Source organism: Streptomyces sp. NPDC044063 (assembly GCF_056434285.1).
The window spans coordinates 62,806-119,059 of sequence record NZ_JBWKFM010000001.1 but is presented as its reverse complement, the minus strand read 5'-3'; the positions used below and the strand labels follow the sequence as shown (position 1 = coordinate 119,059).

51 protein-coding genes (1 of these 51 cut by a window edge) are annotated in these 56,254 nt (G+C 73.6%); 30 read left to right on the top strand and 21 right to left on the bottom strand.

The genetic code is table 11. From position 1 onward, the window contains the following. Together AC07BS_RS00520 and AC07BS_RS00515 are read left to right on the top strand one after the other, a co-directional pair. Positions 1-365: the end of a serine hydrolase domain-containing protein gene (locus tag AC07BS_RS00520; RefSeq protein WP_478929038.1), read on the top strand. 820 nt of this gene lie to the left of the window's left edge; the window shows 365 of its 1,185 coding nt (coding positions 821-1,185); the start codon falls outside the window, past its left edge; it ends in the stop codon at positions 363-365. Positions 366-424: 59 nt separating this feature from the next. Continuing rightward, entirely contained in the window at positions 425-1,048 is a 624-nt protein-coding gene (locus AC07BS_RS00515) for a TetR/AcrR family transcriptional regulator (RefSeq protein ID WP_478929036.1), read from the top strand. A gap of 35 nt (positions 1,049-1,083) precedes the next feature. Here AC07BS_RS00515 and AC07BS_RS00510 read toward each other — a convergent pair whose 3' ends face one another. Further along, on the bottom strand, positions 1,084-4,320 hold the full coding sequence (locus AC07BS_RS00510) for a bifunctional cytochrome P450/NADPH--P450 reductase (RefSeq protein WP_478929034.1): 3,237 nt from the start codon (positions 4,318-4,320) through the stop codon (positions 1,084-1,086). A gap of 166 nt (positions 4,321-4,486) precedes the next feature. Continuing rightward, on the bottom strand, positions 4,487-5,176 hold the full coding sequence (locus AC07BS_RS00505; protein ID WP_478929032.1) for a DUF899 family protein: 690 nt from the start codon (positions 5,174-5,176) through the stop codon (positions 4,487-4,489). A gap of 304 nt (positions 5,177-5,480) precedes the next feature. On the opposite strand from AC07BS_RS00505, the gene AC07BS_RS00500 reads away from it, so the two are divergent. Next, positions 5,481-5,636 carry a DUF6131 family protein gene (locus tag AC07BS_RS00500; protein ID WP_478639084.1) on the top strand — a complete coding sequence of 52 codons (156 nt, stop codon included), beginning with the start codon at positions 5,481-5,483 and terminating at the stop codon, positions 5,634-5,636. A 45-nt stretch (positions 5,637-5,681) separates the two neighbouring features. Here AC07BS_RS00500 and AC07BS_RS00495 read toward each other — a convergent pair whose 3' ends face one another. Continuing rightward, positions 5,682-6,008, bottom strand: a complete 327-nt coding sequence (locus AC07BS_RS00495; protein WP_478639086.1) for a plasmid stabilization protein — start codon at positions 6,006-6,008, stop codon at positions 5,682-5,684. Positions 6,009-6,196: 188 nt separating this feature from the next. On the opposite strand from AC07BS_RS00495, the gene AC07BS_RS00490 reads away from it, so the two are divergent. Continuing rightward, a complete protein-coding gene (locus AC07BS_RS00490; RefSeq protein ID WP_478639088.1) occupies positions 6,197-7,675 on the top strand; it encodes an aminotransferase class I/II-fold pyridoxal phosphate-dependent enzyme in 1,479 nt (492 codons plus the stop codon). Positions 7,676-7,714: 39 nt separating this feature from the next. On the opposite strand, the gene AC07BS_RS00485 is transcribed toward AC07BS_RS00490, so the two are convergent. After that, a complete protein-coding gene (locus AC07BS_RS00485; RefSeq protein ID WP_478929029.1) occupies positions 7,715-9,043 on the bottom strand; it encodes a UDP-glucose dehydrogenase family protein in 1,329 nt (442 codons plus the stop codon). A gap of 432 nt (positions 9,044-9,475) precedes the next feature. Here AC07BS_RS00485 and AC07BS_RS00480 point away from each other — a divergent pair, with 432 nt between their 5' ends. The 10 genes from AC07BS_RS00480 to AC07BS_RS00435 all read left to right on the top strand — a co-directional run bounded on the left by AC07BS_RS00480 (position 9,476) and on the right by AC07BS_RS00435 (position 20,016). After that, positions 9,476-10,435 (top strand): SDR family NAD(P)-dependent oxidoreductase, encoded by a 960-nt coding sequence (locus tag AC07BS_RS00480; RefSeq protein ID WP_478639090.1) that lies wholly within the window; start codon positions 9,476-9,478, stop codon positions 10,433-10,435. A 69-nt stretch (positions 10,436-10,504) separates the two neighbouring features. Continuing rightward, a complete protein-coding gene (locus AC07BS_RS00475; RefSeq protein WP_478929026.1) occupies positions 10,505-12,157 on the top strand; it encodes a carbamoyltransferase family protein in 1,653 nt (550 codons plus the stop codon). Continuing rightward, positions 12,154-13,215, top strand: coding sequence for a glycosyltransferase family 2 protein (locus AC07BS_RS00470; protein ID WP_478929024.1), 1,062 nt, complete (start codon positions 12,154-12,156; stop codon positions 13,213-13,215). The genes AC07BS_RS00475 and AC07BS_RS00470 overlap by 4 nt, the downstream gene beginning before the upstream one ends. Next, positions 13,212-13,775: a D-glycero-alpha-D-manno-heptose-1,7-bisphosphate 7-phosphatase gene (locus AC07BS_RS00465; protein WP_478929022.1), complete on the top strand. Its 564-nt coding sequence runs from the start codon at positions 13,212-13,214 to the stop codon at positions 13,773-13,775. The genes AC07BS_RS00470 and AC07BS_RS00465 overlap by 4 nt, the downstream gene beginning before the upstream one ends. Further along, on the top strand, positions 13,772-14,836 hold the full coding sequence (locus tag AC07BS_RS00460; RefSeq protein ID WP_478929020.1) for a glycosyltransferase family 9 protein: 1,065 nt from the start codon (positions 13,772-13,774) through the stop codon (positions 14,834-14,836). Before AC07BS_RS00465 ends, AC07BS_RS00460 begins: the two co-directional genes overlap by 4 nt. Continuing rightward, positions 14,833-15,795 (top strand): glycosyltransferase, encoded by a 963-nt coding sequence (locus tag AC07BS_RS00455; RefSeq protein ID WP_478929018.1) that lies wholly within the window; start codon positions 14,833-14,835, stop codon positions 15,793-15,795. The genes AC07BS_RS00460 and AC07BS_RS00455 overlap by 4 nt, the downstream gene beginning before the upstream one ends. Continuing rightward, on the top strand, positions 15,792-17,012 hold the full coding sequence (locus AC07BS_RS00450; protein WP_478929016.1) for a glycosyltransferase: 1,221 nt from the start codon (positions 15,792-15,794) through the stop codon (positions 17,010-17,012). The genes AC07BS_RS00455 and AC07BS_RS00450 overlap by 4 nt, the downstream gene beginning before the upstream one ends. Next, complete coding sequence (locus AC07BS_RS00445) at positions 17,009-17,602, top strand: D-sedoheptulose-7-phosphate isomerase (RefSeq protein ID WP_478929014.1); 594 nt, start codon at positions 17,009-17,011, stop codon at positions 17,600-17,602. The genes AC07BS_RS00450 and AC07BS_RS00445 overlap by 4 nt, the downstream gene beginning before the upstream one ends. 30 nt (positions 17,603-17,632) lie before the next feature. Then, complete coding sequence (rfaE2, locus tag AC07BS_RS00440) at positions 17,633-19,042, top strand: D-glycero-beta-D-manno-heptose 1-phosphate adenylyltransferase (RefSeq protein ID WP_478929012.1); 1,410 nt, start codon at positions 17,633-17,635, stop codon at positions 19,040-19,042. Further along, positions 19,039-20,016, top strand: coding sequence for a glycosyltransferase family 9 protein (locus tag AC07BS_RS00435; protein WP_478929010.1), 978 nt, complete (start codon positions 19,039-19,041; stop codon positions 20,014-20,016). Before rfaE2 ends, AC07BS_RS00435 begins: the two co-directional genes overlap by 4 nt. Before the next feature lie 39 nt (positions 20,017-20,055). Here the strand turns inward: AC07BS_RS00435 and AC07BS_RS00430 are convergent, their stop codons facing one another. Beyond that, entirely contained in the window at positions 20,056-21,372 is a 1,317-nt protein-coding gene (locus AC07BS_RS00430; protein WP_478930031.1) for an MFS transporter, read from the bottom strand. A 320-nt stretch (positions 21,373-21,692) separates the two neighbouring features. Between AC07BS_RS00430 and AC07BS_RS00425 the strand changes: the two genes are divergently transcribed. Continuing rightward, a complete protein-coding gene (locus tag AC07BS_RS00425) occupies positions 21,693-22,346 on the top strand; it encodes a HemK2/MTQ2 family protein methyltransferase (RefSeq protein ID WP_478639108.1) in 654 nt (217 codons plus the stop codon). After that, a complete protein-coding gene (locus AC07BS_RS00420) occupies positions 22,330-22,551 on the top strand; it encodes a CDGSH iron-sulfur domain-containing protein (RefSeq protein ID WP_478639109.1) in 222 nt (73 codons plus the stop codon). The genes AC07BS_RS00425 and AC07BS_RS00420 overlap by 17 nt, the downstream gene beginning before the upstream one ends. Positions 22,552-22,553: 2 nt before the next feature. Here AC07BS_RS00420 and AC07BS_RS00415 read toward each other — a convergent pair whose 3' ends face one another. Together AC07BS_RS00415 and AC07BS_RS00410 are read right to left on the bottom strand one after the other, a co-directional pair. Next, a complete protein-coding gene (locus AC07BS_RS00415) occupies positions 22,554-23,594 on the bottom strand; it encodes an iron-containing redox enzyme family protein (RefSeq protein WP_478929007.1) in 1,041 nt (346 codons plus the stop codon). Positions 23,595-23,604: 10 nt separating this feature from the next. Then, on the bottom strand, positions 23,605-24,135 hold the full coding sequence (locus tag AC07BS_RS00410; RefSeq protein ID WP_478929005.1) for a DUF1360 domain-containing protein: 531 nt from the start codon (positions 24,133-24,135) through the stop codon (positions 23,605-23,607). A 146-nt stretch (positions 24,136-24,281) separates the two neighbouring features. Here AC07BS_RS00410 and AC07BS_RS00405 point away from each other — a divergent pair, with 146 nt between their 5' ends. After that, positions 24,282-25,301, top strand: a complete 1,020-nt coding sequence (locus AC07BS_RS00405; protein ID WP_478930029.1) for a DNA topoisomerase IB — start codon at positions 24,282-24,284, stop codon at positions 25,299-25,301. Between the two features lie 71 nt (positions 25,302-25,372). Here AC07BS_RS00405 and AC07BS_RS00400 read toward each other — a convergent pair whose 3' ends face one another. Beyond that, the gene (locus AC07BS_RS00400; protein WP_478929003.1) at positions 25,373-26,146 is read right to left on the bottom strand and encodes a hypothetical protein; all 774 of its coding nucleotides are present in this window, start codon (positions 26,144-26,146) and stop codon (positions 25,373-25,375) included. Between the two features lie 174 nt (positions 26,147-26,320). On the opposite strand from AC07BS_RS00400, the gene AC07BS_RS00395 reads away from it, so the two are divergent. Continuing rightward, positions 26,321-28,798: a molybdopterin oxidoreductase family protein gene (locus tag AC07BS_RS00395; RefSeq protein WP_478929001.1), complete on the top strand. Its 2,478-nt coding sequence runs from the start codon at positions 26,321-26,323 to the stop codon at positions 28,796-28,798. A gap of 5 nt (positions 28,799-28,803) precedes the next feature. Continuing rightward, positions 28,804-29,298 carry a hypothetical protein gene (locus tag AC07BS_RS00390; protein WP_478928999.1) on the top strand — a complete coding sequence of 165 codons (495 nt, stop codon included), beginning with the start codon at positions 28,804-28,806 and terminating at the stop codon, positions 29,296-29,298. 9 nt (positions 29,299-29,307) lie between these two features. Here AC07BS_RS00390 and AC07BS_RS00385 read toward each other — a convergent pair whose 3' ends face one another. The 3 genes from AC07BS_RS00385 to AC07BS_RS00375 form a co-directional block, all read right to left on the bottom strand. After that, positions 29,308-30,267 (bottom strand): SDR family NAD(P)-dependent oxidoreductase, encoded by a 960-nt coding sequence (locus tag AC07BS_RS00385; protein ID WP_478928997.1) that lies wholly within the window; start codon positions 30,265-30,267, stop codon positions 29,308-29,310. Between the two features lie 61 nt (positions 30,268-30,328). Beyond that, positions 30,329-31,516, bottom strand: a complete 1,188-nt coding sequence (locus tag AC07BS_RS00380; protein ID WP_478928995.1) for a zinc-dependent alcohol dehydrogenase — start codon at positions 31,514-31,516, stop codon at positions 30,329-30,331. A 46-nt stretch (positions 31,517-31,562) separates the two neighbouring features. Next, positions 31,563-32,042, bottom strand: coding sequence for an SDR family oxidoreductase (locus AC07BS_RS00375; RefSeq protein ID WP_478928993.1), 480 nt, complete (start codon positions 32,040-32,042; stop codon positions 31,563-31,565). A gap of 216 nt (positions 32,043-32,258) precedes the next feature. Between AC07BS_RS00375 and AC07BS_RS00370 the strand changes: the two genes are divergently transcribed. From AC07BS_RS00370 to AC07BS_RS00335, 8 genes are all read left to right on the top strand, one after another. Further along, positions 32,259-32,429: a CsbD family protein gene (locus AC07BS_RS00370; RefSeq protein WP_478639124.1), complete on the top strand. Its 171-nt coding sequence runs from the start codon at positions 32,259-32,261 to the stop codon at positions 32,427-32,429. Between the two features lie 108 nt (positions 32,430-32,537). Next, positions 32,538-33,296, top strand: coding sequence for a VOC family protein (locus AC07BS_RS00365; RefSeq protein ID WP_478928991.1), 759 nt, complete (start codon positions 32,538-32,540; stop codon positions 33,294-33,296). A gap of 113 nt (positions 33,297-33,409) precedes the next feature. Continuing rightward, positions 33,410-33,778 (top strand): PadR family transcriptional regulator, encoded by a 369-nt coding sequence (locus AC07BS_RS00360; RefSeq protein WP_478639128.1) that lies wholly within the window; start codon positions 33,410-33,412, stop codon positions 33,776-33,778. Continuing rightward, a complete protein-coding gene (locus AC07BS_RS00355; RefSeq protein ID WP_478928989.1) occupies positions 33,775-34,677 on the top strand; it encodes a hypothetical protein in 903 nt (300 codons plus the stop codon). Before AC07BS_RS00360 ends, AC07BS_RS00355 begins: the two co-directional genes overlap by 4 nt. A 628-nt stretch (positions 34,678-35,305) precedes the next feature. Then, positions 35,306-36,631: a tetratricopeptide repeat protein gene (locus tag AC07BS_RS00350; RefSeq protein ID WP_478928987.1), complete on the top strand. Its 1,326-nt coding sequence runs from the start codon at positions 35,306-35,308 to the stop codon at positions 36,629-36,631. Then, positions 36,628-38,664 (top strand): M3 family metallopeptidase, encoded by a 2,037-nt coding sequence (locus AC07BS_RS00345; protein WP_478928985.1) that lies wholly within the window; start codon positions 36,628-36,630, stop codon positions 38,662-38,664. The genes AC07BS_RS00350 and AC07BS_RS00345 overlap by 4 nt, the downstream gene beginning before the upstream one ends. A gap of 40 nt (positions 38,665-38,704) precedes the next feature. Continuing rightward, entirely contained in the window at positions 38,705-39,940 is a 1,236-nt protein-coding gene (locus tag AC07BS_RS00340) for an aKG-HExxH-type peptide beta-hydroxylase (RefSeq protein WP_478928983.1), read from the top strand. Further along, complete coding sequence (locus tag AC07BS_RS00335) at positions 39,898-41,145, top strand: MFS transporter (protein ID WP_478928981.1); 1,248 nt, start codon at positions 39,898-39,900, stop codon at positions 41,143-41,145. The genes AC07BS_RS00340 and AC07BS_RS00335 overlap by 43 nt, the downstream gene beginning before the upstream one ends. Here AC07BS_RS00335 and AC07BS_RS00330 read toward each other — a convergent pair. After that, the gene (locus tag AC07BS_RS00330; RefSeq protein ID WP_478928979.1) at positions 41,139-41,840 is read right to left on the bottom strand and encodes an NAD(P)-dependent oxidoreductase; all 702 of its coding nucleotides are present in this window, start codon (positions 41,838-41,840) and stop codon (positions 41,139-41,141) included. The two genes, AC07BS_RS00335 and AC07BS_RS00330, sit on opposite strands and share 7 nt — an antisense overlap. A gap of 122 nt (positions 41,841-41,962) precedes the next feature. Between AC07BS_RS00330 and AC07BS_RS00325 the strand changes: the two genes are divergently transcribed. The 3 genes from AC07BS_RS00325 to AC07BS_RS00315 all read left to right on the top strand — a co-directional run bounded on the left by AC07BS_RS00325 (position 41,963) and on the right by AC07BS_RS00315 (position 43,360). Next, the gene (locus AC07BS_RS00325) at positions 41,963-42,676 is read left to right on the top strand and encodes a TetR/AcrR family transcriptional regulator (RefSeq protein ID WP_478928978.1); all 714 of its coding nucleotides are present in this window, start codon (positions 41,963-41,965) and stop codon (positions 42,674-42,676) included. A 151-nt stretch (positions 42,677-42,827) separates the two neighbouring features. Next, the gene (locus AC07BS_RS00320) at positions 42,828-43,124 is read left to right on the top strand and encodes a hypothetical protein (protein WP_478639143.1); all 297 of its coding nucleotides are present in this window, start codon (positions 42,828-42,830) and stop codon (positions 43,122-43,124) included. Further along, on the top strand, positions 43,121-43,360 hold the full coding sequence (locus AC07BS_RS00315; protein WP_478639145.1) for a hypothetical protein: 240 nt from the start codon (positions 43,121-43,123) through the stop codon (positions 43,358-43,360). The genes AC07BS_RS00320 and AC07BS_RS00315 overlap by 4 nt, the downstream gene beginning before the upstream one ends. On the opposite strand, the gene AC07BS_RS00310 is transcribed toward AC07BS_RS00315, so the two are convergent. From AC07BS_RS00310 to AC07BS_RS00270, 9 genes are read right to left on the bottom strand one after another with little or no spacing between them, the layout of a single operon-like run. Beyond that, positions 43,348-43,623 carry an acyl carrier protein gene (locus AC07BS_RS00310; RefSeq protein ID WP_478639146.1) on the bottom strand — a complete coding sequence of 92 codons (276 nt, stop codon included), beginning with the start codon at positions 43,621-43,623 and terminating at the stop codon, positions 43,348-43,350. The two genes, AC07BS_RS00315 and AC07BS_RS00310, sit on opposite strands and share 13 nt — an antisense overlap. Continuing rightward, positions 43,620-44,606, bottom strand: coding sequence for a beta-ketoacyl synthase N-terminal-like domain-containing protein (locus AC07BS_RS00305; protein WP_478928975.1), 987 nt, complete (start codon positions 44,604-44,606; stop codon positions 43,620-43,622). The genes AC07BS_RS00310 and AC07BS_RS00305 overlap by 4 nt, the downstream gene beginning before the upstream one ends. Next, complete coding sequence (locus tag AC07BS_RS00300; protein ID WP_478928974.1) at positions 44,603-45,775, bottom strand: beta-ketoacyl-[acyl-carrier-protein] synthase family protein; 1,173 nt, start codon at positions 45,773-45,775, stop codon at positions 44,603-44,605. The genes AC07BS_RS00305 and AC07BS_RS00300 overlap by 4 nt, the downstream gene beginning before the upstream one ends. Continuing rightward, entirely contained in the window at positions 45,772-46,737 is a 966-nt protein-coding gene (locus AC07BS_RS00295; RefSeq protein WP_478928972.1) for a beta-ketoacyl synthase N-terminal-like domain-containing protein, read from the bottom strand. Before AC07BS_RS00295 ends, AC07BS_RS00300 begins: the two co-directional genes overlap by 4 nt. After that, positions 46,734-47,861 (bottom strand): beta-ketoacyl synthase N-terminal-like domain-containing protein, encoded by a 1,128-nt coding sequence (locus AC07BS_RS00290; RefSeq protein ID WP_478928970.1) that lies wholly within the window; start codon positions 47,859-47,861, stop codon positions 46,734-46,736. The genes AC07BS_RS00295 and AC07BS_RS00290 overlap by 4 nt, the downstream gene beginning before the upstream one ends. Continuing rightward, positions 47,858-50,374: a type I polyketide synthase gene (locus tag AC07BS_RS00285; protein ID WP_478928968.1), complete on the bottom strand. Its 2,517-nt coding sequence runs from the start codon at positions 50,372-50,374 to the stop codon at positions 47,858-47,860. Before AC07BS_RS00285 ends, AC07BS_RS00290 begins: the two co-directional genes overlap by 4 nt. Next, positions 50,371-51,528, bottom strand: coding sequence for an adenine nucleotide alpha hydrolase family protein (locus AC07BS_RS00280; protein ID WP_478928966.1), 1,158 nt, complete (start codon positions 51,526-51,528; stop codon positions 50,371-50,373). Before AC07BS_RS00280 ends, AC07BS_RS00285 begins: the two co-directional genes overlap by 4 nt. A 24-nt stretch (positions 51,529-51,552) precedes the next feature. After that, entirely contained in the window at positions 51,553-54,969 is a 3,417-nt protein-coding gene (locus AC07BS_RS00275) for an amino acid adenylation domain-containing protein (RefSeq protein WP_478928965.1), read from the bottom strand. Beyond that, positions 54,966-56,111: a succinic semialdehyde dehydrogenase gene (locus tag AC07BS_RS00270; RefSeq protein WP_478928963.1), complete on the bottom strand. Its 1,146-nt coding sequence runs from the start codon at positions 56,109-56,111 to the stop codon at positions 54,966-54,968. The genes AC07BS_RS00275 and AC07BS_RS00270 overlap by 4 nt, the downstream gene beginning before the upstream one ends. Positions 56,112-56,254: the final 143 nt, after the last annotated feature.

The window sequence follows — 56,254 nt, the reverse complement described above, 5'->3', positions numbered from 1 at the left end:
ACCTGGACCGCTTCATCACCGGCCTGTTCGACGGCCGGCTGCTGCGCCCGGCGCAGGCCGCCGAGCTGTTCACCGTCCCGAAGGGCACCGACGGCAAGCCGCTGCCGTACGCCAACGACTCCAACTGCAACACCGGTCCCGGCAAGCGCACGGCCTGCTTCAGCGTCGGCCTGATGTCGGTACCGCTGCCCGACGGCTCCGTCGTGTGGGGCAAGACGGGGTCCGACCCGGGCTACCGGAGCGGCGTCTTCGCCTCCCGCGACCTGAACCGCCGGGCGGTCTACGCGATGGGCACCTCGGTCTCGTCCAACAACAGCGCACCCGCGGTGGCCCAGCGCCTCTCCCTCGCCGCGTTCGGCGACTGAACTCCGTAGCCCTGCGGTCCTCCGACTTGTTCGATCGACTGAGTCAATACAATGCCGGCATGGCTCATGTCTCCGCGGCCGAGCGCCGTCCTCAGCTGATCAAAGCGGCCATCGATCTCATGGCCAGAGAGGGCGTCGCCGCCGGCAGTACGCGCGCCATCGCCGCCGAGCTCGGCGTCGCGCAGGCCACGGTCCATTACACCTTCGGTACGAAGGCGGACCTCTACCGGGCGGTCATGGAGCAGCTCACCGGCGACCTGATCGCGCAGGTCGAGCGAGCGGCGCCGGAGGGCGCCGGTTTCGAGGAGACGATCACCGCGCTGGCCGGCGCCTCGTGGCGGACCGTACGGGAGGAGGCGACCCGCTACCGCCTCCTCACCGAGCTGAGCATGCTCGCCCTGCGCACCCCCGACCTGAGCGAGGCCTACCAGGGTTACTACCGGGGGGTCAGCGAGGCGACGGCACGGCTGGTGGCCGAGGCGGCGGCGCGGACCGGGTACGAACTCGCCCAGCCCGCACAGACCATCGCCCGGTTCTACCTCGCCGGCTTCGACGGACTGACGTTGCAGTACCACTACGCGCCGGACCAGTTCTCGGAGGACGTCTGCCTCCGGGCCCTGGTCTCCGCGACCATCGCCCTGGCCGGGGGACGGCTGGAGCTCGCGGACGTACCGACGGCCTGACGCGCCGGGCGCGCCCGCGGCTGATCGACGTGTGCTCAGCCGGCCCAGACGTCCTCGACGTAGCGACCGGCATCGGTGAGGGAGGTCAGCCAGGCGGCGGCCTCCTCACCGGACGCACCGGTGCTCTCGCGGTGCATCGCCATGAACGCCTCCCGCACGGCGGGCGCCATGCGGCGGCCGTCGCCGCAGACGTAGACCCGGCCGCCGGCTTCCAGCAGGGCCCGGACCTCGTCGCTCTCGCGCGCGAGCCGGTCCTGGACGAAGCGGGCGCCGTCCTCCGGCGCGTGCATGAAAGTGGGGCGCATGCTGACGGCTCCGGCCGCCTCGGCGGCTTCGAACTCCTCCCGGTGGAGGTAGTCCACGTCGGGGTGGTCGCAGCCGAAGTAGCACAGCAGCGTTCCGGTCGACCGGGTGTGCAGCCGGTCGAGAACGGCGCCCCGGAAGGGCGCCAGCCCGGTGCCGGCGCTGACCAGGATGACCGGCACGGACGGGTCCTCGGGAAGCCGGAAGGCCTCCCCGCACGGCAGCACCCGGGCCTGGACGGTGTCGCCGACCGCCACGGTCCGGACGTAGTGCGAGGCGATGCCGTGGAAGGCGCCCTCGCCGCTTCGGTGGGGTGCCGCGAGCAGCGACACCATCAGGTCCACCTCGCCGGGGGACGCCTCGGCGGACGACGAGATCGAGTAGTGGCGCGGGCGCAGGACCGGCAGCAGCTCCAGGAAGCGCTCGAAGGGCAACTCGCAGGCGCGGTAGCGCTCCAGCAGGTCCAGGACGCTGCTCCTGGCGGCCGTCACCCGGTCGTGGAAGGTCTCGGGGTCCGCCGCGGCGAGTTCGGCCAGGGGGCGCTTCTCCGGCGGGCAGGCGGTGTGCTCGGCGAGCAGGGCGATCTGTTCCCGGGTGGCGGGGTCCTGCAGCTCGACGAAGACGGTCAGGAGCCGACGCAGGGTCAGCGGCCGGTCGACGGGCAGGGCGTCGCGGTTGCGGCGGCGGGCGTGCAGCCGGACGGTACGGTCCAGGTCGAGGCCGAAGCGGTGGGCGACCCGTCGTACGAGGGCGTCCGGGTTGCTCGGGAGCACGGCCAGGTGGTCGCCGGTGCGGTAGGTGACGCCCTCGGGCAGCCGTAGCCTCAGGAAGCGCTTGGGGCGGCCGAGCTCGTGGTCCATGTCGACGAGCTCGTACGCGTCGAGCACCTCCATCGGCTGTACGCCGTGCCGTGCGGCGAGTCCGCCGATGACCGACTCGGTGGTGTCCTGGAGTTCGTACAGGCCGCGGCCTTCCTCCTCTTCGGTCGGCGTCGCGGCATCCTGCGGCGCCACCGGGTGGCCGTGCCGCTCCAGCAAGGCGGTCCACAGCTCGCCCGTCCACCGGTCCACCGTGCCCGCGAAATCACCGGAGGCGTCGGCGGCGCCGCGCTCCAGCAGTGGCGTGGCGCCGGCCGCCGTCAGGCGCTCGTCGATGAGGGAGGGGATGTACTGGTAGGTGGCCGCCCAGTTGCGGTCGCCGACACCGAGCACGGCGTACCGGAGACCGTCGAGCGAGCCGGGCTCGAGTCCCTCCAGCGAGGCGACGAACCCGGCGGCGTCGTCGGTGGGCCTGCCGTTGTAGGAGGCGGCCACGATGACCACCGGGCCCTCGGCGGCGCTCAGCCTGCCGACGTGGTCGTCGAGCGGTGCCACGGACGAGGCGAATCCGTGCGCGTCGCCGTCCGCCGCCAGATCGCGGGTGATGCCCGCGCAGGTACCCAGGTTGGAGCCGTGCAGCAGGGTGAGCGCGGTGCCCGTGGCGCGTCGGGGCGCGGGGCCGTCCTGACCGGCGGGGGCACTGCTCACGGTGACTGCGGCTGGAGCCGCGGCTGCGGGCAGGCGGCGCTCGCCGCTCGTACGCCGGGCCAGCTCGAGCGTGAACCCGTGGGGCTTGATGGTGAGGGTCTGCTTGATCTTCAGCTGGTAGTCGGCGTGGTCGATCAGCCGGTAGCGGTGCACCAGCAGACCGAGCAGCAGGGTGGCCTCGTGCAGGGCGAACTGGCGGCCGATGCAGGCGCGTTCACCGTTGCCGAACGGCTTGAACAGGTGGACCGAGCGCCTCTCCTCCCGCTCGGGCGTGAAGCGCTCGGGGTCGAACAGCTCGACGTTCTCGCCCCAGGCGGGGTCGCGGTGGAGGGCCGGGGTGTAGATCGTGAGCGTCTCGCCCTCGCGGACGACGTACGTGCCACCGATGACGGTGTCCTCAAGGGGCTCCACGGCGAAGCCGGGCGCTGTCGGCCACAGTCTCAGACTCTCGTTGAGCACCTGGCGGATGTAGGTGAGCCTGCCGATGTCGCCGTAGCCGGGTTCCGGGGTGTCCGTGTCTCCCCACAGGGCGTCCACCTCGGCCTGGGCCCGCGCGAGCACCTCGGGGTGCTTGGTCAGGTAGTACAGGGCGAAGGACAGGGCGCCGCTGGTGGTCTCGTGCCCGGCGATGAGGAAGGTGATCACCTGGTTGCGGATGTTCACGTCGTCCAGGGGCTCGCCGGTCACCGCGTCCCGGGTGTGGAGCATCCGGCCCAGCAGATCGTCCGTGCTCGTGTCGCCGGATGCCCTGCGCTTGCGGATGACCTCATCGACGAGGTCCGTCATCAGCTCAGTGTCCCGGCGGAACTGCTCGACCTGCTTCCACTTGAACAGCTCCGTGCCGGGGACGGACTCGACCTTGTCCTGGGTGAAGGCCAGCGCCCGCGACATCGCCTCGACGAAGGGGTGCAGGTCGTCGCGGCGGAACGACTGGAAGTCGTAGCCGAAGCCGCACAGCCCGATGGTGTCGAAGGTCAGCCGGGTCATGTCCTCGGGGACGTCCACGGCCTGCGCCCCGGCGGCCTGGTCCCACTTGGCGATCAGGGATCGGGCGACGCCGAGCATGGTGCCGTGGTAGTCACGCATCGCGCCGAGCGAGAACGCCGGCATCAGGATGTCGTGGGCCTTGCGCCAGTTGGGCTCGTGGTTGAAGGCGGTGAACAGGCCGTCACCGGCGAACCGGCGAACCTCGATCAGGTCCGGGGACAGGCTCTTGCGGAACCGGCTCTCGTCCGACAACTCCGTCACCAGGTCCAGGCCGCCGACGATGACGGTCTCGGTCCCGAAGACGCGGAACCGGAACACCGGTCCCATCTCCTTGAGCTCCTTCATCAGGAGGTCGTGACCGTCGCCGCCCCGGAGCAGGTCGAGGGCGTGGCCGATCAGGGGCAGCGCCGGGCGCTCGGGGATCGCCCGGGCGCCGGCAACGAACGCGTGAGTCATGAGCGTGCCTTTCGTCCGACACCAGCAGTCGCTTGCGGTCCAACGTACAAGCGACATTGTCAGTCGACAATGTCGCTTGATTGTGTCGATCGGCACGGTCGGACGACTCAACCATGGAGGGGCGTGAAGGCGTCGCGGCCCGAGGACCTTGACGCGGGATGAGATCTCAGTAGTCGAGGGCCGCGAACCACTCGCCCCGGCCTCGGGAGGTGAGGTCGAGGATGTGCCAGACCGGGCTGAGCAGGTCCAGGCCCCGCTGGTCGATGTCTTCGGACATCCGGGGATGCGCCGAGTAGAGGTGGCGCACCGATCCGGTGTCGTCACGGGTGAACACCGATACGGTCGAGTCCTGGACGCCCTCGGCGTCCTCGCTGCCGAGGTCGTACTTGAAGGTCCCGGCCCCCGCGCTGAGCAGGCGCAGGTTCGTCCAGTGCCGGCTCCGGGCGTACGCGCGGAGCGTCGGCGGATCGGCCGCGGCGACGACGGCGAAGTCGGCGAAGTCGGCGTTCTGGGTGATGTGGCGGGCGACTCCGTTGAACCCGTCGATCCACATGGTGCACATGGGACACGCCTCGGTCTGCCGCTTGCCGTACATGAAGTGGTAGACGACCAGGTCGCGGCCGGGCCCGGTGAACAGTTCGCTCAGCCGCACCGTCGTCACCGGTGTGTCACCGGCGTGGAAGTCGGCGGGGCCTTCCTCGAAGACGTAGTCGTCGACGACAGGGCCGAGGGGCAGCCGGCGGCGCTGGTCGGCGACGCGTTCGCGGTGGCGCATCAGCTCGATCTCGGCCTGCCTCAGCTCTTCACGGGCGTGGACGTACTCGGCCGGTTCCTCGCTGAGGTTGGTGATCCGCATGGGCGTCTCCTGTGCTCTCGCCGCAATTGTCCGCTCGGGCCGGGGGAATCGCCACGTGGCGCGAGAAAGGCGGAATGCCCGGGCTGTGCCGGCGTCTTCACCATCGCGGACGAGTACACCTCCGCCAACCGTCCGGCCCTGCGCTGAGCCACGAGCGCGGCATGGCCGATCTCCCTTTCAAGGGAACTCCGGCGGGGATATTCTGGACACTAGGGGCATCCGTCGTTGGCCGCCGCACCGCATCGGCCGACCAGGAGAAGCCGCCCCGGTGCATTCGCACAGAACAGAAGCTCAGGCGATCGTCATGATCATCCTAGGTCTCATCCTCCTCATCGTCGGATTCCTGCTGGGCCTCCATATCCTGTGGACGATCGGCATCATTCTCGTCGTCATAGGCATCGTCCTGTGGGTCCTGGGAGCCGTCGGTCACGCTGTCGGTGGCCGACGCCACTATTGGTAGGAGGCCGTCCTCACAGCAGCTCTCCCCGGCCGTGGCCCGTTTGTTTCAGTTCCGGCCCAGGGCCCGCTTCAGTTCGGCCTTGTTCATGGTGGACCGGCCTTCGACGTTCTTCTTTTTCGCCTCGTTGTAGAGCTGTTCCTTGGTCGGCCCCTCGGCGCCGGAGTGCGAGCGCTGGCCGCCGCGCTGGGAGGAGGACTTGTCCTGCCGCGAGCTGCGGCCGGCCGTCTTGGACTCTCCCGAGCGCGCCCGCTCCTTGTTGACGGTGCGGGCCGCGATCTCCTCGGCACGCTTCTTGCTCTCGCCCCGGTCGAGCGCGCTCTCCTTGATGTGCTCGTACTGCCGCTCGCGCTTGCCGCTGGAACCCCTGGGCATGATGACTCTCCTCATCGCCGGTGACCGTTCATGGCCACGGTGACACCGGAGGTACCGAGGCGCAGGGTGGGAGCCGCCGATCGGGACGTCCGCCGCCCGCTCTCCGTGTCGGGAGCGTCCGGAAGGGAACCCGTCCCGTACGTCCGTCCATCATCGATCCGCCGAGGGGTGGTTCTTCCATGGACCATGTGGACCATTCGCGCGCGCCCGTCCTGGAGGCGCTCGCCGCCTACCACGATCAGGGCCAGACCCCGTTCACTCCTCCGGGCCACAAGCAGGCCAGAGGTGCCGACCCGCGTGTTCTGGCCGTGCTGGGCGAGGCGGTGTTCGCGGCGGACGTCCTGGCCGTCGGCGGCCTCGACGACCGGAGGAGCTCGCACGGCGTGCTGGCGCGGGCCGAGGCGTTGATGGCGCATGCCGTCGGCGCCGACCACACCTTCTTCACCACCTGCGGGAGTTCCCTGTCGGTCAAGGCCGCCATGCTCGCGGTCGCCGGCCCCTACGAAGAGCTGCTGATCGGCCGCGACGCCCACAAGTCGGTGGTCGCCGGGCTGATCCTCTCGGGCATCAGCCCCGTATGGGTGGATCCGCGCTGGGACAGCGAGCTGCACCTGGCGCATCCGCCGTCCGCCCGTGCCTTCGAGGACGCCTTCGACCGTCATCCCGGCGCCAAAGGAGCCCTGATCACCAGCCCCACGCCGTACGGCACGTGTGCCGACCTGGGGACCTTGGCGGAGGTCTGCCACCGGCGGGGCAAGCCGCTGATCGTGGACGAGGCGTGGGGAGCGCACCTGCCGTTCCATCCCGGGCTGCCGACGTGGGCCATGGACGCGGGAGCCGACGTCTGTGTCACCTCCGTGCACAAGATGGGCTCCGGCCTGGAGCAGAGCTCCGTCTTCCATCTCCAGGGCGACCGGGTCGACCCGAAGCGGCTCACCGCCTGCGCGGACCTGCTGGGCACCACGAGTCCCTCCGTGCTCGTCTACGCGGCCCTCGACGGATGGCGCCGCCAGATGGTCCTGGACGGCCGGAAGCTGTTCGACCGCGCCCTCGCCCTCGCGGAGGACGTCCGGTGCCGCGTCGAGGCGATGGAGGGGCTGCGCGTCCACGGGCGTGAGGACTTCTGCGATCCCGGCCACGCCGCGGATCTGGACCCCCTCCAGCTCATCATCGACCTTTCCGCGCTGGGCACCACCGGATACCGCGCCGCCGATCGGCTGCGCGAACGGCACCGGGTGAACCTCCACGTGTGCGACCACCGCCGGATCAGCGCCCAGCTGACCCACGCCGACGACGAGCGGACGGCGAAGACCCTCCTCGGTGCCCTCCTCGATCTGGTGAGGAACGCCGAGGAGCTGCGTCCCGCCCGGCCCGTGGAGGTGCCGGATCCACCGGAGTTGCGGTTGGAGCAGGCGATGCTTCCCCGCGACGCGTTCTTCGGTGACGTCGAGCGGGTGCCGTGGGACGAGGCGGCCGGCCGGATCGCCGCCGAGATGCTCACGCCGTACCCGCCCGGCATCCCCGCCGCGCTGCCGGGCGAGCGGCTCGACCGGGAGGTCCTGCGCTATCTACGCAGTGGAGTGGAGGCGGGCATGGTCGTTCCCGACGCCGCCGACACGGACGTCCGGAGCGTGAAGGTGGTCGTCCGCCAGGTGGTCATCCGCTAGGTGGTCGCCCCCGGGCGCGAGCAGTGCGCTGAGGCCGCGTCACCGTCCCGCTTCAGCGGGGCGACCGAGCTGCCGGACCGTCCAGCCGGCCGCGCGCCAGATGCCGGCGTCGATCAGGTTGCGCAGGTCGACCAGGACCGGCCTGGCGACGACGGTGGCGAGACGGCCGGGGTCGGCGTGGCGGAAGTGCGGCCATTCGGTGGCCAGTACGACCAGCTCCGCGCCGGTGACGGAGGCCTCCAGGTCCTGTTCGTAGGAGAGGTGGGGGTGATGCGCCAGCGCGGTGGGCACCGCCAGGGGATCGTGGACGGTGACCGTCGCGCCCCGCCGGTGGATGAGCGTGGCGATGGCGAGGGCGGGGGATTCGCGGATGTCCTCGGTGCCGGCCTTGAAGGCGGCGCCCCACACCGTGGCCTTCGTACCGGTGACCGGGCGTCCCAGGGTTTCCTCGATGAGGCGGAGGGCGGCGGCGGGACGTGAGTCGTTGACCCGTTCGGCCGCGTTCAACAGGGCCGCCGCTTCGGGGGCGCCGAGGGCCTCGGCGGTGGCGGCGAAGGCGTGGACGTCCTTGGGCAGGCAGCCGCCGCCGTAGCCGGGACCGGCGGTCATGCCGCCGCGGCCGATGCGCGGGTCGAGTCCGACGGCTTCGGCGAGCTGCTGGACGTCGGCGCCGGCCGCGGCGCACATGTCGGCCACACCGTTGATGAAGGAGATCTTCAGGCCGAGGTAGGCGTTGGCTGCGCTCTTGATCAGTTCGGCCGTGGCGGGGTCGGTGACGTGCAGGGGGACCCCGCGGCTCAGCAGGGGTGCGTAGAGCTCGCGGACGACGTCCTCGGCGTGCGGCGAGGGAACGCCGACGACGATGCGGGCAGGCCTGAGGGTGTCCTCGATGGCGTGCCCCTCGCGCAGGAACTCGGGGTTCCAGACGACCTCGACGCCCTCCCCCGCCGGGGCGAGGCGGGCCAGCAGCCCGGCCAGTTCCGTGGTGGTGCCGACCGTCACGGTGGACTTCCCGACGACGACGCAGGGCCTGGTCAGGTGCGGGGCCAGGGCACGGGCGGCGCCGAGGACCTGCGTGGTGTCGTAACCGCGTCCGTCGGTGTCGAGAGGCGTGCCGACGGCGAGGAAGTGGACGTCCGCGAAGGCGGCCGCCTCGGCGATGTCGGTGGTGAAGCGCAGGCGCCCGGTCCCGGTGTGCTCGGCCACCAGCTCGGTCAACCCGTCCTCGTGGATGGGGCACTGACCACCGTTCAGGCGATCGGTCTTCGACCGGTCGAGGTCGACACCGATGACGTCGTGGCCGATCTCGGCCATCGCCGCGGCGTGCGGGATCCCCAGGTGACCGCAGCCGATGACGGATACGCGCATGATGTCCCGTTCCCTTCTCGTCGCTCGGTGTCGTTCCCTCCTCGTCGCTCCGGCCGGTCGGCGGCGCCCCGGACAGGCGCCGGCTCCGCGACGGCGCTGGACGGCCGCTTCCAGGCTCACCCGCCTTCCCCGGACCGGCAATCGCTGCCGTGCGCCGAGCCGGGCCGGCACCCGGTCCGGTCCGCTCGAGTGGAGCAGTCGGGCGCGCTGTGCGACCCTTCGATGAGTCGTTCGCGCTACGCAGACCGGGCATCATCATCGGGCCCGTGAGCAGCCTCGAGCAGCATCGGAAGCCGAGCCGCCAGGTCCGCGGGCCCCATCTCCGCGAGGACGAGGAAGCGGTCGGCGACGATCGCGCGCTGCCGTCGGTCCCCGCTCAGGGGTCACCGCCCCGCCCCGGGCCTTCGGCCGCGCTCGCGGAGGAGGGCCGTCATGGACGGATCCTGGAATCGCGCAGTGGTCACGGGAGGAGCCGGCTTCATCGGATCCCACGTCTGTGAACGACTGCTGGCCGATGGAGCGGAGGTGTTCTGCGTCGACAATCTGTCGACCGGGTCCGCGGCCAATGTCGCCCACCTGTCGGAGGATCGGCGCTTCCGCTTCGTCGAGGCGGACGTCCGGCGACCCGGCAGCCTGGACCGGGTCCCCGGGCCGGTCGACCTGGTGCTCGACCTGGCCTGCCCGGCGTCTCCCCGCGACTACCTCCGACTGCCCATCGAGACCCTGGAAGCGGGCAGCGACGGCACGCGCACCGCTCTGGAGCGGGCCCTGCGCGACGGCGCCCGCTTTCTGCTCGCCTCCACGTCGGAGGTGTACGGCGACCCCCTGGAGCATCCTCAGCGCGAGCGCTACTGGGGCAACGTCAATCCGATCGGCCCGCGGAGCGTCTACGACGAGTCCAAGCGCTATGCCGAGGCGCTGGTCAGTGCCTACCGGCGGGCGCACGAGGCGAACACAACCATCGTCCGCATCTTCAACACCTACGGCCCCAGGATGCGCACCGACGACGGGCGGGCCGTGCCGACGTTCATCCAGCAGGCCCTCGCCGGGGAGCGGGTGACGGTCGCCGGTGACGGCAGCCAGACCCGTTGCCTGACCTACGTCGACGACACGGTCGACGGCATCCTCGCCCTCGCCGCCAGCGGTTACCCGGGCCCGGTCAACATCGGCGGGTCCGACGAGACGTCGGTCCTCGAACTGGCCGAGCGCATCATCGGCCTGACCGGTTCGGCGTCCGTCGTCCATTTCGTCGACCGTCCGGTGGACGACCCCGCCAAACGCCGTCCCGACACCACGACGGCACACCGGCTGCTGGGCTGGAGCCCGCGCGTGGGCTGTGAGGAGGGGCTCAAGCGGACCGTCGAGTGGTTCGCCCGGTCCGCCGCGCCCTAGCGCCGGTCCGTCGCGCCCCCGCCACGCCCTGAGCCGAGCAGTCGCCCCTCGCCGGAGACGGAGCACGTCATGCGCATCCTCGGAATCAACGCACTCTTCCACGACCCCGCGGCCGCCGTGGTCGTCGACGGGCGGATCGTCGCGGCCGCCGAGGAGGAGCGGTTCTCCCGGCGCAAGCACGGCAAGCGTCCGGTGCCGTTCGCGGCCTGGGAGCAGCCGGTCCTGTCGGCGGCGTGGTGCCTGGAGCGCGCCGGGCTGCGCCCGGCCGATCTCGACGCGGTCACCTGCTCCTACGACCCCGCGCTGGGCCGCCCCGCGGCGGCCATGGGGCTGGACGATCCGTGGGACGGGCTGCGGCAGACGTACGCCGAGGAGGCGCCCCGCTTCCTGGCGGACGCGCTGCCGGGCCTGGACCCGGAGCGGGTCCGCTTCGTCCCCCACCACGTGGCGCACGCCGCGTCCGCCGCTCTCGCCGGGCCGTACCGCGACAGCGCCGTGCTGGTGCTGGACGGGCGCGGGGAGTGCGCCTCGCATCTGGCGGGGGTCTACCGGGGCGGGCATCTGGAGGTGCTGGCCGCACAGGACCTGCCGTCCTCCCTGGGGCTGGTCTACGAGGAGCTGACGGAGCACCTGGGCTTCCTGCGCAGCAGCGACGAGTACAAGGTGATGGCGCTGGCGGCCTACGGCAAGCCGCGGTTCCTGACGGAGGTGCGGGCCCACGTCTACGCGACGGGGGACGGCGGCTTCCGGGCGCACTCGGTGCCGTGGGCGGCGCTCACCGAGCCGCGCGCGCCGGGGCAGGAGTGGACGGAGGACCACGCCGACCTGGCGGCCAGCACCCAGGCGTGCCTGGAGGAGGTGCTCCTGGACCTGGCGCGCTGGCTGCACGGCCGGACGGACGCCGCGACGCTGGCCATGGCGGGCGGGGTGGCCCTGAACTGCGTGGCCAACACGCGCGTCGCCCAGGAGGGCCCCTTCCGCCGGGTGTGGGTGCAGCCCGCGGCCGGTGACGCGGGGACCGCGCTGGGCGGCGCGCTGCAGCTGGCGGCCTCGGACGGCCGGCTGCCCGACCCCATGGAAGGGGCGGACCTGGGCCGCGAGTGGTCGGACGACGAGCTCAGGAGCTGGCTGGAGCGTGCACGCCTGCCGTACGAGCGGCCCCCCGACATCGCCGAGGCGGTGGCCGAGGAGCTGAGCCGCGACGGGATCGTGGCCTGGTTCCAGGGGCGCGCCGAGTACGGGCCGCGGGCGCTGGGGCACCGCTCGCTGCTCGCCCACCCCGGGCGGGAGGGGAACCTGGAGCGGCTCAACCACGTCAAGGGGCGCGAGGAGTTCCGTCCCGTGGCCCCCATGGTCATGGCGGACCGGGCCGCGGAGATCTTCGAAGGGCCGCTCCCCAGCCCCTACATGCTCTTCGTCCACCGGGTGGCACCGGCCTGGCGGGACCGGATCCCGGCGGTCGTCCATGTCGACGGCACCGCGCGGATCCAGACGGTCGACCCCGCGCGGGAGCCGCTGGTGGCCCGGATGCTGGCCGCCTTCGAGCGACGCACGGGCCTTCCCGTGGTCGTCAACACCAGCCTCAACACGGCGGGCCGGCCGATGGTCGACGACCCCCGTGACGCGCTGGAGTGCTTCGGCTCGGCACCGGTGGACCTGCTGGCCCTCGGCCCGTACGCCGTGCGGCGCGCCCGGTTCCGCGCGACGGGGGAAGCCCGATGAACGCCCCCCTGGCCTACGCGGTCGTCATCCCGACGATCGGGCGCCCGTGCCTGGAGCACTGTCTGGCCGCGCTGGCCGGCTCGGTGGGCCCCGGCCCGTGCGAGGTGGTCGTCGTCGACGACCGGCCCGGCTCCCCTGACGGGCACCCGCCGCTGCCGCTCGAGGCGCTCGGCGCCCTGCGCGGTGTCGCCAGGCAGGTGCGCAGCGGGGGCAGGGGGCCGGCCGCCGCCCGCAACGCGGGCCGGCGGACGGTGTGCGCGCCATGGGTGGTGTTCCTCGACGACGACGTGCGGGTGACCGCCGCCTGGCGCACGGACCTGGCCCGCGATCTGGACCGCGCGGAGCCGTGGACGGGCGGGGTGCAAGGCGTGCTCGACGTGCCGTTGCCCACCGACCGGCGGCCCACCGACTTCGAACGCGCCACCGCCGGACTGGCCCGGGCCCGGTGGGCGACGGCCGACATGGCGTACCGCACGTCCGTGCTCGACGCCGTGGGCGGCTTCGACGAGCGCTTCCCCCGGGCCTTCCGGGAGGACGCCGACCTCGCCCTGCGCGTCATGGCCGTGGGATGGCGGCTGGAACGGGGCACGCGCGTCACCCGGCACCCGGTACGCCCCTGCGACGCCTGGGTCTCGCTGCGCCAGCAGGCCGGCAACGCCGACGACGCGCTGATGGTGCGCCTGCACGGCCGCGACTGGTGGCGGCGCGCGGAGGCCCCGCGAGGGCGGCTGCGCCGGCACGCGCTGATCACCGCGGCCGGAGCCGCGGCGGCCGCGCTGACCCTCGCCCGGCGCCCGGTCACCGGCGCGGCGGCCGCGCTCTGCTGGGCGGCGGGGACCGCCGAGTTCGCGTGGGCCCGCATCTCCCCCGGCCCCAGGACCCCGCGCGAGGTCACGGCCATGGTGGCCACGAGCCTGGCCATCCCCCCGCTCGCGGTCTGGCACCGGCTGCGCGGCACCGTCCGCCACCGCGGCCGGCGGCCGCTGCCCGGCCCGTTCCCTCCGGCGGTGCCGGCAGCCCCCGAACAGATCGCCGTAGGGAACGGTCCCCCGGCATGAGCGGCCATCACCTGCCCGCCGCCGTGCTGTTCGACCGGGACGGCACGCTGGTCGAGGACGTCCCCTACAACGGCGATCCCGCCCGGGTCGTGCCACGGCCCGGTGCCCACCGGGCCCTGGCGCTGCTGCGCCGGCGGGGGCTGCGCACCGGGGTGGTCAGCAACCAGTCGGGCATCGGCCGCGGTCTGCTGACCGAACGTCAGGTGGCGGAGGTCAACGCCCGGGTGGAGCGGCTGCTCGGGCCGTTCGACGTATGGCGGATCTGCCCCCACCGCCCGGACGACGGCTGCCCCTGCCGCAAGCCGGCACCGGGGCTGGTGCTGTCGGCCGCCCGGGCGCTGGGCGTGGCGCCGGCGCGGTGCGTGGTGATCGGTGACATCGGCAGCGACATGGAGGCCGCGGCGGCCGCGGGGGCCGTGGGCGTTCTCGTGCCGACCCCGCTCACCCGGCCCGAGGAGGTCGCCCGCGCGCTCCACCCGGCACCCGATCTGCCCACCGCGGCGCGCATGGTCCTGGGCGCCCGTGGGCCGTCGGCGACGGAGGGTGGTGTCCGGCGGTGAAGGCCTTGGTCGCGCGACTGGACAGCTTCGGCGACGTGCTGCTCGCCGGGCCCGCGGTGCGCGCCGTCGCCGCCCGCGCGGACCGCACCACGCTGCTGTGCGGCCCGCTCGGCGCCCCCGCGGCCCGCATGCTGCCGGGGGTCGACGAGGTGATCGAGTGGAACGCGCCCTGGGTGGGCTTCGAGCCTCCGCCGGTCGAGGCGGCCGATGTGGCGCGGCTCGTCGAGCGCGTCCGGCGGGACCCGCCCGACGTGGCGATCGTGCTGACGTCCTACCACCAGAGCCCGCTGCCGCTGGCGCTGCTGCTGCGCATGGCCGGGGTGCGCCGGCTGGCGGCGGACTGCGCGGACTATCCGGGCGCGCTGCTGGACCTGCGGCATCGCCGGCTGCCCCACCGGCACGAGGTGGAGGCCGCGCTCGACCTCGCCGAGGCCGCGGGGTTCCCGCTGCCGGAGGGCGACGACGGCCGGCCGGCGATCCGCAGGCAGCCGCCCGGGCGGTGTCCCGCCGGTGAGGACGGCTATGTCGTGGTGCACCCCGGCGCGACGGTACCGGCCCGTCGCTGGGGGCGCGAGCGGCTCGCGGCGACCGTACGGATGCTGGTGCGGGCGGGGTACCGCGCCGTGGTCACCGGCGGCCCCGGCGAACGGGAGCTGACGGCCTGCGTCGCCCACGGGGCCGCGCTCGACCTCGGCGGCCGGACCACGCCCGCCGAACTCGCCGAGGTGCTCGCCCGGGCGGCCGTGGTGATCGCCGGCAACACCGGCCCCGCCCACCTGGCGGCCGCGGTGGGCACCCCCGTGGTGTCCCTCTTCGCCCCGGTGGTGCCGGCCGAGCGGTGGGCCCCGTACGGGGTGCCGCACGTCCTGCTCGGGGACCAGGAGGCCCCCTGCGCCGGCAGCCGGGCCCGCGTCTGCCCCGTCGCCGGGCACCCGTGCCTGAACGTGGTGTCCCCCGAGGACGCGCTGGCCGCCGTGGAGAAGCTCACCGGGCGCGTGCCCGGCCTCGAACCCCGCTCCCGGCGGGCGGGACCGACCGACCGGACGGAGTGGTCGCCGTGAGGATCCTGCTGTGGCACGTGCACGGCTCCTGGACGACGGCGTTCGTCCAGGGCCCGCACACCTACCTGGTGCCCGTCACCCCGGACCGGGGACCCGACGGGCTGGGACGCGCCGCCACCTTCGACTGGCCCGGCTCCGTCGTCGAAGTGCCCGCCGACCGGTTGCGCCATACCGACATCGATCTGCTGATCCTCCAGCGGCCGCGCGAGTTCGAGCTCGCCCGGCACTGGCTCGGCCGGCGCCCCGGACGCGACGTGCCCTCCGTCTACCTGGAGCACAACGCCCCCGGCGGGCCCGTGCCGGACACCCGCCACCACGCCGCCGACCGCCGCGACCTGACGATCGCGCACGTCACCCACTTCAACCGGCTGATGTGGGACTGCGGCACCACCCCCACCACCGTCATCGAGCACGGCATCGTCGACCCGGGCCCCTTGTGGACGGGCGAACTGGAACGGGCCGCCGTCGTGGTCAACGAGCCCTTGCGGCGCGGCCGTACGACCGGCACCGACCTGCTCGGCCACTTCGCCGGGGCGGCCCCGCTGGACGTCTTCGGCATGCGCACCGAGCACGTCGCCGAGCGGCTCGGTCTTCCGCCCGGGCGGTGCCGGAGCAAGGACCTGCCGCAGGCCGCGCTGCACCGCGAGCTGGCCCGCCGCCGCGTCTACCTCCACCCGGTGCGCTGGACGTCCCTGGGCCTCTCGCTCCTGGAGGCCATGCACCTGGGCATGCCGGTGGTGGCCCTGGCCACCACCGAGGCCGGGGAAGCCGTCCCGGCGGGCGCCGGGGTGGTCTCCAACCGGCTGGACGTCCTGCGCGACGCCCTCCGCGGCTTCGTCGCGGACCCCGGCGCGGCCCGGGAGACCGGCCGGGCGGCACGCGCGGCGGCCCTCGCCCGCTACGGCCTGCCCCGCTTCCTGGACGACTGGAACCGGCTGCTCAAGGAGGTGGCCCGATGAAGATCGCCATGGTGTCCGAGCACGCGAGTCCGCTCGCCGCCCTGGGCGGACCGGACGCGGGAGGCCAGAACGTCTACGTCGCCCGGCTGGCGGAACGGCTGGCCGAGCGGGGGCACGACGTGACGGTCCACACCCGCAGGGACGACGACGCCCTGCCCGACCGCGTCCCCCTGCCCTCGGGCGTCGTGGTCGACCATGTACGCGCCGGCCCCGCCCGGGTGCTCCCCAAGGACGCGCTGTACGAGCACATGCCCCGCTTCGGCGCCCGCCTGGCCGAGGTGTGGGAGGAGGAACCGCCGGAGGTGGTCCACGCCCACTTCTGGATGTCCGGGCTGGCCGCCCTGCTGGCCACCACCCACCTCACGGTGCCCGTCGTGCAGACCTACCACGCGCTGGGCACCGTCAAGCGGCGCCACCAGGGGGCCGCCGACACCAGCCCGGCCGGCCGCCTGGACGCCGAACGCCGCATCGGCACGTCGTGCGCCAGGATCCTGGCCACCTGCTCGGACGAGGTACGGGAGCTGCGGGCCATGGGCATCCCCGCGCACCGCTGCTCCGTCGTGCCGTGCGGCGTGGACACCGACCACTTCACCACCCGCGGCGCCGTCGCCCCCCACCCGGGCCGGCGGACCCGGCACCGGCTGCTGGCGATCGGCCGGCTCGTCGCCCGCAAGGGCGTCGACCTGGCGCTGCGCGCGCTGGCGGACATACCCGGCACGGAGCTCCTGGTGGCGGGCGGACCACCCGGTGAGGACGTCCTCGAGGACCCGGAAGCCGCGCGGTTGACGGCCCTCGCCCGGCGCCTGGGCGTCGCCGACCGGCTCGTGCTGCTCGGCTGCGTACCGCACGAGGACATGCCCGCGCTGATCCGCAGCGCCGACGTCGTGCTGTGCACCCCCGTCTACGAACCGTTCGGCATCGTGCCGCTGGAGGCCATGGCCTGCGGCGTCCCGGTGATCGCCACGAACGTCGGCGGCCACCGGGACACGGTCGCGCACGGCCGGACGGGACTGCTGGTCGAACCGGGCAGCGCCGAGGACCTCGCCCGGGCGGTACGCGGCCTCCTCGGTTCCCCGGGGCGGCTCGCGTCCTTCGGCGAGGCCGGGCGGACGCGCATGCTCGGCCACTTCACCTGGGACCGCGTGGCGGAGGGCGTCGAGGGCGTCTACGACCGCGTCGCCGCCCCCGCGTCCCTGCCCACCGGAGGTGCCCGATGACCGCCCCCCACACCACCCGGCCGGCCGCCGCCCACGGCGACCACTGCGGGCGTCTCCTCACCGCGCTGGAACGCTTCCGCACCGAGCACGCGGCCACCGCCGAGCGGTGGGGGGCACGGCTGGCCACGACACTGACCGCGGGCGGCAGGCTGCTCGCGGCGGGCAACGGCGGCAGCGCGGCGCAGGCCCAGCACCTGACGGCCGAGCTCGTCGGCCGCTACCGCACGGACCGGGCGCCCTTCTCCGCCATAGCCCTGCACACGGACACCTCCAGCTGCACCGCCATCGTCAACGACTACGGAGCCGACGAGCTGTTCGCCCGCCAGGTACGGGCGCACGCGCGCCCCGGCGACGTGCTGATCCTGATGTCCACCAGCGGCGCCAGCCCCAACCTGCTGTCCGCCGCCGCGGCCGGACACGCCTCGGCCGCCCACGTGTGGGCGCTGACCGGGCCCGGCCCCAACCCCCTGGCCGGGGCCAGCGACGAGACGCTGTGCGTGGAAGCCGGCACCACCGCGACCGTCCAGGAACTGCACCTGGTGGCGGTGCACCTGATGTGCGGCGCCTTCGACACCGAACTGGGCGTGTGACCGAACCCGGTGGGAAAGGAGCTGTCGCCCATGGACAGCACAGGCGGTACGACTCCGTTGGTGGTCGTCGGGGACGCCCTCCTCGACCATGACCTCGTGGGCACCGCCGGGCGTCTCGCGCCGGACGCCCCCGTGCCGGTCCTCGACGACTGCGCCGAACACGTCCGGCCGGGCGGAGCGGCCCTGGCCGCGTACCTCGCCGCCCGCGCCGGACGTGCCGTCACCCTCGTCACCGCGCTCGGCACCGACCCGGCGAGCCGGCGCGTGCGCGCGCTCCTGGAGCCCGTCGTCACCCTGGTGGCACTGCCCCTCGACGGCGACCTGCCCGAGAAGACCCGGGTCATGGCCGGCGGGCGGCCCGTCGTGCGGATCGACCGCGGCACCGGCCGGGCCGCCGGGGTCACCGACGCGGCACGCCGGGCGGTGTCGCGGGCGGGCGCACTGCTCGTCGCCGACTACGCCCGCGGCACGGCCGACGCCTTGCGCGAGGACCTCGCCTCCCGCGCCCGGCGCGCCACCCTGGTGTGGGACCCCCACCCCCGCGGCGGACCACCCGTCCCCGGGGCACGGCTGGTGACCCCCACCGGTGCGGAGGCCCGCCGGTTCCTGGGCCACGAGGCCGGGGCCGGGACGGACCTGGGCACGACGGCCCGCATGGCGCGGGAACTCGTCGTGCGCTGGCGGGCCGCCGGAGTGGCGGTCACGCTGGGCGCGGGAGGCGCGCTGCTCTCCAACGGCGACAGCCCCCTGCTCGTACCGACGGCCGCCCGCTACGAGGGCGACGCCTGCGGAGCCGGGGACTGCTTCGCGGCGACGGCCGCCGGACTGCTCGGCGACGGCGCGCTGCCGGCGGAAGCCGTGCAGGGCGCGGTGGCGGCCGCCACCCGGTACGTCGCCGAGGGCGGCGCCCGCGCCGCCGTCCGGGACGCCGCCCCGCACGAGCCCGTCGAGGAGGGCGACGAGCCCGGCGACGGCGAACCCGACGACGGCATCCGGCTGGCCCGCCGGGTCCGCGCCGCCGGGGGCACGGTCGTGGCGGCGGGAGGCTGCTTCGACCTGTTGCACGCCGGCCATGTCAGCCTGCTCCAGCAGGCCCGGAGCATCGGCGACTGCCTGATCGTCTGCCTCAACTCGGACGACTCCGTACGACGCCGCAAGGGCCCCACGCGGCCCATCAACCCCCTGCCGGACCGCATCCGGGTCCTGCGCGCCCTGCAATGCGTGGACGCGGTCGTGGCCTTCGACGAGGACACCCCCGAACAACTCGTCGCCCGGCTCCGGCCGCACGTCTGGGTCAAGGGCGGCGACTACTCGGTGGAACAGATGCCGGAAGCCGCCCAACTGGCCTCATGGGGCGGGCAGGCCGTCCTGCTGCCCTACGTCGACGGACGCTCCAGCACCCTGCTCGCCACACGCGCCGCCGCGCGCGGGCCGTCGTGAACCACCGGATCCTGGTCCTGCGAGCGCTGGGCCTCGGCGACCTGCTCGCCGGTGTACCGGCACTGCGGGCGCTGCGCCGCGCCCATCCGGGGCACGAGCTGGTCCTCGCCGCCCCACCGGAACTGGGCGAGGCCGCGGCGGCCACCGGTGCCGTCGACACCCTCCTGCCGGCAGCCGCCCCCGGCCGCGCCGTGCCGGCCTCGCTGCCCTGGCACGGCCCACCGCCCGACATCGCCGTGGACCTCCACGGCAACGGCCCGCCCAGCCACCGGCTGCTCCAGCGACTGGGCCCCGGCAGGCTGCTGGCCTTCGCCCACCCCGGGACGCCCGAGGTGGACGGTCCCCTCTGGTTCCCCCACGAGCACGAACGCGAGCGCTGGTGCCGGTTGCTGCGCGCCTACGGCATCGCCGCGGACGCGTACGACCTGGCCCTGCCGCGGCCGGCCGCCGCCTCGCCCGCCCCCGGTACGGTCCTGGTGCACCCCGGCGCCGCCTCCGCCGCCCGGCGCTGGCCGGCCGAGCGCTACGCCGCGGTCGCGCGCGGGCTGCTGCGCCGGGGCCACCGGGTCACGGTCACCGGCGGCCCCGGCGAGGAGCGGCTGGTGGCTGCCGTCGCGGTGCCGGGGACCGAGCCGTTCCCGGGCGGTCTGTCCTTCGGAGCCCTGTCGGCGCTGGTCGCCGAAGCGTCCACTGTGATCAGCGGGGACACCGGAATCGCCCACCTCGCGGTCGCCCACGGCACGCCCAGCGTCACCCTCTTCGGCCCCGTGCCGCCGGCCCTGTGGGGTCCGCCCCCCTCGCCGGAACACGCGGCACTGTGGCACCCGGGCCCTCCGGGCGATCCGCACGGAACCGTGCCGGACCCGCTGCTGCTGCGCATCGGAGCCGAGGAGGTGCTCGCCGCCGTACGGGAGGTCACCGCCGCGGCGTCGGGGCGGGTGTCGAAGACGGGCTGCCGCCCACCACTGTCGTGACCGGCGGCGCCGCCGCCACGGCCGGAGCCGCCGCGGGGCTCAGGCGGCCGTCTGGAAGGCGGGCTCGGCGATCCGGGGGACCTCGACGGCCCGGGCCGGGGCGCGGCGCCGGGCGAGGGCGCCGGCGCCGATGACGGCGACGATCACGACACCGCCGATCACCAGGGCACCGCGTTCACCGGTCCCCTGCACCAGCAGGCCCAGCATCGGCGGCCCGGCCAGGCTCCAGCCGGTGGAGACGCTGCGCCACACGCCCAGGACCCGGCCGCGCATGCGCGCCGGAGGGTCGGTCTGGAGCACGGTGGCCGTCGCGGTGTCCACCACGGACTCGGCGACGGCCATGGGCACGACCATCAGCAGCAGCACCCCGAGGACCGGGCTGAGCCCGGCCACGATCTGCAGCACGGCGCCGGCCGCCGCCAGCAGCGCGACGAGCCGGACCGTGGGCCGGCGCAGCCGCCCGGCCACCACGGCGCCGACGATGCCGCCGACGGCCAGCAGGGCCGAGACCAGGCCGTACGCGCCCGCGCCGCCGTGCAGCGGACCGGTGACGAGCGTGGCCAGGGTGAGCTGGTAGTTACGGCCCAGCACGGCGCTCACCGCGCCGATCACGGCCAGTGCGACCAGGGTCTTCCGGCTCAGGAAGAAGGCCAGGCCACCGCGGGTGTCCATGTCCCGCTCCCGGGGCGCGGCCGCGGCCGCCGCGGCGGCCGGGTGCAGCCGCAGGAAGGGGATGACGGCCGTCACGAAGAGGAACGACAGGCCGTTGACCGCGTAGGCACCGGCGGTGCCGATCGCGGCGATGCCCACGGCCGCCAGGGCGGTGCCCGCCAGCCGGCCGACGCTGTGCACGACCGACCCGAGCGCGATCGCCGAGGGCACGTCCTCCTCCGGGACCAGGTCGTTGCCCAGGAGCGACGTCGCGGGCCCGTCCACGGTGGCGATGAGACCGGTGACGGCCGACAGGGCCATCAGCAGGGGGACGGAGAGGGTGCCGAAGGCCACCATCGCGGCGGTGGTGAAGGCGACGGCCGCCAGCAGGGCCTGGCTCACGGCGGCGGTCACCTTCCGCGGCCAGCGGTCGACGACGGCGCCGCCGAGCAGCCCGAACAGCAGGCCGGGCGCGGCCTGCACCGACAGCGACAGGCCGGTCGCGGCGGCCGAACCGGTGAGCTGCAGGACGAGCAGGTTCTGCACGGTCAGCTGCATCCACGTGCCCAGGTTCGACACCAGGTTCGCGGCCGACCACCAGCGCATGCTGCGGCTGCGCAGGCAGCGCCAGGGCGAGCGGTTCGCGGTCGCCGGGCGGCGGGAGAGGAGGGCGCGTACGGGCCGCGCGGTGGCGGTTCCGGGCAGGGCGGTGCCGGCAGGCCGGCGGAAGGCGAGGCGCAAGGATCCGGTCCGGGGGTCGGGGGCGGCGGGCCGGCCACGATCGCGTCCCTGTCCGGACGGCGGGAGCCCCGCGGGCGGACCCTGGGGCGGTAGCCGGGAGAACGCCGGGCACGGCCCCGTACGGGCGGGGCGGGCTCCGGCGTCCCTGACATGGTCACAAGCGCTTCCCCGCCCGGGGAAGCGCATCGGCTTGTGGGGTCGCTCACCCCCGGCGTTGTGCGAGATGGAGCGTGGTGCGCACCGCGGCGTTGTTTGAACCGAGGGGTCCGGGTCACTCGTGGTGAATGCGACTCCTCGTCCCTCCCGGCGTGTACCGGCCGCAGGAGGACACCCGCCTGCTGGCCGCCGCGCTGCGCCGGGAGGCCCTGCCGCACGCGGCCCGTGTGCTGGACGTCGGGACGGGCAGCGGCGCCCTCGCCCTCGCCGCCGCCCGGCGGGGGGTCGCCGAAGTGACGGCGGTCGACATCTGCGCCCGGGCCGTGCTCACCGCCCGCCTCAACGGGCTCCTGGCCCACCACCGCATCCGTGCGGTGCGCGGCGATCTGCTGTCACCCGTCGCCGGCGAGCACTTCGACCTCGTCCTGGCCAATCCGCCCTACGTGCCCGCTCCCCCGGACCGGCGCCCGCCCCGGGGAGCCGCCCGGACCCGGGACGGCGGCCAGGACGGCCGCGTCGTCCTGGACCGGCTGTGCGCGGACGTCGGCAAGGTGCTGAGCCCGGCGGGTGTGCTGCTCCTGGTGCACTCCGCGCTCTGCGGGGTGCACCTCACCCTCACGCTGCTGGCCGCCGCCGGGCTGTCGCCCCGGGTCACGGAACGCCGCCACGTACCCCTGGGTCCGGTGACGCGCTCCCGAGCCGAGTGGCTGCGCCGGCGGGGCCTGCTCGCTCCCGGGCAGGAGACGGAGGAACTGGTGGTGATCCGTGCCCGACGCGACTGAACCACGGGTGACCCGGGTCCGGCAGGAACCCGGCGGGCCCGTGCTGATCGAGGGGCCCGTCGAGGTCGTCGCCGAGGACGGCACGGTCAGCCGCTCCGACCGGCCCGTGGTCGCCCTGTGCACCTGCCGGCGCAGCCAGATCTTCCCGTGGTGCGACACCAGTCACCGCCGCCGCCCGGCCTCGGAGCGCGGCGGGGAGGGCTGAGTTCAACGGGAGGGTCGGTCCAGGGGCGCGCGCAGCGAGGTCCGGCCCCCCTTCCACGCACCGAGCAGGTGGTCGGCGAGGCGGTCCTCGAGCCATACGGTGGCGCCGATCCCGAAGGCGACGTCCGGCGCCAGCGCGGGCTCCTTCGCCAGCAGGTCGCCGACGACCTCGTGGCGGACGAGCTGCTCGTGCACGGCGTCGGCCTCGACGTGCTCGGCGTAGAAGGCGATGGCGGCCGCCCCGGCGCCCAGCCGCCGCAGCGCCTCGACGAGCCGGCGGGAGCCGGGCGGGGAGGAGCACTCCAGGACGGCGAAATGCCCGACCAGGGCCCCCCTGCGGGCCCGGTGCAGACCCAGCAGCGACATCAGGTTGACGGTGGCCAGCGTGACGGCCGGGACGGCGTCGGTGTAGTGGCCGTAGGCGTCGTCGAGGTCCAGGTCCCGCATCAGGCCGGCGAAGAGCTCCGCGTGCACCCGCTCGGCGCGGCCGGCGCCGAATTCCTCGTATTCGACCGTGGTCAGGGCGGCCTTGGCCCGGCCCGTCAGCCGGGGGATCATCCACGCGTGGGGGTCGGCCTCCTTGAGCTGGTAGAGCGAGCGGTGCGCGGCGTATTCCCGCAGGTGCCACCACTCCCCCCGGTCCCGCAGGAAGCGCGTGACGTCCTTGCCGTCCGCCCGGTCGGCGACGAGCTCCCCCAGCGCCGCCTGGGCGTCGCCCGCCCGCGGGGCGTCCGCGCGCAGGGCCTCCAGGAAGCGCCGCTCCAGGACCTGGCGCAGGCCCAGCAGCCCCGGATCCCACTCCCAGGCCTCGTCGACGCCCCGCCAGCCCCGGTAGTGCAGCTCGTAGCAGAGGTGGAGGGCCAGCTGGGCGTCGTCCCCGTAGGCGTCCGCCCGCTCGGCGAGCTCGTGGCCGGGGAGCCGGCGGCGGCCCGGGGCGTGGGCGAGGGTCCCGGCGAGCGCCGCGGTGAGCTCGCCCCGGGGAGCCGGACACGGCGTGGCGCCGGCCGGCGCCCGCGGCGCCGTCGCTCCGTACCGGTCGGACATCGGGGAACCCCTAGCCCTCGGCGGTCCGCTGCGCCCGCGCGCGCAGGAAGTGCAGCAGGTCCGAGCAGGCCAGCCCGGTCAGTGTCGCCGTCGCGAGCCGTGTCGCGCGCGGCGCGAAGACCATACCGGCGGCGATGCCCGTGGAGATCCACATGCCGATGCAGAACGGGCAGGTCAGCAGCTCGCCCACGGCCTTGCGCGCGCCGCTGCCGCGAACGTCCTCGGCCAGCTCCGCGGGACCCTCGGTACCCCGGTACCGGGCGAAGGGCGCCCGCAGCGGGCTGGTCACCGGGTCCTTCGCCACGATCCGGGAGAGCCTGTGCGTCGCCCCGGCGCACAGCACCACGTCCCAGGGCGCCGGGTCCGGCAGCTCACGGCGGGCGAACCGGGCGGCGGCCGCCAGGGCGGCGATCCCGGCCACATAGACACCCATCGCCCCGGCGTACGCCTCCAGAGGATGGTCCTCACCACCGGTGTAGGCCTCGCCCTCCTCGTCCAGGGTCCGCTTCAGACGCTCGGGGGCGTCATCAGAGCTCGGCATGGGCGCGTCCTCCAACGGTCGAGGGGTAGGAAGCGGGGCGTACGCGGCGGTGTATCCAGTGCCGAGTTACCAGACACCGCTCCCCTAAACCGGGACCGCGGAAGGCGTAGAGTGACGAGGAGGAAGCGGAGTGACATCCCACGCGCCTGCGCACCAGTGATCCCCACGGCCCGGGCCACCGGCGCGTACGCCAGGGGCGGGGCTTCACCTATCTGGACCGGTACGGCGAACCGCTCCCGGCCGCCGAGGTCCAGCGCGTCCGCCAACCGGTGATCCCGCCCGCCTGGCGAGAGGTGTGGATCTGCCCCTGGCCCAACGGCCACCTGCAGGCCGTCGGCACGGACACCGCCGGGCGCCGCCAGTACCTGTACCACCCCGCGTCCCGCGCCCAGCAGGAGCAGGAGCAGGAGCAGGCCAAGCACGACCACGTTCTGCGGATGGCCGCAGGCCTCCCCGCCGTCCGCGAGCGGACGCGGCGGCACCTCCAGGAGCGGGGACTGACCCACGACCGCGTGCTCTCCTGCGCGGTCCGCCTGCTCGACCTGGGGTTCTTCAGGGTCGGCTCGGACTCGTACGTCCAGGAGCGCGGCACCTACGGACTCACCACCATGCTGAGCGAACACCTGACGTGCCACCGGGACGAAGTGACCTTCGCGTACCCGGCCAAGGGCGGGCAGCACCGTGTACAGGCCGTCGTCGACTCCGAGGTCTGCCGCACCCTGACCGCGCTGCGCCGCCACCGGGCGCGAGAGGACCGGCTCTTCGCCTATCGGCAGGGCCGGCGCTGGTACGACGTGGACAGCGAGGAACTCAACGACTGGCTCAAGGAGATCGCCGGGCTCGACATCACGGCCAAGGACTTCCGCACCTGGCACGCCACCGTACTGGCGGCCGTCGCGCTGGCCGTCTCCGAACCCATGGCCCGGGCCGCCGAGTCCGCACGGCACCGGGCCGAGGTGCGCGCGGTCAAGGAGGTCGCCCTCTACCTGGGCAACACCCCGGCCGTGTGCCGCACCTCCTACATCAACCCGAGGGTCGTCGAACTCTACGAAGGGGGCATCACGGTGGCCCCGTCCCTCCCCGGGCTCGGCCAGGACACCCGCTTCGGCATGCCGGCCACACAGGGCCCCATCGAACGAGCCGTGCTGCGCATGCTGTCGGCGTGACCTCGCGGTGAGCCATCAGAGGGTCAGGGCTTCGCCCAGCCGTGGCGCGAGGGCCCTGGCGGATCCGGCTGTCACCGGGCCTCGGAGCGCTCTCCCGCACGCCGGAGGATCTCCTCGCCGAGACGCCATCGATCCGAATCATGCCGAAGGCCGGACGTACGCTGGGCCTCCACCGCCCGGACGAGCCTCCTCAGCTGCGTCGCGTCCAGCTCATCGACCATCCGCGAAGCGAGCAGCATCGCGTGGAACTGCTCGAAGGCGCTGTGCGCGTGCTCGATGACGGCGAGCGCGGTGTCGAAGTCCCGCAGCTCACGGCTGGTCTGCATCATGGCCAGGGCGGTGACGCGCTCCTCGTCGCTGCCCTCCCGCAGCCAGCGGAGTACCTCGGCCCGCTCGAACCGCTGGGTGTCGGGGAGCCGACGGGCCCGGGCGACGACTTCTTCCATCGCCCGGGTGCGCTGCGGACCGGGGCGCATCGATCCGCGCACAGATCGGTAGTCGGCCGCCACGGGCCCGGCGGCATCGAGCAGAGCCTGCGCCTCCACGCGCAGCCGTCGTGCGCCGGCCGGGTCCCCGTACTCCTCGGACTCCGCCGCCAGCGCGAATCTGTCCGCCGCGGCCGCTCGTAATCTGAGCGTGGCTCCGCCCAATTCGAAGTTCTCTATCAGATTGCCGAGCAGAGCGAGCACGAGCAGCACACCACCGAAGGCCAGCAGCACCCCCGTCCCCGTCCCGTTCTGGCTCTTGAACACCGCGACCACCCCGGTCCCGAAGGACCCTGCCCCCAGCAACCCTGTGAGCACCCGCAACAGGGGCGTGAACTGCGACGGCGAATGACGTTCCATCGTTTCTCTCCTCGGTCTCGAACTCTGGGGAAACTATCTCGTCCCCACGACTCGGCAGGGCTCCGTGGCGGCCCCCGGCATTGCTCCGCTTGCCGCGTGCGCCGTGCGCCGGCGGCCCGGGGGTGCGAGCGTGGTCGGGAACGCGAGTGGATCGTCCAGCGATGCGCGAGGTGAGTGGTGTCGGTCGTGGACCGGATCGCGCAGCCCTGGGGTGAGCGCACACCCCATGGGCCCGGTGGGTACTGGCCCGCGCGCGTGGACTCCTGCCTCGCGCCGGGCATGGAGGAGTCCCGGGTGGAGCGGTGGGTGCGCTCGGCGTCGATCCTCCACTCCAACGGGGACGCGATGGACATCGCGGTGGCCGGCGGGCGCATCGTCGGGGTTCGCGGCAGAGCCGCCGACCGGGTCAACCGGGGCCGGCTGGGGCCCAAGGACCTCTACGGGTGGCAGGCCAACCACGCCCCGGACCGGCTCACCTCCCCGCTGGTGCGCGACGGGGACCGGCTGGTGGAGTGCGACTGGGACACCGCCATGGACCGCGTCGTCGCCCGTTCGCGGGGGCTGCTGGAATCGGACGGGCCCGGCGCGATCGGGTTCTACACCACCGGTCAGCTGTTCCTGGAGGAGTACTACACCCTCGCCGTGGCCGCGCGTGCCGGGATCGGCACCCACCACGTCGACGGCAACACCCGGCTGTGCACCGCCACCGCCGCGGAGGCGCTCAAGCAGTCGTTCGGCTGCGACGGTCAACCCGGCTCGTACGCGGACGTCGACCACGCGGATGTGATCGCCCTGTTCGGCCACAACGCCGCCGAGACGCAGCCGGTGCTGTGGATGCGCGTGCTGGACCGTCTCGCCGGTACCGACCCGCCGCGGCTGCTGGTCGTCGACCCCCGCCGCACCGTCCCCGCCGCCCACGCCGCGGTCCACCTGGCGCCGCGCCCGGGGACGAACCTGGCGCTGATGAACGCGTTCCTCCACGAGATCATCCGACGCGGCATGGTCGACGAGGACTACGTGCGCGCCCACACCGTGGGCTTCGACGAGCTCGCCGGCCAGGTCGCCGGGTGCGGCCCGTCCTGGGCGGAACGGATCTGCGACGTCCCCGCCGCACGCATCGAGGAGGCGGCCGATCTGCTCGGCTCGGCACGGCGGCTGCTGTCGACGGTGCTGCAGGGCTTCTACCAGTCCCACCAGGCGACGGCCGCCGCGGTGCAGGTCAACAACGTCCACCTGCTGCGCGGCATGCTCGGCCGGCCCGGTCGCGGAGTGCTCCAGATGAACGGGCAGCCCACCGCGCAGAACACCCGCGAATGCGGCGCCGACGGCGACCTCCCCGGCTTTCGCAACTGGGAGAACACGCGGCACGTCCAGCAGCTCGCCGACCTCTGGAACGTCGACGTCTCCAGGATCGCGCACTGGGGGCCGTCCACCCACGTCATGCAGATGCTGCGCTACGCCGAGCGGGGCAGCCTGAAGATGCTGTGGATCAGCGGCACCAACCCGGCCGTGTCCCTGCCCGAACTGCACCGCGTGCGCGCGGTCCTGGCCCAGGAACGGCTCTTCACCGTGGTGCAGGACCTGTTCCTGACGGAGACCGCGCGGCTCGCCGACGTCGTGCTGCCCGCTGCCACCTGGGGCGAGAAGACCGGCTGCTTCACCAACGCCGACCGCACCGTCCACCTGTCCGAGAAGGCCGTCGACCCGCCCGGCGCGGCCCGGCCCGACCTGGACATCTTCCTCGACTACGCCCGCCGCATGGACTTCCGTGACAGGGACGGCCGACCGCTGATCACGTGGACCGACGCGAAGGGCGCGTTCGAGGCGTGGAAGGCGTGCAGCGCCGGCCGCCCGTGCGACTACAGCGGTCTGTCCCACGCCCGGCTGCGCGAGGCGGACGGCGGCATCTGCTGGCCCTGCACCCCCGACCGTCCCGAGGGCACCGAACGCCTCTACGCCACCGGGCCCGCCTGGGCGCACCCGGAGGTGTGCGAGTCGTTCGGCAAGGACCTGGAGACCGGGGCCGCCGTCAGCGAGGTCGAGTACCGCTCGCTCAACCCCGACGGCAAGGCGCTGCTGCGCGCCGCCCACTACGCCCCGCCGCACGAGGAACCCTCCACCCGGTTCCCGCTGTGGCTGACCACCGGGCGCACCCTCTACCACTTCCACACCCGCACCAAGACCGCCCGCGCGCCCCAACTGAACGCCGCCGCCCCGGATGTGTGGGTCGAGATGTCCCCGGACGAAGCCGCACGACACGGCCTCGCCGAGGGCGACCTGAGCGAGGTCACCAGCCCCCGCGGCACGCTGCACGCGCGCGTACGGGTGACCGAGATGCGCGACGGTCTGCTGTTCGTACCCTTCCACTACGGCTACTGGGACGCGCCCGACAGCACGCCGACCGAACCGGGCATGCCCGGCCGGGCCGCGAACGAGACCACCGTCACCGACTGGGACCCCGTCTCCAAACAGCCCCTGTTCAAGACCGGAACCGCCGCCATCCGCCGCGTCGAACCCGCCGGCGGTGTCCCGGCACCGGCCCCGACCACCACCGCGTCCGCACCCGCGCCCGGACCGGGCGGCACGGCGCCGCCCGTGCCGCTCACCGTCGGCGGCCCGGACGCCCACACCACCAGCACCATGGAGGACTGATCCCCATGAACGGCGTCACCCTTGTCCTCCGCGCCCTGCACCAGGGCGAGGCCGCCCTCGCGGCGGACCTGCTCCATGCCGCGCAGCGGCACCGGGCCGACCACGAAGTGCACTACGGCGCGACCGACCTGGCCAACTGGTCGCGGGAGCACGTCCAGCGCATCGCCCACGCCGGCCTCCGCCACGGACTCGACGTGCCCGAGCGGACGGACGAGCACGGAGACGTCCCGCAGGGCGGCCGCCACGCGAAAGCCGCCGAGCCCCCGGCAGACCGCCTCGAGCCCACCGCCCTGCTCCTCCTGCACGACCTGCGCGATCTCCATCTGGCCGCCACCCGCAACTCCCTGCACTGGGAGATGCTCGCCCAGGCGGCCCAGGCCCTGCGCGCCCAGGACCTCCTCGACCTCGCCACCACGTGCCACCCGCAGACGTTGCGGCAGATGCGCTGGACCAACACCCTCGTCAAGGAGCTCAGCCCCCAGACGCTGACGAGCCTGTGACCCGAGAGGTCAAGGAATCCGCTGGTTGAAGCGGCGGGCCGCCTTGTCGTTGAGCCGAGTGAGCCGGTGGACGACGCGCGAGCGGACCGAGCGGGCGGCCTCGTCCCCGGCCACGTCGTGCCGGGGAGCCTCGCCGGCCGCCGGCAGCAGCCGGGCCCCCAGCGTCAGGCAGCGCGTCACCGTCGCCGGCGCGAGCCCGTGGAACCGCACCGCCGCCTTGGCCGCCGGAGTGAGCACCAGCTCGGGCCGTCGCTGTTCGGCGGCGCGCACGATGGCCCGCGCGGCCCGTTCGGCGTCCATCGACAGGACGGGCAGCCCCGCGGCGACGGCGAACCAGCTGTACTCCCGCCCCGGGTGGCCGCTGAACCGCGCCGCCGTGTGCGACCCCGTGCGCATCAGGCCGGGGAAGACCGTCGTGACGCTGACGCCCTCCGAGGCCAGTTCGGCGCGCAGCCCCTCGGACAGCCCGGCCACCGCGAACTTCGCGCCGACGTAGGGCAGCAGGTGCGGGGCGGGGACCCGGCCGCCGAGGGAGCTGACGGTCACGATCCGGCCGCCGCCCCTCTCCCGCATGCCGGGCAGCACCTCCAGGACGAGCCTCAGCGGAGCGAAGTACATCGTCTCCATTGCCTGCCGGAAGTCGCTCTCCTCCATGGCGCGCAACGGACCGACCTGGATGACGCCGGCGTTGTTGACGAGGATGTCGGGGCCGTCGCCGAAGGCGTCGCGGACCGCCGTGACGAGCCGTCGCGGGGTGTCCTCGTCCACGAGGTCGCAGGCCAGGGACCGGGCCTGAGTGCCTTCGTCGCGCAGCATGGCCTCGGCCCTGGAGAGCTCCTCCGCGTCGCGGGCGCACAGCATCACCCGGCAGCCGCGCCGCCCGAGCTCGCGGGCGATCAGCAGTCCCAGGCCCCGCGAGGAGCCCGTGATCAGCGCGGATCGGCCTGTCAGCCCGCCCGTTTCCGCCATGGGCTTCTCCTCACCGGGTCCTCGCCGGTTCTCACGGCTTCTCAGGGCTTTTCACGGCTTGTCACGGGGTCAGCAGCACCTTGACCATGCCGTCCTCCTTGGCCTGGAAGGACCGGTACGCCCGCGGACCCTCCTCCAGCGGCAGCGTGTGGGTGGCGAACCCCTCCACCCCCAGCGGATCGCCGTCGCCGTTCAGGAGCGAGAGGATCGCGTCCGACCAATGGCGGACGTTGGCCTGCCCCATCCGTAGCTGCACCTGTTTGTCGAACATGGTCATCAACGGCATCGGGTCGACCATCCCGCCGTAGACGCCCACGACGGAGATCGTCCCGCCTCGGCGGACCATCTCGACCGCCGAGTACAGGGCGGCCATCCGGTCGAGTCCCGCACGCTCCATCAGCTTCTCCGCCAGCGCGTCGGGCAGCAACCCGACGAACCGCTGGGCGGCCTGGGCCACCGGTGTGCCATGGGCCTCCATGCCGACCGCCTCGATCACGGCGTCCGGGCCCCTGCCCCCGGTCAGCTCGCGCACGGCCCCCGCGAGGTCCTTGCCGAGCTCACCGGCGTGCAGGGCCGTCACTCCCCTGGCACTCGCCCTCGCCAGCCGCTCGGGGACCAGATCCACGCCGATGACCCGTTCGGCTCCGCGGTGGAGGGCGATCCGCGCCGCCATGTCCCCGATCGGCCCCAGCCCGATGACGGCCACCGTGCCGCCCGGGGGAACGGCCGCGTACTCGACCGCCTGCCAGGCGGTGGGCAGCACGTCGGAGAGGTAGACGTAGCGCTGGTCCGGCGGGCCGTGCGGCACCTTGATCGGCAGCGTGTCCCCGAACGGCACCCGCAGCAGCTCCGCCTGCCCGCCGGGCACCTGCCCGTAGAGCTTGCTGTAGCCAAAGAGCGCGGCGCCCTTGCCGTACTCGTGCACCTGGGTGGTCTCGCACTGCGACTGCAACCCCTGCCCGCACATGAAACAGCCGCCGCAGGAGATGTTGAACGGGACGACGACCCGGTCACCCGCGCTCAGCGAGGTGACGTCCCGGCCCACCTCCTCGACGATGCCCATGGGCTCGTGCCCGAGGACGTCCCCCGGGTCGAGGTAGGGTCCGAGCAGCTCGTAGAGGTGCAGGTCCGAGCCGCAGATGCCGGTGGAGGTGATGCGTACGATCACATCCGTCGGCTCCTCCAGGCGTGGGTCGGGCACGGTCTCCACCCGTACGTCCCGCCTGCCGTGCCAGGTCAACGCGCGCATGGTCGCTCCTCACCCGTCTTCTCATCGGTCTTCTCGCCGCCGCGGTTCACAGAATCGGCTTCCCACCGGTCACCGCCACCCGCGCGCCCGAGACGTAGCTCCCCTCGTCGGAGGCCAGCAGGACGTAGACGGGCGCGACTTCGGCGGGCTGTCCGGCCCGGCCGAGCGGGGTGTCCTCACCGAAGTGCTCGACCTGCTCCGGCGGCATGGTGGAGGGGATCAGCGGGGTCCAGATGGGGCCCGGGGCCACACTGTTGACACGAATGCCGCGCTCCCCGACCAGCTGTGCCAGCGCGGCACAGAAATTGGCGATGCCCGCCTTGGTGACGGCGTAGGGCAGGAGCTTCGGACGCGGCATGTCGGAGTTGACCGAGGAGCTGCCGATGCCGCTGTCCCCGCCGGTGACGACGGCCGCCTTCCCCGCCAGCCGGCCCGAGCCCCGGTAGCTCTCCTCACCGTGGTCGGCACGGGGGCGCAGCTCCTTCTCCACCCCGGGCACTCGCTGCCGCTGGGCCGGCCGGCTCATCTCGTCTCCCTGGGTCGACGCGGACCTCACGGCCTCGGGTACCCAGGCTGACCGAGCCCTTGCACCGGGACGGGGAGGCGGGCTGCCGGTGCACGGCACTTCGTCCGTATGGCCGACCCGGCCGGGCGGCGCACTCCCCCGCTTGCGTCCGCGCGAGGCCGGGGGTGAGCTGGAGAGAGGAACGGAACACTGCTTCTCTCCCGATATCCCGAAGGGATGGCGATCATGGGCAGGGCGAAGGCCAAGGCCAAGCAGGTCAAGGGCCAGGTGAAGGAAACGACCGGCAAGCTCACGGGTGACACGCGCCAAGAGGTCAAGGGGCACGTGGAGAAGCTGGAAGGCAAGACGCAGGAGGAGATCGCCAAGGCCAGGAAGTCCGGTAAGTGACGGCCGCCCGTGTCGCACCCTCCCTGCGGGCCGTCCACCGGTGAACGAGGCGGGACGAGCGACCCGGCGAGCGCGAGAGCCTTGTGCCTGCCGGGCGTCCCGTCGTGGGTGAGTCTGGCCGCTCCCGGCCTGGACGTGGCGACGGACTTCTACGGCCCGCTGCTGGGCTGGCGCTTCGAGTCCGACCCGAGCCGTCACGGGGCGTATGTGCGCGCCTTCGCGGGGGAGACGGCCGTCGCCGGCATCAACGCCTCCGCGCACGAATGGGAGATCCCCGTCACCTGGACGACCTATTTCGGCACCGAGAGCGCCGACGCGGCGGCCGGTGGCATCCGGGAGCGCGGGGGCACGGTCGCCGTCGGGCCGCTGAACTGCGATGAAGGCCGTCTCGCGCTCGCGGCCGATCCGGCCGGCGCCGCGTTCGGGCTGTGGGAGTGCCGCGCCGAATCGGAACGGATCGTGCCGCCGGGTATCGGCGGCAATGCCGTGTGGGTGGAGTTGCGTACGCGGGACGCCTTCGAGGCCGCGCTCTTCTACGGAGGCGTCTTCGACTGGGACCGGCGACCCTCCCCGCCCTACTCCGTCCGCTGGGAGGAGGACCGCGTCGCCCTCGACATCGAGGGGCAGACGGTGGCGACCCTGTACGGAGGAGCCGTGGAGGGCACGGCGGATCCCCGTCTGAGGCCCCGCTGGCACGTGTTCTTCTCCGTCCTCGACGCCGATGCCGCGACGCTGATGGCGGAAGGGCTGGGCGGACATGTCATCGGCGAGCCCAGCATGACGCGCTTCGGCCGCACGGCCACCCTGCGCGATCCCGAGGGTGGCCTCTTCTGCGTCGTCAGCGGCCACGACTCCGGCGGCCCGTAAAGCTCCGCGGTAAGTGCTCCGCAGTGAGTGCTCCTCGGTAGGAGCTCCTCGGCAAGGGCTCCTCCATGCACCGACTCTCGTCATATGCCGATGATCGACCTATGATGTCGATCATGACTAGCCGACCTCTCCAGGAGCCCACGCTGCTGCTCCTGACAGCCCTGGCCGACGAGCCGCGCCACGGCTACGCGATCGTCCAGGAAGTGCTCGCCATCTCCGAGGGCCGGGTGCGGCTGCGCACCGGCACCCTGTACGCCGCTCTCGACCGGCTCGTACAGGAGGAACTGATCGAGGTTCACCGCGAGGAGATCGTCGACGGGCGGCTGCGGCGTACGTACGCCCTGACCGGCGGTGGGCGGGTACGGCTGGCCGCCGAGGCCGAACGGCTGCTCGCCACCGCGCGGGAGGCCGAACGCCGCCTGCGCGCCAAGCCCTCCCTCGGTTCCCTCGGCGGAACGGCCCCGAAGGGGGCCACCGCATGAGCCACACGCCCCGGGCCCTGGCCCTCTACCCGCGCGCGTACCGCCGCGCCCACGGCGACGAGATCGCCGCCCACTACGCCGAATCCACCGCCGGCGGCTCGTCCGTCGAGCGCTGGCGCGAGGAGGCCGACCTCGCCGGGCACGCCCTGCGCATGCGGCTGCGGCTCACCTCGGGGGACCCGCTGGGCCGGGCCGTGGCGGTGGCCGCGCCGTACGCGGCGACCGGAGCCGCCGCGTACGCCGCCGTGACGTTCGTACTGCTGATGCGGCGCGTCGTGTGGTTCGACGACGACTTCAGGGTCGGGCCGGGCGGCCTTTCCCTGGGGCTGCTCACGGCGGCCGATCTGATCCTGATCGGTGCGGGGGCCGCCGTGCTCGGTGGACGCTGGGGCGTCGCACGCGGACTGACCCTGCTCGGCACGGCCGCCCTCGCCGTCCAGCACGTCGTCGACGGCGCGTACTACCTCGACGGGCCGAGCCGGCTGCTGTCCCTCGTCCTGTCCCTGGCACTCGCGCTCGGCTGCCCGCCCGACACCCCGCCGGTGGGGCGCCGGATCCGCACGGCGGCGGGCGTCCTGGGGATCGTCACCCCGCTGATGCTGCTCACGTCGGTGTTCCAGGGCGTGCCGGCGCTGTTCGTCAGCATCGCCCCTTCGGTGGTGCCGGTCGTGATCCTGTCGATCACCCTCGCGGTCGCGGGCCCGCGCTCGGCCATGCCCGGCGCGTACGCGGCGGGCATCGGCCTCGCGGTACTGCCCTGGCTCACGTACTTCGTCCAGATCCTCCACTGGGAGCTGGACGTGGCCGCCGCCCTCGCGGCGATGACGGCGACGGGGGCCGCCGTGGCGTGGCTGCGCGTCCGCCTCGACAAGGGGCGAAATGGGCTGACACGGGGTTAGGCGGTGTTCTCTTCCAATAACCGGGTACTTGAATTCCGTTCGATCTCCGGGAGTCCCGGAAAGTCCAACTGCAGCTGTGACGCAGGCCACTCATCGGCCGTTGAATGATCCGTTCATCATGAGTCGCGCATGGATGCCCTCGCCTCGATCCGGCGAGTCGCCGGCTCAAGTAATCGTTACCGGGCCGCAATCCTTACACGCGATCACAGTCGGACAAACCAGCGTGAAGGGGCGTTGCCGGAGCGGAAGACTCCGACAACTACCGTTGAACAGAACGGCGGTTGACCCCTCCATGACCGCGGCCTAGGTTCGCAGCATCTTCCGGGGTTACCGGAGGTACTTCTCATAAGGAGGTTCCATATGAACGCCGAGCAGATCACCGAGGTCGAGGTCGAGACCGACGAGCTGGCCGAGGAGTTCGGTCTCACGGTCTCGGGCGTCGCCTACTACGCCCCGGCCGTCTGATCCTCGATCGGATGACCGCGCCCGGCTCATGACAGGCCGGGCCATCGATGGCCGCAAGGGGCAATTCCCCCTTGCGGCCATCGCGCTTCGTGCCTCATGTTTCACGCTTCGTACCGCACCTGAAGAAAACCGCACCTGAAGAATTGCGACAGAGGAGTTGCCGGTGGAGAAGTTTCTGCGCACCAAAGGGACCATTCCGCACATGGCCCCGATGGAGGAGCCGCCGCAGGACATCTTCGTCCCCGAGCCTGCATCACGCTCACGTGAACTTCTCGCCCCGTACTTCGACCTGGAGAGCCCCGGTGGACCCCTGCACGCCCAGTGCACCGCCGACGTCGGCCGCCGCCTGACCGAAGGCCTGCCCGTCCCCGTCCACCAGATCGCGTCCCTCGGGCTGCTGCGCGAAGCGCTGCGGGACGAGCACCCCGGACAGCCCAACCCCGAGGACCCCCGCGACCTTCCCCCGGCCACGAGGTCCGCCCGCTGGGAGCACCTGTGCACCCTGCTCGACGAGTGGGCCGGCCTCGCCGCCGCCGATCGCTCCCGCGTGGTGACCACCCTGGCCAAGCTGGGGTTCTGGAAGACCGTCGCCGGGCTCGTCCCCGTGGACGGACCCCCGCGAGGAGGCGGCGACAGCCTCGACGCCCTGCGGCTGACCTACTTCCGGCACAACGCCGACGCCCAGCTGGCCCCGGACGCCAGGAGCGCGGCCGCGGCGTTCACGCGCGCCCGCGACGTGATGGAGACCATCGCGCGCGGCGAGGACTTCGACCCGGCCGTACGGTTCGGGGCCGCCGCGCACATGATCGTACTGTGCGCGAAGGGCGAGAAGGAGAAGGCCCTCGCGGCCATGCGGTACTGGCGCGGCCGGGCCGACGACCTGTCGGCCCGGGCCGGGAAGGACATGGAGCCCCTGCACCGCTCCATCTACTGGCGGGGCGTCGCGTTCATCCCGTTCTTCGAAGGGAACCACGCCGAGGTCAAACGGCAGTTGGAACGCGCGGAAGAGCTCGCGATGGAGGCCGTGCGGACCGCCGACGCCGGCACCCGGCTGCTGGCGCTGGAGAACGTCCACCCGGTCCTGGAGACCTCGGGACGCTCGGCGAAGGCCCGCGGGGACGTCGAGGGCGCGGAGCGGTTCTACCGGCGCATGACGGAGTGGGACCCGCTCGACCCCAAGGCGCACGTGCGCCTGGCCGACTTCCTCATGGGCGAGAACCGCGTCGCCGAGGCGCGTGACACCTACCGCGCCGCCGCACGCCTGGGCGCGCCGTTCGCCTCCTACGCGCACTGCCAGGCCGCTCGCTGTTCCCTCCGGCTGGACGAGACCGAGCAGGCCTACGGGGCGCTGGTGGCGTCGGCGACGCTCGACCGGCGGGCCCTTTCGCCGCTGATCCTGCTCCGGGACGTCTGCACCACCGAGGCGCTGGCCCCGCTGAGGAAGTGGGCCGTGAACGAGCTGGCGACCCGTATGGAGGACGCCCGTTGAGCCGGAACCCGCTACTGGAGCCGCCCGGCGGATCCGGGATCCAGCCGTTCGCCGTGATCCGCCCCGAGCACTACCTGCCGGCGTTCGAACAGGCCATCGCCGAGCGCGAGAGCCGCGTCACCACCATCGCGGACAGCACGGAGCCGCCGGACTTCGCCAACACGATCGAAGCGCTCGAGCTCTCCGGCACCCGGGTGCAGTACATCCAGGACGCCTTCACCCATCAGGTGACCGCCGGGGGCCGCGCGGAGTCGGCGGGGCCGGCGGAGCTGGAGCAGGACGTCGCGGTCCTCCTCTCGCGCCATGAGGGACGGATCGTACGCAACCAGCGGCTGGTCTCCCGTATCGACGCCGTCCACGCCGCGTGCGAGCACCTCGCCGACCCCCAGGAACGCGCGCTCACCGCCTTCTGGTGGCGGCGCATGCGGCGGGTCGGCGCCCTGCTGCCCGCGGACGCCGCCCGCGAACTGGGCGCGGTCAACCGTGAACTCTCCCGTACGTGCGCCGCCTACCGGCAGGAGCTGATCCGGGCGGCACACGAGCACGCCCTCGCGGTGGAAGGCGCCGACGCCCTGCGCGGCCTGCCGGCCGATCAGACGGCGGCCGCGGCGGAGGAGGCGTCCCGGCGCGGGAAGCCCGCGCCCTGGCACGTCCTGCCGCTCACCTCCGCCACCAGCCAGCCGGCACTCGCACACCTCCACCACCGCGAGACCCGCAAGCTCCTCCTGGAACGCTCGCTCGGGCGAGGTGCGGCCAACGAGGAGCGGGCCGCGCGGATCGCACGGCTCCGAGCCCGTCAGGCCCGCATCCTGGGGCACCGGACCTTCGCGGAATGGGCGACGGAGGACCAGACGGCGGCCGGCCCGGCAGCGGTCGAGGCCATGTTCCGCCGCCTGGCCGAGCCGCTCCTACGAGCGGCCCGCGCGGAACGGCAGGCACTCGAAACGGCGGCAGGGCACCCCATCCAGGCATGGGACTGGGCCCACTACGCGGCGGCCGGCTCCCGCGCGGGCGACGGGCCGTCGGCGCGGGACCTCCGCGCGTACTTCGAGCTGGACGCCGTCATCACCCGCGGTCTGTTCGCCAGCGCGCGCGTCCTGTACGGGCTGACGTTCACCGAGCGGCACGACATCGTCGCCCATCACGCCGAGGCGCGCGTCTTCGAGGTCACCGACGAGGCCTCCACCCACGTCGGCCTCTACCTGATCGACGCCCACACGCGGCCCGGCAAACGGGGCGGCGCCTGGACCGGCATACTCCGCCCCCAGGCACACGCCACGGCGACCAGGCCGGTCGTGGTGAACACCTTCAACATCGCGCCGCCCGCCCCGGGGCGCCCCTGCCTCCTGGAGGCGTCCGAGGTCGTGACGCTGTTCCACGAGTTCGGCCACGCCCTGCACGCTTTGCTCTCCGACGTCCGCTACCCAGCCCACGCGGCGCCCGGCGTTCCGCGCGACTTCTCGGAGGCCCCCGCTCAGGTCCACGAGACCTGGGCCTTCCACGAGCAGCTCCTCACCCGGTACGCCCGGCACCACCGCACCGGACAGCCCCTCCCCCGGGAATGGGCCGAACGTCTGAGCGAGCGACAGGCCGCCGGCAGCGTGCACATGCTGGTGGAGATCCTCGGCGCGGCCGCGGTCGACTGGGCCTGGCACACGCTCGACGACGCACCCGAGGGACTCGACGGGGAGGGCTCCCTTCCGCGCGCGTCGAGCGTCGAGGCGCGCGGCGCCGCGCGCTGGGGCCTGGACACCCTGCCCGAGATCCCGCCCCGCTACCGTTCCGGCTACTTCGACCACGTCTTCCACGGCCCGTACGGCGCGGGCTTCTACGCCTACCTGTGGTCGGAGATCATCGCCGCGAACCTCGTCGAGGCGCTGGAGCACCACGGCGGCCTCACCCGGGCGTCCGGTGACCGCTTCCGCGCCCTGCTCGCCGCCGGCGGCTCCCGCGACGCGATGGTCATGTTCCGCGAACTCACCGGCTCCGAGCAGCCGCGCATCGAGCCCTTCCTTCGCCGGCGCGGACTGTAGACACTCGCCCCGGCACCCCACCTACGAAGAGGACGTCATCATGAGCACCGCTTTCCTCGGCGGCGAGCTGGCCCTGGCCTCGGACGACGATCCCGTCCTGGACGCCTACGTCGCCAAGCTCCGCGCCTCCGTCCCAAGGGTGATCAAGCGCCTGGGGCAGCTCGGAGGGGAACGGACCGCGAGCGAACTGGCCCTGTGGGGGCAGCGGTTCGCCACTCTGGACGACGACGCCACCCATCGCGTCCTCTCCCACCCCTTCTTCCCCTACCTGTGGCGCCAGCTGATGCTCGCGGCCCAGCGCAAGGACGCCGGCTTCGTCCGCACCTGGTCCCGGCACTTCGCCCGGTTCGTCGCCCTGCCGCACGCCACCGGCGACGGCTCCCGCACCGAGCTGCCCCTGGCCGAACCGGCCACCGAACTGCGCTTCCCCGGCGAGCGCCACCACCTGGCCTTCGACACCACGGTGGACCGGGTGGTGATCGACGACAGCGGCGACGGAACCGTACGCGACGGCTCCACCGCGCTGCCCGCCTCCTACATACGCGGCGAGGGCGCGGCCCGCCTGGGGAACACGCTGCGGGTGCGGCGCCCGGTCATCACCGGGACGGACATCGAGATCGACAACACCGACCCGTGGATCGCCCGCCACTTCGCGTCGATGAACTCCCACGAGCCCCAGCCCGGCTACCCCCGCTCCGACCTTGTCGTGCGCGACATCGGCGAGCAGGACCTCGCCCACATCTCCCGGGCCTTCTCCCTGATCGAGGACGTCTGGCCCGGGCTCGCCGCGGAGATCCGCGCCTACACCCGCCTGTTCGTCCCCTACGCGTCACAGTTCCACTCCTCCTTCACCGAGGCGGTCCTGATGGGCGCGGTGTTCCTCTCCGAAGCGGCGCAGCCCTTCGAGGCCACCCACTACACCGCCGAGCACCTGCTGCACGAGAACTCCCACCTCAGGCTGATGCTGGTCCTGGAACTCGACCCCCTGGTGACCGTCGCCGAGGGAACCACCTTCAACTCTCCCGTCCGCAAGGACGAACGCCCGCTGTGGGGCATGCTCATGGCCGTCCACGCCTTCGCCCGCATCACGGCGTTCCACCGCCGGGCCCACGACCGCACCGGCCTGGAGATCCACGGCGAACTGACACGGAAGAACGCCGGCCTCCTCAAGAAGGGCCTGGACGAGATCGAAGGGGAACCCTCGGTGACGTTCACCGCGGCGGGAACGGCACTGTGGGAGCAGATGCGGGCGGAGACGGAGCAGGCCGTCCGATGACAGAGACCACCACCCGGGTCCAGAGCGGCTTCCGGGACCTGCTGGGCGACGGGACCGTCCGGCTCCTCGTCGTCTGCTCGCTGATCAATTCCGTGGGCTTCTTCTCCATGGTGCCCTTCCTCGCGCTCTACCTCGCCGACATCACCTCCCTGCCACCGGCCGCGATCGGCGCGTTCACCGGTTCCATCGCCCTGGTCGGCGCCGTGGGCGCGCTGGCGGGCGGTGCGATCACCGACCGGGCGGGGGCCGGAAGCCTGCTGCGCGCCGGCCTCGCCCTGTACACGGTGCTCTGCGCGGCGCTCGCCGTGGCCACGGTCCCGGCAGTGGTCCTGCCGTTGATCGTGTGCCTGGGCGGAGGGCTGATGCTCGCCGGCCCGTCCCTGAAGAAGCTGATGAGCCTCGCCGCCGGAGAAGGCGGTGGGCTGGTCTTCCGCATCCGGTTCATGACCCTGTCGGCCGGCGCCGCCCTCGGCCCACTGCTGGGCGCCGCCGCCTACAGCGTCTCCCGCCGGGCCCTGTTCGGCGTCTCCGCCGCCCTCTTCGCCGTCTGCCTGGTGCTGGTGCACGCCCGACGGGACGCGCTGGCGGCGCTGGACGTCCGGTCCGGCACCGCCGGGCGGGAGCGCTGGGCGTGGACGCGGTCACTGCGCGACGGGCGGTTCCGGCTGGTGCTCGTCTCGGCCGTCCTGGTGACGCTGGTCTTCTCCCAGTTCGAGTCCGTGATCCCGCTCTACCTGAAGGGCGAGGCGGGAGCCGACGCGTCCACGCTGTTCGCGGTCGTCTTCGCCGTGCACGCCGCCCTCGGCTTCCTCTACCAGTGGCCGGCCGCGTGGCTGGCCCGGCGGACGTCCATGCCCGCCCAGGCGGCCGTGGGCTGTACGGGCTACGCCGTGTCCTTCGTCTGCTGGGGTACGTCGGGGGGCCGTCTGTGGGTACTGCTGGCCGGCGTGCTCGCCTGGACCGTCGGCGAGGCGTTGCTGATGCCCATGGCCGACCTGATCACCCATCGCATCGCGCCGGACGCGGAGAAGGGGGCCTTCTTCGGGGCGCTGGAGATCCGCTACCTGGGCTTCTTCACCGGCCCCGTCCTTGGCGGTGCCCTGCTCGACCACGGCATGTGGTCCTACTTCGGCGTGATGGCCGTACTCTCCTTCGCGTCCTGGCCCGTGCTGCGCTCGCGCTCCCTGTCCTCGGCGGCTCAGTAGCCCACGGTGAACCGGCGCTGGACGAACCGGGGCAGCTCGGCCTCGTCGACGAGCGCGACGGCGGCGTCCTCGGCCGAGATCCGGCTGAGACCGTCGGCGTCGAGGACGGGCTGGTCGCCGCCGACGCGGAAACGGCCGGTGCGTTCCCCGGGGGCGATCTGCTCGGCGGGGCTGAAGTAGGTCCACAGCCGGTTCGAGGTGCGCAGGACGTTCAGCGCGTCGCGGTGGCCGCGTACCGCGGCGGCGTACTCGCGGGGCAGCCCGATGGAGTCGAGCGTCTCGTGGAGGAGCTCGTCGTGGTCGGCGCGGACGACGCCCGGCGCGATTTCCAGGCTGCCGGCACCGCCGATGACGATGAGCCGGGTGCGGGGGTGGCTCTCCAGGGCCTTGAGCAGCGCCCGGGCGGCGCGGGCGTAGAGGGTCGGGTCCGCGATGGAGCGCCGGAGGGTGTCGGTCATGTCCCTGGCCGCGTTGCCCGGCTGGAATCCGCTGATGAGGACGTCCAGTCCGGGCAGGACGGCGGCGATGCTCGCGGCGTCGAGGACGTCGACGCTCGCCCGGTCGAGGTTCTCGCGCCGGTCGTCGATCGCGGAGGCGTCGCGGCTGAACGCCGTGACGCGGTGTCCGCGCCGGAGGGCCTCGGTGACGACCCGGCTGCCGATGGTGCCGGTGGCTCCGATGACGCCGATGTGCATGGTTCTCCCCTTGATCATGCCGATGTGCGGCGCGAGCCACGTCTCGCCTCACGCCGTGCCGGAACTATACGGTGTGAAGTTTTCTCACGGCAATCAGTGAAGTGACGCTGTAGAGTGGCCGCGTGGCAGGCACCAGGAGCACCGGACGACGTGAGCGGCTGCGAGCCGAGACGACCAGTGAGATCAAGCGCACCGCGCTCGAGTTGATGGGGTCGGGCGGTCCCGACGCCATCACCCTGCGGGCCATCGCCCGCGAGATGGGCATGACCGCCAACGCCATCTACGGCTACTTCGCCACCCGCGACGACCTGGTCACCGCGCTGATCGCCGACGTCTACGGCGCGCTCGCGGACGCGGTGGACGCCGCCTGGACGGCCTCGTCCCAGTGCGATCCCGCGGCCCGGATCCAGGCGTGGGCCCACGCCTTCCGCGACTGGGCCCTGGCCAACCCCGAGGGCTTCCGGCTCATCTACGGCGACCCCGTCCCCGGCTACCGGGCCCCCGAGGGCGGCGCCGCACCGGACGCCGCCCGGCGCGTGTGCGTCGGCATCACCGCCGTCGCGGCCACGGCCTGGGAGAACGCCGGATCACCGCCCGGGGAGGACGACTTCACCTGGGACGACTTCGACCCGGGCCTGCTCGACAAGGTCCGCCCGGCCTTCCCGGACCTGCCACCGGCCGGCGTGGCCCTGGCCCTGCGGATCTGGGGCCACCTGCACGGCCTGGTCACCCTGGAGATCTACGGCCACCTGCGCACCCAGACACCCTCCCCCGACAAACTCTTCCGCGCCGAACTGGCCCAGCTGGTGCGTTCGTGGGGCTTCGACGCCGACTGACGGCATGGGCGGCGGCTGACACGGGCAGCGGCCCTGGTGGGCTCCGAAGCCTTGGCGAACGCGGGCGTGGGGCGGGTGGATGGCAACGCATCGCCGCCGTCCCGGCCGCCCGTGATATCAAGGCCTCGAAATACCGACGCGTGGAGGACCCGTGAGCACCCGTCCGTGGACCATCGACAGCATCGCCCACGCCCTGCCGCACCCCGAGCTCCGCGCCACGTTCATGCGTGACGTCTCGTTCACGGACGTGGCCGAGCTGCCGGGGCTTCTCGACCGTTGGGTCCGGTTCATCCAGGATTTCGAATCCGGTCGGGACCATATCGAACACCTGCGGGCCCTCATTCGCGAGCACGGACGGCTCCCCGACACCTACTGCGCCGGCCTCGTCGACGTGAGCGAGGAAGAGCTCCGTACCGCCGCCGACCATGGTCGCCGAGGTGCCGCGTGACGCACCGGATCCATATCGACTCCAGCCTCCACGCCGCCTACAAGAGCCTCCCCGACGTCGCCCGGCGCGACCTCGCCGTCTGTCTCCTCGACGCCCTCGCCGACCCCCTCGGCAACTCCAGCCCGTACGGCATCGACGACGGCATCTTCCGGACCATCGCCCACGGCCATGCCGCGGGCGTCATCATCGTCGGATCCGCCACCATCACCCTCGTACAGATCAACTACATGGGCTGACCGGACGACGACGAGGGCGTCCTGGCGACGAGCAGCGCGTGTGCGGCCCGCAGGGTCGTGGCCTGCCGGAGGTCGTCCTCGGTCAGGGGGATGCCGTACTGCTCCTCCAGGACGACCTGCATCTCCAGCGCCAGCAGGGAGTCCGCGCCCAGGTCCTCCACGAAGCGGGCGTCATCCGTGACCTCCTCGGGGTCGAGTTCGAGGGTCTCGGCGATGACGGCGCGCAGCTCGTCGATGTCGATGGTGGTGTTGTCGAGGGTCATCGCGCCTCCAGGGCCGGGTCGGTGGATGTGGGGTGCGCCGCCGTCAGGGCGCAGGTTCCGTCGGGGCTCACGGTGCCCACGACGAACGGTGGTCCCGGCGCCGTGAGGCCGTGCACGAGATGGAGGACCGGCAGCAGGGTTCCGCTGCCCGTCGGGACGATGTCGATCGGGACGCCCAGCGACCTGAGCTGGTCGGCGAGCAGGGTGGCCACCTCGCAGCGGTCCGCGATGAGGCGGACCGGGGGGTGCTTCGGGGCGACGCGGGCGAGCGCGTCGGTGGTCGCCCGCAGGGCATCGGGGGCCCGTGTGCCGGGAGGCAGGAAGAAGGTGGCCGTGGCGCAGGTGCCGTGGATCGTGGCACCGCGGGCTTCGGCGGCGGTACGTGGTTCGAGGACGAGCACGGCGGCGCCCGTCTCGGCGGCGGAGCGGCCGGGGTGGTGGGCCGGGAGCGCGGCCTCGGTGGAGCCGGCGAGCAGGAGGTCGCACCGGCCCGCCGCGTACGCGCGGGTCCCCGCGAGCAGCGCTTCGAGGCCGGCCGCCCGTGGCGAGGTGAGGGTGAGGTTCCAGCCCTTGACGCCGTGTTCCATGGCGGCCCGGCCCGCGAGGGTGTTGATGGAGAAGTACGGGGCCGTGGCCGGGCTGAGCCGGTCGGCGCCGGCGGTGGTGACGGTCTCGTCCATGGCGTCGATCAGGGCCGCGATGCCGTTCTCCGTGCCGACGGCCATGCCCCGCCGTGGTTCGGGAACATGGGCCGGCGCGTCCCCGGCGTCGCGCAGGGCGCGGCGGGTCGCGGCGATCAAATAGCGGCAGCCGGGAGGGACGTACTTGTACCCGCGGGGGCCGAGCTCGCCCACCACGTCGAACCAGTCGTCACCGTGCCGTGCCGCGGGGGCTCGGAGGTCGAGCCGTGCCGGGTCGTCGCCCCGTGGGGAGACCACGCCGACGCCGGTGACCACCAGGGCGTCCGTCGTCCTGCTCGTCATGCGGTGCGGCCCTCCAGCACGAGTGACACGTTGTTCCCTCCGAAGGCGAAGGCGTTCACCAGGACGTGGCGGCCGGTCAGGGGCATGGGCGGGCCCTCGGGAAGGCTGACCGGGCAGTCGGGGTCCTGGTCCGGCCCGAGCGGTGGATTGGGCGGTACGGTGCCGTGGTCCAGCACGAGCGCCGCCGCCAGCGCGCCCAGAGCACCGGCGGCCCCCGCGGTGTGGCCGATGAGGGACTTGAGGCTGTAGACGGGCAGGCGCGCCGTCCGCTCGCCGAAGACGGCGCCGAGGGCCCGGCTCTCCACGACGTCGTTCAGGCGGGTGCCGGTGCCGTGCGGCACGACGCATCCCACCGTGCCGGTGGTGGCCCCCGCCGCGTCCAAGGCGTCGGTCATGGCCCGGCGGATCTGGACGCCGTCGGGCTCCGGCGCGGTCAGGTGGTGGGCGTCGCAGCTCCATCCGGAGCCGGCGAGTGTGGCGTAGACGTGCCGGACGCCGCGGCGCCGCGCGTGATCCGCCGACTCCAGGACGAACACGGCGGCTCCTTCCCCGAAAACCGTGCCCGCGCGGTCGCGATGGAAGGGCCGGCAGGCGTGGGCGTCGACGGCTCCCATACGGTTGAAGCAGGCCAGGGCGATCCTGCTGTACGCCTCGGTCCCGCCGGCCACGACGACGTCCGCCTCCCCCGCGCGGATCAGGTCCGCGGCCATCGCCAGGGCGAAGCCGCCCGCCGCGCACGCGTTGCTGACACAGGTGGGACCCGCGGTGCTGCCGATCGCGGCCGCGACGTCCGTGGCGACGGTGAAGGACGGTGACGAAGGCCGGCCGGGGTCGAGTGGGCGTTCCCAGTGTTCGGCGTTGCCTCCGCCGGTGCCGATCACCACCGGGGCCCCGGCGCGGTGAGCGGCGGTGAGACCCGCGTCGGCGACGGCCTCGTGGGTCGCGGTGAGCGCCAGCCGGCTGGCACGGCCGACGGAGGCAGGGACAGAGAGCACCGGCCCCGGTTCGGCCGGTACCGGGTGGATCAGCGGCAGTCGCATCCGGGCGCCAGGGTCGGCCGCCGGCTGCGGGCGGGTCCTCGGAGCGGAGCACAGGGCCTTCCACATGGCGGGCACTCCGACGCCGAGGCAGGATACGGCCCCCGCTCCGGTGATCAGGACGGGCGTCATTCTTCACCTTCCGGTGGGGCTTCGGAGAGCAGTACGGCCGCCGCGGCATCGTCCTGCGGCGCGCCTCCCGACACGGCGAGGGCGGTGGGCGGGATGCCGGACGGCCGGGCGGCGGTGAGCCAGGCGGCGGCAGCGACGCACTGGAGCACCCCGAGCGCGCCGGAGGCCGGCGGCAGGGTGCGGCCGATGTCGCACACAGCGGAGGGAACGCAGTGCGGGCGTCCGTCGCCGGGCGGGAGCCAGAGGCCCACCTCCGGGCCGGCGCCCACCGCTCCGACGGCAGCCGCCGCGTCACCACGGCGGGCGTACGCGGTCACCGCCGCGGAAGCCCACCGTCCGCGTTCGGCCGCCGCCTCCGGGGTCTCCAGTACGAGCGCCGCCGCGCCGTCGAGCAACCGGTCGTCCGGGGCGCGGGTTTCGTCGGCCACGAGATGCAGCGGAATCGGGTCGGCTGGTTCCACGCCCACCACGAGCACGCGCCGGGCCCGCCCCGAGCGAAGGGCCGGCATGGCCCACCCCACGGCGTCGAGCCCCGAGGTGGGGCCGTTGCACAGCGTCAGATTGAGGGCGTGCAGCCCGAACCGGATGGCCACGCTGGAGGCGACGACGTTGCTGCACGCGGTGGGCAGGTCCACGACCCGCAGCGCCGCCGGGCCCGACCGGACGGCCGCCTCGCCGGACCGGCACACGGTGTCGAGATTGCCCAGGTTCGAACTCACCACGGTGCCGACGGTCTCCCCCGGCACGGTGAGCGAACCGTCCTCGTACAGCCCCGCGTCGGTGAGAGCGGCCTCAGCCGCGAGAAGGGCGATCCTGGTCGCCCGGTCCTTGAACCGCGTCTCCCTGCCCGACGGCGGCCAGGGGCCGGAAACGTGACCGGGGCGGGCGGGCCCGAGGAGGCCGGCGCCGTCCCGCACTCCGGGCAGCGCCACGCCGGTCCCCGTCACCAGTGCAGGTGTCATCCGGCCTTCCCCAGGATCGCCACGGCGTTGACGCCTCCGAAGCCGAACGCGTCGACCTGGGCCGTACGCGGCCCCGCGCCGCCGCCCACCCCCTCACCGGCCGTGGCGAACCGCAGCCCGCTCGCCTCGTCGATCGGGTCGCTCAGACCCACGACCGGCGGCACCCGGCCGGTGCTCAGGCACTCGGTGGCGACCACCGTGGCGAGCAGCCCGGAACAGCCCGAGGTGTGCCCGGTCATCGCCTCCACGGTCGTGATCAGCGGGCCCTCGTCGCCCGGGCCGAAGACCCTGGCGAGCGCCAGCGCCTCCGCCCGGTCGTTGACGAGGGATCCCGTGCCCTGCGCGTGGACGAGGTCGATGTCCGACGCCTTGACCCCGGCCAGTTCGTGCGCCCGTGTCTGCGTGCCGACCAGTCCGTCCAGGTCGGGCGCGGTCACATGGCGCGCGTCGCAGCCCAGGGCCACCGAACGCAGCACCGCGCGGGCCGGTCCCCGGCGGCGCAGCACCACGGCGGCCGCGGCCTCCCCGAGCAACTGACCGCGGCGGGCCCGGTCGAAGGGCCTGATGTCCTGCGGCGTTCCCGGCTGTGCCCGGTCGAGCAGCCCGTACATGCTCGCCGTGATGGTGTCGACGCCCGCGGCCACCACGGTGTCGGCGTCGCCCACGGCGAGCAGGTCGGAGGCGAGGGCCAGCGCGTACAGCGAGGCGGAACAGGCGCCCGCGAAGGTGTGGGTGTCGGTGGCGCCGAACCGATCCCGCAGCGCGCGGCCGAAGGACAGCTCGGCGACGTCGAGCCGGCCCCGCTCCATCCACCGCCGCTCGGCCGTCCGCAGGCCGCGCAGTCCGGTGCCGACCAGGACCGGGACGTCGGTCAGGTCCTCGGGCACTCCGGCCCGGCCGAGGGCCTCGGCGACGGCCTCGCACAGCCAGTCGGCCGGTTCCCGGGAGGGACCGGCGATCTCGAAGGCGTGCCGCGTGCGCAACCGGGAGGTGTCGAAGGCGCGCAGGGGTGCCGGGCCACCACGTCCGGCGCACAGGGCGTCGAACGTGGCGGCGACGCCCGTGCCGAGGCTGGTCACAGCACCCGTCCCGGCGATCCGCCAGATCTGTGCGGGGCCGTTCACAGGGCATCCCAGGAGGCGGCGACACGGTCGGCCAGGCCGCGGATCGTGGGCGGATCGTCGAAGGTCGTCGCCAGGGTGCGGCCCAGGGTGGTGCCGAGGGTGGCGACGACGTCGATGAGGACCAGCGAGTCCGCTCCCAGGTGGTGGAGGTTCTCGTCCACGCCGGGCAGTCGCCCGTCCTCCGCCTCCAGCAGCCCGGCGACCTGCCGGCACAGGATCTCCTGGAGCACGGCGCTCCGTTCACCCGGCGCCACCCGCTCCACCCGGCGGCGGGCGTCGTCCGACGGACCGGCGGGAGCGGAAGGCCGCTCGGCGAGGTGCGGGAGCCGTGGTTCCACCCAGTGGCGGCGGCGTTCGTACGGGTACGTGGGCAGGGGCACCCGGCGCCCGGCGGAGCCGTACCAGTCCGTCCAGTCGACCTCGGCGCCGGCGGTCCAGGCCCGGCCCACGGCGTCCAGCAGGATCTCGGTGGCGGTCCGTCCGCCGTCGGGTCCGAGGGCGAGGGCGACCAGGCCGGCGTCCTTGAGCAGCGCGGCCACCGCCTGCGGGTCGTCCTCCGCGGTCTCCGGGCGGGTCCAGGTGTCCGGGAGGACGGCCTCGTCCGGCCGCAGCCACGCGGCCCCCAAGGCGACCGGGACGCCGGGCTCCGTACAGGTCACCACCGCGTCACCGGGCGGGAACACCCCGGCCAGGCATCCGGCGGCGAGCCGGCCCGCCCCCTGGCCGACCACGGCGGCGGGCGGCGCACCCCACGCCCGGCACGTCCGCGCCAGCGCGTACGGCACGACGAACCGCGCCGCGTCCCCGTCCTCGTCCTCCATGACGGATCGCGGGTCGGTGCCCAGCGCCGCCGCACACGCGTCCACCGCGTCCCGGAACGCGACCGCCCGCCCGTACAGTTCGGCGGCGCCCGGAAGGGGACCCGTGCCGGTGAGCACGTAGGCGAAGCGCGGCCGGGTCCGCTCGCGCTCACCGGCCCGTACGCGGTCGGGGTCCAGGACCGCCAGGGTGAGCGCCGCCTCGCCGGTACTGGTGCAGACCGCGGCCCGGCGGTGGGCGTGGTGGGCCCGGCCCGCCGTCAGGGTGTGCGCCACCGTCGCGAGGTCCAGCCCGGGGTGCGCGCGCAGGTGCCGGGCCAGGGCCCCGGTGGCACGGTCCAGGGCCCGGGGTGTGCGGGCCGAGATCAGCAGCAGTTCGGCGTCACGCGGTCGCGGTGCCGGCGGGGGCGCGGGGGCCTCCTCCAGGACCACGTGGGCGTTGGTGCCGCCGATCCCGAACGAGCTGACCCCGGCCCGTCGGGGACCGCCCCCGTCCGGCCATTCCGCGTACGCGGTCCCGATGCGGAAGGGGCCGCCCGCGAAGTCGATGTCGGGGTTGGGGGTACGGAAGTGGAGGCTGGGCACGAAGGTGCGGTGGCGGAGCATCAGGACCGTCTTGATCAGGCCGGCCATGCCGGCGGCCGTGTCCAGATGCCCGATGTTGGTCTTGACCGACCCCAGCACGGTCGCGGATCCGGAGCCGAACGCCCTGTTGAGCGCCGCGACTTCCACCGGATCACCCAGCGGCGTGCCCGTGCCGTGCGCCTCCACGTAGCCGATCGTCGAGGGCGGGCAGCCCGCGACGCGCTGCGCCTCCTGGATGACGGCGGCCTGCCGCTCGACGCTCGGCGCGGTGAATCCGGCCTTCAGCGCCCCGTCGTTGTTGATCGCCGTCCCTTTGATCACGGCGTGCACGGTGTCGCCGTCGGCCAGGGCGTCCTCCAGCGGTTTGAGGACGACGAGGCCCGTGCCGCTGCCGATGACGGTGCCCCGGGCGTCCGCGTCGAACGCCCGGCAGTGACCGTCCGGCGAGAAGATCATTCCCTGCTGGTACGTGTGCCCCTCGTCCTGCGGCATGCGCAGGTGGACGGCGCCCGCCAGCGCGATGCCGCACTCGCCGGCGAGCAGGCTCAGACAGGCCAGGTGGACGGCGACCAGTGAGGTGGAGCAGGCGGTGTTGACCGCGACGCTCGGTCCGCGCAGGCCGAGCTTGTACGAGACGCGGGTGGTAAGGAAGTCCTTGTCGTTGGCGAGCATGAGCCGGTAGCGCCCGGCCGCCGAGGCCTCGGCGTACCGGCCGGCGAGATGTCCCGGCAGGTAGGTGTTCATGCCGGCGCCGCCGAAGACCCCGATCTCCCCCTCGTACGCGCGCGGGTCGTACCCGGCGTTCTCCAGGGCGGCCAGCGCGCACTCCAGGAAGTGCCGGTGCTGCGGATCGAGGATCTCGGCCTCGTCGTCGCCGATCCCGAAGTGACCGGCGTCGAAGGCGTCCACTCCCGGGACCGTCTGGACCGCGCGTACGTGGCCGGGCTCCGCCAGGCGTACGGGATCGGCCCCGGCGGCGAGCAGTTCCTCCTCGGTGGCGAACCGGACCGTCTCCCGGCCCTCGCGCAGCACGTCCCAGAAGGCGTCCACGGACTCGGCGCCGGGGAACCGGCACGCCATCCCGATGATCGCGACGTCGCAGCCCGTCATGCCCCCGCCCCACCGCCGCCGCCGTTCAGGGTGACGCCGAGCTCCGCGGCGGTCTCGTGCATGGCCAGGAACTGCGGGGCCACGAAGCGCGCCGCGTCCTCGGTGGCGCCCAGCCGGGTGAAGAGGTCGACGAGTTCCCTCTCCTGCGCGGCTGTGTCGCCGCGGTTCCCGGCGATGTCCAGGACGACGCGTCCGAGCCGCTCCTCGAGCGCCGGCAGGTCGGCGGCGCGCGGGAAGGTGATGCCGAAGGTGGAGCGGTCGTGGTTCTCGTCGCGCCGGACGGCCCGCCGCCGGCTGGCGGCGTTGAGCTTGTAGAACATGCAGCCCCAGTTCAGGAACGAGTAGTAGTTCAGCAGGGGGAACAAGGTGCAGTGCGTCTCCAGCGGGGAGGAGGCGTAGAGCCCCTTCTCCTTGAGTTCGGCGACGATGCGGTCCGGGTCGTAGGAGTAGCGCATGGCGATGAACGGAAAGACGATCCTGGGCAGTTCGTCGTCGTCGGCGAAGAGCAGCTGTTCCAGATCGTCGCGGAAGGACGCGTCGGCGAGCCGCTGCCCGAAGGTCCGGTAGAAGCCGCGCACCACCTCGCGCGTATCGGATTCCATGGTCAGGATCTGCTGCGGATCGGCGCACAGCACGATGTAGGGAATGCGGTGGCGGAAGGCGTGGAGGATCGCCCGGATGACGAAGAAGGTGCGGCAGGAGACGCACGGCAGCTTCTCGTCCAGGTATTTCCCCGGTTTCGTCGGGGTCCGGTTGAAGACCTCCCGCATCACGGCCTTGATGCCGTCGTCGTCCGAGTCGAGCACGAACGTGGCGGGAATGCGCTCACGGGCCAGCCGGATGTTCTCGGCGGTGTGCGTGCTCTCGAACGGCACGTCGAAGGTATAGCAGAGCACCCGCTTGCCGTAGTCGTTGACGAACTTGTCCAGCATGTAGGTGCTGTCCTTGCCGCCGCTGTACATGAACAGGCAGTCGTGGTCGCCGTGCGGGTTGGGGCCGCCGCGCGTGAACTCCTCGAAGACCCGCTGGGTGTAGGTGAAGTTCTCCAGCAGGTCACCGGCGAAATCGAGTCGGCACAGGCTGCACACGTCGTCGTCTCCGAGACTGACGCCGGGGTGGTTCTCCTTGAGCGCGCACACGGTGCACATGCGCATGACGGACGCTCCTTCTGTCTCGGCCTAGTGGACGCGGCGGCGCCGGCGCAGTTCGCCCAGGGCGGTACGGGCCGCTGCCGTACGGCGGGGCGTGTCCGGCGGACCCATGCGGCGGGCCAGCGTACGGACGGTCGGGTACATGAACATCTCCACCCGCGTCAGCGGAATGTGCTCGCGCGCCCGCAGCCGGGCCATGACCCGCATCAGGGACAGCGAATCGCCGCCCACCTCGAAGAAGTTGTCCTCCACCCCGACGTGGTCGAGGCCCAGCACTTCGCACCAGACGGCGGCGACGGCCCGCTCGGCGCGGTCCGCCGGACGGTCCCCGTCCGCGGGCGGGGCGGGCGCGGGCTCGGGCAGGGCCCGGCGGTCGGTCTTGCCGTTGGCGGTGAGCGGGAGCCGGTCCAGCGTCAGGAAGAGGGAGGGGATCATGTAGGCGGGCAGCACGCCGGCCAGGTGGGCGCGCAGCTCCCCGGCCCCGGCCGGGGAGCCGTGCGGGACCGTCCAGGCCACCAGCCGGTCCCCGCGCGGGGCGACCACGGCCTCGGCCACCGCCGGGTGGGCGCGCAGCACCGCCTCGATCTCGCCGGGCTCGATCCGGTGGCCGCGCACCTTCACCTGGCCGTCGGCGCGGCCGAGGAACTCCAGGTGCCCGTCGAGCCGGCCGCGCACCAGGTCGCCGGTGCGGTACAGCACGCCGGTGATGCCCGGTACGGTCACGAAGCGTTCGGCGGTCAGCCCGGGCCGGTTCAGGTAGCCGGAGGCGACCTGCTCCCCGCCGATGTACAGCTCGCCCGCCATCCCGGGCGGCAGTGGCCGTCGCTCCTCGTCCAGTACGTGGAAGCGGGTGTTGGGGACGGGCGGCCCGATCAGGGGCGGTCGGCCGGGCAGTACCTCGGCGGCGGCGGCCCAGATGGTGGCCTCGGTGGGCCCGTAGAGGTTCCATACCCGGCTTCCGTGGCGCGGCAGCCGTTCGGCGAGGTCGGGGGGCATCGCCTCGCCGCCGCAGAGGATCCGTAGCGGCGCGTCCTCGGGCCGGCCTTCCCAGCCGGCGTCGAGCAGTGTGCGCCAGGTGGCGGGGGTGGCCTGCATGACGGTGGGGCGGCCGTCCTCCAGCAGGCGCCGGAGCAGGAAGCCGTCGCCGGCCGCCTGGGCGGGGGCGAGTTCGACGTGCCCTCCGGTGGCCAGGGGGACGTAGAGCTCCAGGCCGGCGATGTCGAAGCAGACGGTGGTGACGGCGAGCATGCGGTCCGCCGCGGTGAAGCCGGGTTCGCGGGCCATGGCGCAGGTGAGGTTCGTCAGCGCCCGGTGGCTGATCCGTACGCCCTTGGGTCGGCCGGTGGAGCCGGAGGTGTAGATGACGTAGGCGTCGGAGGCGCTCTCCACACCGGTTCCGTGCTCGGGCCCGGCGTCCTCCACGGTCTCCCGCTCCCGGTCCAGCACCACCACCCTGGTGCCCGTGGCGGGCAGGGCGTCGGCCGACCGCGAGTCGGTGACCAGCAGCACCGGTGCGGCGTCGGCGATCATGCCGGCGATGCGGCCGGGCGGGTAGAGGGGGTCCAGCGGTACGTAGGCCGCGCCGGACTTCATGATGCCGAGGAGGGTGACCACCAGGTCGCAGGAGCGCTCCATGAGGACGCCGACCGTGCGGCCGGGGCCGGCGCCCAGGGCCCGTAGGTGCCCGGCCAGGTGGGACGAAAGGCGGTCCAGTTCGCCGTAGGTCTCGGTACGGCCGCCGGCGGTCACGGCGGGCGCGTCGGGGTGCAGCGCGGCGCGCTGGGCGATGAGCCGGTGCACACCTGTATGGAGAGGGAACGCCGCCGCGGTGTCGTTCCGGGCAGCGGCCGCCCGCCGTGCCTCCTCGGTGCCGAGCGGGACGCGGGCCGGCTCCGCGTCCGGTGTCCGGGCCAGGTCCCGCAGGTAGGCGGCCGCGTAGGCGGGGAGCGGGCCGGGCGGGCCCACCCACCGGCAGGGGCCTGGGCCACGCGGAATACGAATCAGCAGGTCGGTACCCGGTGGCAGGCTGGCCGTCGCGCCTCCGCCGGTGTCCTCCGTGAGCTCCACGGCGATCGGCAGCGCGTCGGCGGGCAGCCGGGGGTGACGGGCCCACAGGTCCCACGGGACGGGCGCCCGCTCGGTGGCCTCGCGCAGCCGGGCGGCCATGTCGGCGCGCAGCGCGGCCGCGTCCCGTCCCGCGATGGCCGGTAGACGCAGCGGCACCCAGTCGGCGTACAGCGCGTCGGTGACGGGGTGGCCGGTGCCGGTCCGCGGCAGGCGCAGGCGTACGTCGGTGCCGGGTGCCGCCCCGGCTCGGACGAGGAACGCCAGGAGGGCCGTGAGCAGCCATTCGGCGCGCTCGGCCCCCGTTCGGCCGATGCCGTCCGGTACGGGGACGGTGGCGGTGACGGGCGCGGCGGCATCCCGGTGGGGCAGGTCCGCCGGGGCCAGGCCGGTGAGCCGCCGTACCCAGAACGGCTCGTCGCGCAGGGCGCGTACCTGGGCCCGGCCGGCCACGTCCAGCAGGGCGGGGCCGGGTACGGGGAGCCGGGCCGGTGGCGCGTCGACGCGGAGGGGCTGCCCGGACGGCGTGGTGATGCGCGACAGCAGCACGTCGTGACTGCCGGTGGCGACCACGAGGGCGCCCCCGTCGTCCGTCCGTAGTACGGTGCCCGGTGGCCGTCCGGAGCGATCGGGAAGCACGGTCAGCGCGCGCACCAGCACGGGCCGGTCGTCGAGGATCGCCTTGGCCGTGCCGAACGGGTTGGGGTGCGGCCCGAAGTCGGCGGCCCGTACGGCGGCGTCCAGGTCCTCGGCGGGCCGGTCCCAGCCGAGGAACCCACCGCCGGGCGGCCGCTCGAAGCGGCCGTGGTGGACGCGGTGGGCCGGGTCCTGCGGCTGCCTGCGCACCCGGTCCGTCGCGAGCAGGTCGATCAGTTCGCCGAAGGAGTCGATGCCCGCTTCCAGGCAGGTGACGTTGAGGGTTCCGCTGGTCTCCCCCGGTTCCAGGGGGACCTCGCGGCGCAGCAGGACGTCACCGGCGTCCGCCTCCTCGGTCATCACGTGCCAGGTCACGCCGTGGGACGCCGCGCGTCCCAGGAGCGCCCAGGTGGTGGCGTGCAGCCCGGCGTGGCCGGGCAGCGGGGCGTCGTGGAAGTTGACCGCGAGGTGCCGGGGCAGGGAGAGGACGGAGGCGGGCAGCAGGCGCAGGTTGGCGATGCTGAAGAGGTAGTCGAACGGTTCGGCCGACAGGAAGCCCGTCAGGTCCGGGCCGAAGCCGGTCGCCCGCAGGCCGGCCCGTTCCGCCCAGTCGCGCAGGCCCGCGTCGGGGGTGACCACCCCGAGCACCCGGTGGCCACGCTCCAGGAGGAGCTCGGCGCACGAGGCCAGCATGGCGTTCTGTCCGATCAGGTGGCAGCTGAAGCGCCGTGGTGTGTGCGTCATCCCAGTCCCGCCCTCGTCATCACCCTGCGCAGCGCCGTCAACCGCCGGGCGTGGCGCGCCGCGTCCGCCCCCGGGCGGGGGTCGAGGACGTCGGCCCGCGCCGTGGCCAGCACTTGCGGGTCGGTGTACTGCAGCAGCCCCTGGGCACCGTGCCGCTGGCCGATGCCCGAGTCCCGCCGGCCGCCCAGGGGTGCGGCGTAGGAGACGTGGGCCGTGCGGAATCCGTCGTTGATGCCGACAGCCCCGGCCGTCAGCCGTGCGGCGACGGCCTCGGCGTGCGCCGGGCCGCGGCTCCATACGCTCGCGGTCAGGCCGTACGGGCCGTCGTTGGCGAGCTCGACCGCCTCGGCGTCGTCGTGGAAGGGCCGGACGGACACCACGGGGCCGAACGTCTCGTCCCGGTGGACGGCCATGCCGGCCGTGACGCCGGCCAGGACGGTCGGCTCGTGGAACAGCGGGCCGATGTCCGGACGTGCCCGGCCCCCGTACAGCAGCCGGGCCCCCTTGCCGAGGGCGTCCTCGATGTGCCCGGTGACGCGGTCGAACTGGCGGCGGGAGGTGAGCGAGCCCATGTCGGCGCCGAAGTCGAAGGCGCTGGACATCCTCATCGCGGCGACGTGTGCCAGGAAGCGTTCCAGGAACCGGTCGTGGACGGAGGCGTGGACGAGGACGCGCTCGGCCGCCATGCACAGCTGCCCGGCGCTGGTGAAGCAGGCCCGTACGGCGCCGGCCGCGGCCCGTTCGACATCGGCGTCGGCGAGGACGACCAGCGGGTTCTTCCCGCCGAGTTCGAGCATGCAGCCGATGAGCCGGTCCGCGGCCCGGCGGGCCAGGGTCCGTCCCACCGCGGTGGAGCCGGTGAAGGCCAGGTGGTCGGCCCCGTCCAGCAGGGCGGGCCCGACGTCCTCGGGCTCGCCCACGACCACCTGCCAGAGCTCCTCGGGCAGGCCGGCCTCGACGCACAGCTCGCGCACCCACACGGTGGTGCACGCGGTCTGCGTGTCGGCCTTGTGCACCACGGCGTTGCCCGCCAGCAGGGCGGGGACGACATCGGTCACGGCCAGGCTGAGCGGGTAGTTCCACGGGGTGATCACGGCGACGACGCCCTTGGGGTGGCGCAGTTCGCGGACCCTCGTCAGCACCGGCAGCGGGGGGGGGGGGGGGGGGGGGGGGGGGGGGGGGGGGGGGGGGGGGGGGGGGGGGGGGGGGGGGGGGGGGGGGGGGGGGGGGGTGTTTCTGACGTTGGGGAGGGGCTGGGCTTGTTCTTCCCCTGATGGGGAGGTGG

Excerpts from the sequence above, each read along its gene's own strand:
- AC07BS_RS00515 (WP_478929036.1), top strand. The coding sequence starts at position 425 with ATGGCTCATGTCTCCGCGGCCGAGCGCCGTCCTCAGCTGATCAAAGCG.
- AC07BS_RS00510 (WP_478929034.1), bottom strand. The coding sequence starts at position 4,320 with ATGACTCACGCGTTCGTTGCCGGCGCCCGGGCGATCCCCGAGCGCCCG.
- AC07BS_RS00505 (WP_478929032.1), bottom strand. The coding sequence starts at position 5,176 with ATGCGGATCACCAACCTCAGCGAGGAACCGGCCGAGTACGTCCACGCC.
- AC07BS_RS00500 (WP_478639084.1), top strand. The coding sequence starts at position 5,481 with ATGATCATCCTAGGTCTCATCCTCCTCATCGTCGGATTCCTGCTGGGC.
- AC07BS_RS00495 (WP_478639086.1), bottom strand. The coding sequence starts at position 6,008 with ATGCCCAGGGGTTCCAGCGGCAAGCGCGAGCGGCAGTACGAGCACATC.
- AC07BS_RS00485 (WP_478929029.1), bottom strand. The coding sequence starts at position 9,043 with ATGCGCGTATCCGTCATCGGCTGCGGTCACCTGGGGATCCCGCACGCC.
- AC07BS_RS00480 (WP_478639090.1), top strand. The coding sequence starts at position 9,476 with ATGGACGGATCCTGGAATCGCGCAGTGGTCACGGGAGGAGCCGGCTTC.
- AC07BS_RS00475 (WP_478929026.1), top strand. The coding sequence starts at position 10,505 with ATGCGCATCCTCGGAATCAACGCACTCTTCCACGACCCCGCGGCCGCC.
- AC07BS_RS00470 (WP_478929024.1), top strand. The coding sequence starts at position 12,154 with ATGAACGCCCCCCTGGCCTACGCGGTCGTCATCCCGACGATCGGGCGC.
- AC07BS_RS00465 (WP_478929022.1), top strand. The coding sequence starts at position 13,212 with ATGAGCGGCCATCACCTGCCCGCCGCCGTGCTGTTCGACCGGGACGGC.
- AC07BS_RS00450 (WP_478929016.1), top strand. The coding sequence starts at position 15,792 with ATGAAGATCGCCATGGTGTCCGAGCACGCGAGTCCGCTCGCCGCCCTG.
- AC07BS_RS00445 (WP_478929014.1), top strand. The coding sequence starts at position 17,009 with ATGACCGCCCCCCACACCACCCGGCCGGCCGCCGCCCACGGCGACCAC.
- rfaE2 (WP_478929012.1), top strand. The coding sequence starts at position 17,633 with ATGGACAGCACAGGCGGTACGACTCCGTTGGTGGTCGTCGGGGACGCC.
- AC07BS_RS00425 (WP_478639108.1), top strand. The coding sequence starts at position 21,693 with ATGCGACTCCTCGTCCCTCCCGGCGTGTACCGGCCGCAGGAGGACACC.
- AC07BS_RS00415 (WP_478929007.1), bottom strand. The coding sequence starts at position 23,594 with ATGTCCGACCGGTACGGAGCGACGGCGCCGCGGGCGCCGGCCGGCGCC.
- AC07BS_RS00410 (WP_478929005.1), bottom strand. The coding sequence starts at position 24,135 with ATGCCGAGCTCTGATGACGCCCCCGAGCGTCTGAAGCGGACCCTGGAC.
- AC07BS_RS00400 (WP_478929003.1), bottom strand. The coding sequence starts at position 26,146 with ATGGAACGTCATTCGCCGTCGCAGTTCACGCCCCTGTTGCGGGTGCTC.
- AC07BS_RS00390 (WP_478928999.1), top strand. The coding sequence starts at position 28,804 with ATGAACGGCGTCACCCTTGTCCTCCGCGCCCTGCACCAGGGCGAGGCC.
- AC07BS_RS00385 (WP_478928997.1), bottom strand. The coding sequence starts at position 30,267 with ATGGCGGAAACGGGCGGGCTGACAGGCCGATCCGCGCTGATCACGGGC.
- AC07BS_RS00380 (WP_478928995.1), bottom strand. The coding sequence starts at position 31,516 with ATGCGCGCGTTGACCTGGCACGGCAGGCGGGACGTACGGGTGGAGACC.
- AC07BS_RS00375 (WP_478928993.1), bottom strand. The coding sequence starts at position 32,042 with ATGAGCCGGCCGGCCCAGCGGCAGCGAGTGCCCGGGGTGGAGAAGGAG.
- AC07BS_RS00370 (WP_478639124.1), top strand. The coding sequence starts at position 32,259 with ATGGCGATCATGGGCAGGGCGAAGGCCAAGGCCAAGCAGGTCAAGGGC.
- AC07BS_RS00360 (WP_478639128.1), top strand. The coding sequence starts at position 33,410 with ATGACTAGCCGACCTCTCCAGGAGCCCACGCTGCTGCTCCTGACAGCC.
- AC07BS_RS00355 (WP_478928989.1), top strand. The coding sequence starts at position 33,775 with ATGAGCCACACGCCCCGGGCCCTGGCCCTCTACCCGCGCGCGTACCGC.
- AC07BS_RS00340 (WP_478928983.1), top strand. The coding sequence starts at position 38,705 with ATGAGCACCGCTTTCCTCGGCGGCGAGCTGGCCCTGGCCTCGGACGAC.
- AC07BS_RS00330 (WP_478928979.1), bottom strand. The coding sequence starts at position 41,840 with ATGCACATCGGCGTCATCGGAGCCACCGGCACCATCGGCAGCCGGGTC.
- AC07BS_RS00310 (WP_478639146.1), bottom strand. The coding sequence starts at position 43,623 with ATGACCCTCGACAACACCACCATCGACATCGACGAGCTGCGCGCCGTC.
- AC07BS_RS00305 (WP_478928975.1), bottom strand. The coding sequence starts at position 44,606 with ATGACGAGCAGGACGACGGACGCCCTGGTGGTCACCGGCGTCGGCGTG.
- AC07BS_RS00300 (WP_478928974.1), bottom strand. The coding sequence starts at position 45,775 with ATGACGCCCGTCCTGATCACCGGAGCGGGGGCCGTATCCTGCCTCGGC.
- AC07BS_RS00295 (WP_478928972.1), bottom strand. The coding sequence starts at position 46,737 with ATGACACCTGCACTGGTGACGGGGACCGGCGTGGCGCTGCCCGGAGTG.
- AC07BS_RS00285 (WP_478928968.1), bottom strand. The coding sequence starts at position 50,374 with ATGACGGGCTGCGACGTCGCGATCATCGGGATGGCGTGCCGGTTCCCC.
- AC07BS_RS00280 (WP_478928966.1), bottom strand. The coding sequence starts at position 51,528 with ATGCGCATGTGCACCGTGTGCGCGCTCAAGGAGAACCACCCCGGCGTC.
- AC07BS_RS00275 (WP_478928965.1), bottom strand. The coding sequence starts at position 54,969 with ATGACGCACACACCACGGCGCTTCAGCTGCCACCTGATCGGACAGAAC.